Consider the following 48560-nt stretch of genomic DNA (forward strand, 5'->3'; position numbering starts at 1 on the left):
ATTATACAGCAATTGACGTTACGGGCAAAGGCGGGGCGAAGCCCCAAAAGGAATATAGCCCAGGGTAACACCCTGGGAGAAAGGTCGTTAGCTCATTGGCGCGCTGTAAGCGCAAAAGGAGCCAGTGAAGTATCCTTTCTCGCAACTTCCTTTTGCGCTTACAGCGCGCCAGTATGCTGGAATATCCATACCCAGGGTGTTACCCTGGACTATATTCCGATTGGGCTTTCAGCCCGTCTTTGCGGCTTGAAGACCCTTCATACTTAATTGTGAAGGCAGATTCTTCATCGTGATACCACCGCTCGACTCTTTAGAAATGATGTATCTTGTTGTTGATAACAACATAGATGATAGCAACAACGAAAGCTACAGAAAACACGAAAATGTGCGTGTGATAAAAAGAAGCCAAAGGGACGGAGGCGTTCTGATGAAAAAAGCGAAAGAAAATGAGTTGCAACCCCTCTCCTACCTTTCATCAAAAGTAAAAGAATGTAACGATGTTTTTCGTTGTTTTAGATAGAACGGTATGTTGCTATCTGGTAAAGACAAAAATGGTTTTTGTCCTGTTATTTTACCAAAAATCGGCCATCTAAAATCTTCAAAATAGAAAAAATCAATAGGCAAACGAGCTGCAAAAATGGGCTGATTTTAACAAAAAAGACGCTTTTTACAGCTGAAACAATGACTTTACGGTCTTGGAAACATACATTAGTGCTGTTATTCACATGCTTCAGCAGCCTTAAAGCATGCAAATTGGAGGGTTATCTCAATGCTTTCATCGAAAAGGAATGATAAAAATAGGCAGAAAAAGAGGCACCTAAGACTTAACATATTCAACAACAACGAGTTATAAAAGTCGCTCATTTCTCGCGTATTTGCGACCAACTTTGCTGTTGGTTGTTTTCACGCGAGTTTTGAGAGACACTTTGTAAAGAAAATTCAGCAATAATAAGCCTTCCGTGTAGCGTATCCCCAATTTTACAGTTGTTGCTTCGTTGGTATCGTTCATTGTAAAAATATGATTCTTCAATAAAAGCGCTGTGGGTACATTCACCAATCGCCAACATTCGTAAACGATAGGGAAATTCCTCAATGATGTAGGGAAAAGCCCTTTCGGCACTAAAAATGAATCATTATATTTGCAATGTGATGAAAGGAAAAAGGTTCTGTCAAACCAGCAGACTTCGTCACCAATGGTCGTTAAAGACAGCACAATGACATCACACCCATATTTACGAATCAACAAAACCCTATTATGATGAAAAAGCTTATATTTACCCTCGCAGCACTCTTCTTTATTTCCGTCTCGGCAAGTGCCATGAGTTACAGGCAAGCTCGTCAACAGGCACTCTTCCTAACGGACAAGATGGCTTATGAACTCAACCTTACCGATGACCAATATGAGGCGGCTTACGAGATAAACCTCGACTATCTGATGAGGATAGACGATTACGATGACCTGTTTGGCGTTTATTGGAACAGGCGCAACATGGACTTGAACTACATCCTCTTCGATTGGCAATATCGGTTGTACTGCGATGCGACATACTTCTATCGTCCCTTATATTGGAACGCAGGCTATTGGCATTTTTCCATTTATGCACGCTATCCACGGCGAGATTACTTCTACTTTGGAACGCCGCAATTTTACACCGTCTACTGTTGTGGGCATAGCTGGCACCGCAACGGCAACCGCTCATGGTACTATGGACGCAGCTACGGAAACGACTACCGTAACAATGGCATTGGCATGCGCGACAGATTCCACAGCGGATATTACAACAATGACAGTCGCTCCTTTGGCAATGGACCGCAAAGAAGAATCTCTACCTATGGAAGGGGTTGCGATAATGGCGATATGTACAATCGCTCGGGTAGCATTCGTGATTATCAAAACGTACCTGACCAAAATTCCAACACGGTGTTTGGAGGCAGACGCAGTAGTACACGTACCACTGTTACACAGCCTACACCCAACTACAACGGAAGCAGGAGTGGGAGTTTCGGTGGTAGCAGATCGTATCAAATTCCTGATAACAGACCCTCTGTACCAAATCGAACATTCACCCCGAACGAATCAACCCGTCCAAGTAGGCAATATGCTCCACAACGTTCCAATGTGATGCGCAACCCCTCAACGCCTCCATCACGCAACTTTGGTGCAGCATCAAGAGGTGGGCGGAGTTCGATAGGCACGTCAGTACCGAGAGGAAATGCCAACAATAACAATGGTTCTACGGTTCACTTTGGGGGAAGAAGGTAGATACTATCGGTAAGAAATAAAATAGGTGAAATCAAAAACGGTAGATTCTTTTATAGGCATTAAAGATGTTTCAGGAAACAGACAGTGGCAATGACTGACGCCAGTCATTAGCACACAACGCAAAACTTCAGAAGGTGCGAATGTTACAGTTGTAGCTTTCGCACCTCTGCATTGTTCATCCGTGCGATTTCAGACATGGGCAAACGATAAAACACACTCTGAATGGCTTTGTTAATGATGCCATGCCCCACCGCAAGAACAGTACCTGAAGGGCAACGCCGCCTCACTTCTTCGAGGAAAGCCGCTGCTCGTTGCTTGAGTGCTTCGATGCTTTCGACATTGTCAGGAAAAGGTTTGTCTTTCAAATCAGGAATATAACAACCTGTAAAATCGCCCCAATCGCGCTCTCGAAGGAGTGGCGTTTGGTGTACCACAGCCTGATGCGGAGCGGCAATACATGCACAAGTCTGCACAGCACGCTGCAAGTCACTGGAGAAAAACATATCGATTGCTTCAGAACGAAATTGCTCACAAAGACATGCTGCCTGTTGTTCTCCCAACTCACTGAGCGTTCCAGGCGTTTGTCCCTGCATCACTTTTTGCACATTCTCTACCGTTTCACCATGTCTCACCAAATATAAAGTTGTCATATCTTCATGATTTGGCGCAAAAATAATAAAAAAGAATTGGAATTATGAGAGATAGTTTGTACATTTGTCACGTATATAAAGATTTTTATGAAAACAGTACAAAACTCATTCATCCGCTCATTGTGTGCTATCATCATTGGTGTTCTCTTAATTCGATATCGTGAAGAAACCGTGACATGGCTAACCATTCTGATTGGTGTCTTATTCTTTCTATCAGGTTTGATTTCGTGTATCACCTATTTTATTGATAAGAAACATCAAGACGAAACCGTGGTACTCGATGCCAATGGGCGACAGATTTCGGGCTTCCGTCCCACGTTTCCTATCGTTGGGTTGGGTAGCATGGTGTTGGGAGCCATATTGGCACTGATGCCAACCGTGTTTATGACGGGCTTGGTATATATCCTTGCTGCTATCTTAATATTAGGAGCTATCAACCAATTCGTCATCTTGGCAACAATCAATCGTATTCTACGAGTAGGTGTTATCTTTTGGCTTCTGCCCTGTTTTGTATTAGCTATCGGAGTTATCGCTATCGTGGCACCAAGGTGGATTGCCTCTGCACCGCTCTTCGTGTTAGGTTGGACCCTCGTACTGTACGGTGTCATCGAGTGTATCGATGCCTTCAAAGTGATGTCGGTGAACAGAAAATACAAACAAAACCCTACCTTTGAAGAAACTGCTATTGAAACTACGGAGATAGAACCCTCGGTAACAGAACCTACAGAAGTGGTGGATATGACCAATGAAGAAACAAATTCCACACCTAAAGAATAAGCCCTAAACGTCAATTAAATGAACGGTAAGAGTTACAAAGACAACGTCTTATGTTCTTAGTATATATTGTAAACTTACCCGTTCATTGAATGTATAAACATCATCTGTAAAAGAACATATCAAAAATGAACCTAAATTCTACAACTTCTCCCCATAAGAAGCTGAATCCTATTGCGTGGGTGCCCACCTTATATTTTGCCATGGGGATGCCTTTTGTGGTGCTCAACATGGTGACTTCACTAATGTACAAGGGGTTAGGAATCTCTGATACGCAAATCACCTTTTGGACAGGACTGATTATGCTGCCTTGGACATTGAAGCCGATTTGGAGTCCTTTCCTTGAAATCTACAAGACCAAGAAGTTTTTTGTGGTGCTTACCCAGTTGCTTTGTGGCGTGATGTTTGCCTTATTGGCTTTCGCCTTGAACCTTTCTAACTTCTTTGCTATCACCATTAGCATTTTAGCAGTGATTGCCATCAGCGGTGCCACACACGACATTGCAGCCGACGGAACATATATGTCGGTACTATCAACCGAAGAACAAGCACGCTGGATAGGTTGGCAAGGTGCGTTTTACAACGTGGCGAAGATATTTGCAACAGGAGGATTAGTGTACTTGGCAGGAATTTTCATCAAGAGTTACGGTGTGACTAAGGCATGGATGTTCATCATGTTGATTACTGGTACAACCATGCTCGTTTTGGGATGCTATCACTTTTTCATGCTTCCAACAGACGAAAAATCTGATAAGCAAAGAAAGAGTGCTCGTGAGATATGGACAGAATTATGGATGGTGTTTGCAGAGTTCTTCAAAAAGAAACACATTACTTATTATATATGCTTCATCATTCTCTATCGGTTTGCCGAAGGATTTGTGATGAAGATAGTGCCACTCTTCCTTAAAGCACCTGTTGCGGAGCAAGGATTGGGCATGACAGAACAAGAAATTGGACTGTGCTATGGTACTGTTGGAGCTGCTGCCTTTGTCATTGGTTCTATCTTGGGTGGCTACTATATCGCACATCGTGGATTGAAAAAGACACTTTTCTCTTTGGCATTGGTGTTCAATGTGCCATTTGTGGCGTATAACCTATTGGCGATTTACCAACCACAAGACCTTGTCTTTATAGGCAGTGCCATTGGACTGGAGTACTTTGGTTATGGCTTTGGCTTCGTGGGACTAACGCTCTTCATGATGCAACAAATCGCGCCAGGCAAGCACAAGATGTCACACTATGCCTTTGCCAGTGGCATTATGAACCTTGGTGTGATGTTGCCGGGCATGCTTAGTGGTGCGGTGAGCGACGCATTGGGCTACCAACACTTCTTCGTGTTCGTGTTACTATGTACCATTCCCGCCTTACTCATCACTTGGTTTGTGCCGTTTGGAGCCTCCCCTAACCCCTCCCAAGGAGGGGAATAATTAGCTGAGAGCATTGAACGTTGAGGTTTGGACTTTTGGTTATCAATGCTATCAGCTGGTGAACTCGTCAACTTTGAACTCGTCAACTAAAAAACTAAAAACTCAAAAACTATCAACTCGTCAACTAATAACTTGTCAACTCGTCAACTAATAACTTGTCAACTCGTCAACTTAAACTATCAACTCGTCAACTTGTAAACTTGTCAACTCGTCAACTAAATATTTTTTCTATGTCCAAATTAATCATTCAAGGGCAGCCTTTGCCCAACATGCCGTGGGAAGACCGTGCGGCAGATTGTAAAGAAGTCATGTGGCGCTGTTCGGCGAATCCCATTATTCCAAGGAATTTGCTACCCACCTCCAACAGTATTTTCAATAGTGCCGTAGTACCTTTCAAAGACGGTTACGCTGGTGTGTTCCGCTGTGATGACACCAACCGTAGAATGGTATTACACGTCGGTTTCAGTGACGACGGTGTAAAATGGAACATCAACGAAGAACCACTCCGTTTTGAGTGTGACAATAAAGAGATTGGTGAATGGGTGTACGGTTACGACCCACGTGTGTGCTTTATCGATGACCGCTACTACGTCACATGGTGTAACGGCTATCATGGACCTACCATTGGCGTGGCATACACGTTTGATTTCAAGACTTTCCACCAGTTGGAAAATGCTTTCCTGCCCTACAACCGCAACGGTGTGATGTTCCCAAAGAAGATTAATGGCAACTTTGCCATGCTTAGTCGCCCAAGTGATACAGGACACACTCCCTTCGGAGACATCTTCTACAGCGAATCTCCCGACTTGGTGTACTGGGGCAAGCATCGCCATGTCATGTCACCTGCCGCCTTCGAAGTAAGTGCATGGCAGTGCATGAAGATAGGCGCTGGTCCTATTCCTATTGAGACATCCGAAGGTTGGCTGATGTTTTACCATGGTGTACTACGCTCGTGCAATGGCTACGTGTACAGCTTTGGCTCTGCCCTACTCGACTTGGAACAGCCATGGAAGCCTATCTATCGCTCAGGTCCTTATCTCATCTCGCCACAAACGCAGTATGAGCTGACTGGCGACGTGCCTAATGTTTGTTTCCCCTGTGCAGAGGTGCATGATCCCAATACAGGTCGCGTAGCCGTTTACTACGGTTGTGCCGACACCGTCACGGGTTTGGCTTTTGGTTATATACCCGAGATTATTGAATTTACGAAACGCACAAGTATCATTTAAGTTGTAGCGTTGACAACGTTAATGATGGACGGTTCTAAGAATTACCGCCGTGTATGTGTTACTTAGAACCCATAGACATGCCTTTTGTCGCCATAGGCTTCTTTTGGCATAAGAAGTTCAAAGTCTGGCAAAGCAATTTTTAGAACCGTCCTTACACATCTCTTATCATCAAGCAGTTAAAACAGACATTCCACATGAAACACATTCTTTGCCTGGTCATGGCATTCGTGACAGCCACCTTCTTTGAACAAAACATACAAGCACAGTCGATGAATGAATGGGACAATCCATCCATCACCCATCTGAAGCGTGAAGAAGCTGGCGCACTAACCATTCCACAAGAGAATTCTATACAAGACGATTGTGTTCCTATGGAACAATCTCCCTACTACCAAAGCCTGAATGGTACATGGAAGTTCATGTGGGTGCCAGATCCTTCAAAGCGACCTGCCCGTTTCTTCGTTGCTAACTATGACGATAGTGCGTGGGACGATATCAACGTTCCTTCAACATGGCAAGTCTACGGAGTGCGGAATGGAAAACAATGGGACAAGCCACTGTACACCAATTTCAACTATCCGTTTACTTATAATTGGAGGACATTCAGCGTAATGGCTGACCGTCCCTCTGGCTGGACGTATAACAACGACATGAAAAACCCAGTGGGAAGCTATCGACGTACGTTCTCCATTCCATCTACATGGAATGGGCGTGACGTGCATTTGCGACTCAACGGTGCAGGTCACGGCTATTATGTTTGGATCAATGGAAACTTTGCTGGCTATGCCGAAGACTCTTATTTGCCCTCTAACTTTAACATTACCTCACTGCTCAAAGCAGGCACGAATGAAATTGCCATTCAAGTGTACCGGTTTACAAGCGGATCTTTCCTCGAAGATCAAGACTATTGGCGCCTGACAGGTATTACACGTGACATCTTTTTGTGGTCAACACCAAAGACATGCGTCAAAGATTTCTTCTTTAAGACAACGAATTTGTCACCTAACGGAACTTCTGCTACGAGCGAGGTAAGCCTCTCCATTGCGGGGAAAACTACACAAAACACATCAGTAGAAGCGAAGTTATTGGACGGAAAGAAAGTCCTCGCAATAACCAACAAGCAGGTCACGACGGGCGAGACAACGCTGAACCTTCCTACAGTGAGCGGCATTGAAGCATGGAGTGCAGAGCGTCCAACATTATACAACCTTGTACTCACGTTGAAAGAGAATGGTAAAACCATAGATACCAGAGCTTGCAAAATTGGATTTAGAACCATAAGCATAGGTCAGGATGGCGCATTCTTGGTAAATGGAAAGTCAGTGATATTCCATGGTGTGAACCGTCACGAGTTCAGTGAAGAGAATGGAAGAACTGTATCCAAACAAGAGATGGAACAGGACGTCAAGCAAATGAAACAGCTCAACATCAATGCAGTACGAACCTCACACTATCCCAACAGTCCTTACTTCTACGAATTGTGCGACAAATACGGCCTTTATGTATTGGCAGAAGCCAACGTAGAGTGCCATGGCAACACCAGCCTGTCAAGCAACGAATTATTCAGAGCCGCCATGGTAGAGCGTAACACCCGCCATGTACTGTCGCTTCGAAATCACCCATCCATCGTCATTTGGTCGGGTGGCAACGAGAGTGGTGGAGGTGATAACTTCAGATCGGTCATGGAAGCCATTAAACAACTTGACGACACACGGCTCACCCACTATGAAGGCAACAGCAAATGGAGCGACATGACCAGCACGATGTATGCAAGCTACGACCGTATCAAGAACATTGGCCAGCAGCGATTGGCAGAATACAAAGCAGGATGGCACCCCAAACCCCACGTTCAATGCGAGAACACCCATGCCATGGGAAACTCCATGGGCAACCAACGAGAAATGTTCAACCTGTACGAACGCTATCCAGCCTTAATCGGTGAATTTATTTGGGACTGGAAAGATCAAGGCATTAAGATACCTGTTCCAGGCAAGCCTAATCAATATTACTGGGCATACGGTGGCGACTTTGGCGACATGCCTAACGACAACAACTTCTGCTGCAACGGCATTGTCTTGCCAGACAACACCCCAACGGCCAAGACCTTCAACGTCAAGAAGATCTACCAACCCATGGACTTCAGGATGAAAGACAGCCTGCAATATATATTTGTTGCCAAAAGCAAGCTCAATCAACGCCGACTGAACGATGTAGACCTCACCTACCAGTTACTGAAAGACGGCATTGCCATTGCACAAGGCACTGTCAACAACATCGACATCGCACCCAACGACAGCATGGAAATCAAGCTCAATGGACTTCCAACACTTGACGACAAGGCAGCAGAATACTTTATTCGCTTCACCGCCAAGCTGCGTCAAGCCACCCTGTGGGCGGATGCAGGATATGAAGTTGCGAGCGAACAATTCAGGATAAGAAATGCCATTCACAAGAAACCGCACGTCTCATCCAACAGCAACCCACTGCAACTCACCCAAAACGAAGGCACTGTGACCATCACAGGTTCCGACTTCTCGGCAGTTTTCACCAATGGCATCCTCTCTTCCTACTATCATCAAGGAAAGCAGCTCATCAGTAGCGACATCTTACTAAATGCTTTCAGACTGCCAACGGACAACGACAAGACACAGACAGGCAACTGGGACAACATGGGACTGCGTATGCTCAACTATTCGTTGGGCAACACAGATGCGACTCTTGACATTGACGGCAAGCGTGCCAGCATCAAAACAGAATGCACCTATACTGGCACTAATGGCACTGCCTTCAACGTAAACCAGCAATATACCATATTGAACGACGGCACCATTATTGTCAACAATATCATCGACCCTGCACAAAAAGGTGTTGTATTACCTAAGTTGGGCTTCCGCCTTGGCATGCCACAGAGCTTCAACAAGATGCAATGGTTTGGTCGTGGTCCTTGGGATAGCTATAAAGACCGCAGGGAATCGGCTTTCGAAGGAGTGTATGGCAGCACCGTTGAGCAACAATTTACCCCTTATGTGAAGCCTCAGGAATGTGGCAACAAGGAAAATGTTAGATGGTTGGCATTGACAGACAGCCAAGGAAGTGGACTCATGTTCGTGGCTCCTGCACAGATGGCAACCACGGTAGCCAACTGGAAAGCCGAGGACAACTATACCAACAGAAACAACCGATCGGCACATCCATACCAACTGGTGACAACGTCCGAGACCGTTGTATGCCTTGATGCGGCACAAAGAGGGTTAGGAAATGCCAGCTGCGGTACAGATGTCATGCCCAAATATGAGCTTACGGCTCACAAGACTTCCTTCGACTTCATCATCCTACCTTTGGCACATCCACATTCTGAGAAAGAATTAGCTCAATTGGCACAAATAGATAATCCCCTTTGTCAACCTGTACACATTGAACGGAACAAAAACGGATGGGTGTCTATCTCCTCACCACAACCCAATGTTGTAATTCGTTATAGTCTTGACGGCAAACCCGAACAAGTTTACTCAAAGCCATTCTACCTGAAGTCACGCGGTGTCATCAAGGCTTACGCATCGTCACCCGACCATGAAAATAGCATGGTAACAACCGTGGAGTTTGGCATCATGATAGACAAGAGTGCATGGAGAGTTGTCAGTTACGACAGTGAGCAAGGCGGTACAGAACAAGCTGCCTATGCCATTGACGATAACGAGAACACCATTTGGCACACCCAATATCAACCGTCAAAGCCCACATTCCCTCACGAAATCGTGGTAGACATGGGGAAAAGCTACCGTGTTTCCGCTTTCTACTATCAGGGAAGGAAAGACCTTGTCAATGGGAGGATTGGCGATTATGAAATATTCTTTAGCAACGACTTATACAAATGGGGAGCACCAGCAGCAGTGGGCAGGTGGGAAAACACCTCGGCAAAACAAACCGTACCTATTATTAGCAAGCCTATTGCCCGTTACATGAAACTGATAGCCTACAACGCTGTAGACAAAACCGACTTTGCCTCTGCCGCTGAAATAGGAATCAACGCAGACGAGGAGATTGGCGACGGACAAGTAACTGCCAAAGATGAGCTGGACGGCCGCACATTCTACCTCCGAGAAAAAGAGTCGGGACTATACTTGCATTACCAACAAGACCAAAGCAGTAGTTATCAAGGAGATTATTGTTTAGGACAGCTCGACACAAACGACGAAGCATACAAGTTCACCTTCTCAAGAAGTGAAGGCTTTACCAACATCTACTCGGTGCGCAATAGCAGTCTTTACATGGCAGGCGTAACAGGCAACTGGCAATGCGTTGCAATGCAATATCCGTTTTCTAACCAGCAACTCATTCAAGCCGAATGGGTAGGCGAAAACGAATATAAGCTGAGGGGAATGTGGCAAATACACCGCTACCTCAACTTTGACGAGAAAAGAATAAATGCGTACGTATATCCCGACAAGAACACAGGTGCTTCGTTTATCATGGTACTTCCATCAGGCATCGAGACCTTGTCACACAAGCAATCGCTGAATGTACACCCAACTCTATCAAAAGGTACTATTTACATCGAAGGACAAAACGCCACACGCGTGGAGGTGTACAACACCATGGGCAAGCAGATACAAAATGTCATCGGCAACAATACGTTCAGTCTAACCCTTCAAGCACCCAATGGACTTTACTTCGTGAAGTTGTATAATTTGGCAACGGGAGAGCAACGATGCGTCAAAATTATCTTGACACGCCACTAATGGCAGCCATCTTCTCAAAGTATCATGCATTTCCAACCAACCAAAGCTACCCACAATCGCCACCACTGTACATGGACGGTTTCGGGAAATATCTTCATGCCCCCTGATTTTCTATGAAAGAAAAATCTCTTTCAGTACAGAAACACAGCATTGTGACTATCATCAAGAGCAAGGACAGCATACCAAACAACTGGTGAACAAATAACAATGCAGCAGAATGAAGGGTTTAGATTTTGGAAATAGCCAAGTGGTTAGAGTTCACAAAGCGTCAAATACTATCTATCTGATTATTAAATAGAAGCAAAGACACCATTAGCAAACTTACGCAAAGGATTTATTCAATACGAGATAAATATACTTTTTCTGCTTGCCCTTCAAATGAAAACCTTGCTTCTTCAGATAAGAAAAGAAGTGTTGCAGACTTTGTGGTTGCTTTTCAATTCCTCTCGCATAACGATAAACAGCCTTGGCAAAAGCCTCTTCATCCACCTGACTATTTACTGCTAATTGATGCAACAGAACAGGCAAAAGGTCATAATACACCCATGCAGTGTTGGCTGTCTCATCGCTACCTTCTGCTCCAACGCTGATACTATGATTGGATTGTATGCTACGTTTTGCTTTCTTTATCAACGTCAGATTAATGGGACTATGTTCTATTGAATCTGTAAACATCTTCTCATGTGTGATATACTTACCAAAGAGATATTTGGCTAAATACTCTGTGGTTGATTCCGCAAAAAAGTTTGTTTCTTGAGCAGACAAGTTTTTTGGGCGTATTTGTTGTTTACCAATCACAAAATGTAGCATTTCATGCAATAATGTATGGTGATAATACATTTTTTGATCCATCAGCAACACGCTGTCCAAGGTCAAAGAAAAATGAGCAGAAAGGTTGTCCAAATTCTCTGCTTTCCCCATCTTCACTTCAAAGTTGAGACCTGTTTTCACAATTGCGATGTGCTGTCGAATATCATTAGAAAGATTTGCGAGACAATCAATTGCTTTCAATGCACGATATATGACGCTGTCATCAGGAACAGACTCTGTTGTGGACAAAGAGCCTTTGTCAAAGGATTTGTGAATAGTGTCAGGTGATAACTTATGATACAACTGTGTAGCCAGCTTTTCGTTTTCGGCAACCAATGTGATATCAAACCCCTTGTATTCAATGGTTTTATGTTCATATACGGGACGATAGAACAAGAACAATGAAGGGAACTTTTCGTGTGGTGGCACTGTAATGCTTTCGGTGGTATATAAATCTATCAATCCTTTATCTGTAAGTAGATAAAAGAGAGAAGGATTTACGTGTAAAATGTAAGTGGTGGTGTCCGCCCTTTGTGTGTTTGTAGGGAATAAAGTTCCCCATCCTTCATAGTGAATATATGAAAATGAGGGGATGCCATTGCTATTAAACAGATTGCCAGCTATAAACGAACAGTCGTTATATGATAATGAGAATCGCCCTCGCGCTGTTTTCATGTATTGAAGTTCCTGCTTCTCTATCTCAGGGGTGTTCCAGTTCGTTAGATTCAGATTGTTCCACCTCAATTTTCCGTATTGTAGCGTGACAGGAATAAATGGTCGTAAAACAGCACTGAAGTATGAACTGTTCTCAAATTGATATTGTTGCAGTGAAGATAGCGTTGTTTGTTGCGGAAACTCTACCTTTACTCCCAATTGAATATAAGGTGACAAAGACCAACCGCTGGGAAGAGAATCGGTCAATAATGCATAGTCTGAGTAAAAAGGAGAGATGACGACACGTTGTTGTCCCCATGCGGATAACGGTAGTAGAAATATACATATCTCTACGAATAGTATGTGCAAATAATTGATTGATTTCTTCATTGTTGAGCTTATTTTAACAATATATGTAGACTTATAAATAAAACTCAGATAACACTTTCTATCACTCACAACTCACATCAGGCAAAGCTGTGCGTAGCCATGCACAGCTTTATCCCATCAACACCAATCTCTCTACATATTTCGAGAGGATATCTATTCCTTTGATGTTGTCGCCTCCTTGCGGTATGATGACATCGGCAAAACGCTTGGTAGGCTCGATAAATTGCTCGTGCATAGGCTTCAGCACCTCTAAATAGCGGTTCACCACCATACTGACATCACGACCTCGCTCAACGATGTCTCGCTGAATGTTGCGAATCAGTCGTTCGTCAGAATCGCAATCCACAAACACTTTCAAGTCCATCATCTCACGCAACCGCTTATTGAGCAGCGTCATAATTCCTTCGATAATGATAACAGGCTTAGGGTCTACATGTATGGTCTCTGGCAATCGGTTACACTTGATATATGAATAGGTAGGCTGCTCTATCGATTCTCCACTACGTAAGAGATTGACCTGCTTGATGAGCAATTTCCAATCGAAAGCATCGGGGTGATCAAAGTTAATGGCATGCCGTTCTTCTTCGGTCATCTCAGAGGTGTCATTATAATAAGAATCGAGCGGAACCACAGCCACATACGCAGGAGGAAGTGCCTCCACTAACTTTCTCACCACGGTGGTCTTACCCGACCCCGTACCACCAGCAATACCAATAACAGTGATTTTATTGTTAAATTCTAAAGGAAACATGATAAAATTATTTATGCTAAAATATCTTGGAACATCACTTGATAATATTTCGCCTTCTCCTCTATCTTCATAGGATAAGCACGCGAGCTACTCGGCATGCGATACAAGCGCAAGAGTCTACCTTCAAATTGAAACGTATGGTATTGCCCCATTTGGGGTGCAGAAACACCATAATGCTGCGTAAAAACCTTAGTAGCCAACCTACCTGCCGTGAGTACTCCCCTACATTGGGGCAGATTTCGCAACAAGGCATCCAAGTTGACGGGTTCTACAATCTCCAAATCTTTGTCCGATGCCGTATTCTTGGTTCGTCGCACACGCAAGGCTGTGTCATACAGTGCCACCCCTTTCTCTTGTAAAAACGCTTTCAATTCGTCTAACTTAAAACATTTCTCTCCCTCATCGACAAAATGATTCTTATCATTAAAGAACAAATAACCAAAGATACGCCACATATCATTTTGGAAATTGGGATAAAAGAACGGCATACTCCAACGTTTAGGAGCTGGAGGAAACGTTCCCAACATCAGCAGCCTTGCATGCTTGGGCAAGAAAGGCTCGAAAGGATGCGTCTCTATGGTGGGCAAATCATTGTTCATATCTCGTTGTTTCTTCGTACGTTCACATGGTGGGTTAGACACTCTTCAACGCCAGACTGCAACCGCCCTCATTCCGTGCTCATTGTCTATGTGCCTGTTCAGCGTTTCGCTCCGATGCAATCATCCGCTTGTTTCAACATTACAAACTGGCAAAACAGATTGTTTTCGGAAGGAAAATAGACTGTTTTGGTGAGCAATACAGTCTATTTTGGTGAATTACTGTCCATGTGTAAGCGGCTTATCTACCGCTACGACTGTTTTTTCACTAAGTAGACAACCACAGGCAAGTGGTCGCTATACCCATTGAGCCACACGCCTCCCGCTGTGGTTCGCTTAGGTGCGCCCTTATATTTGCCGGTAGACTGGATGAGATAATCGTAACGTACAATCTGACATTTCCAATATTTCAACGACGAATAGTCGCGTTTTCCGTTTTGATTGAGCATGTTGGGCGAGAGTACTATTTGGTCAAAGAGATTCCATCCTCCTTGATACATTAATGTTCCTCTACCCTGTTTTGCCAAAATGTTATACCATGGATTGTACATATCGTCCTTTCCAACTTCATCCACCTCTGCTTTGGCAGACAACACCTTTGCCATACTGCGACTCGTAGGGTCGTCGTTCATGTCGCCCATCACCATCACTTTGATAGCAGGATGTTGACGTAAAAGCGAATCCTTTACCGCTTTCACCTGCGCAGCAGCCACCTCTCTATAATAAGACCCACTGTAACGGCTCGGCCAGTGACACACAATGACCGCTACATGTTCGCCCCCTAACGTTCCTGTCACGGTGAGGTAGCCACGGGTACGGAAAGCACTGTCTTTGGGAAGTTGCGGAACATACGGTACCAATTTCACCGTTTGAGGCGTGAAAAGCTGAGGATTGTACAACAATGCACAATCAATGCCACGCCTGTCTGGTCCTTCCACATGAATGTATCGATAACCTCGTGCAGCAAGAGGTGGCTGGGCAACCAACGCATCAAGAACGCGTGCATTCTCTACTTCGCTGAGTCCTATCATGGCACAACCCACCTTTGGCAACACATCTGTACCCATATCTGACAATGCACGTGCCATATTGTGCAACTTATTGGTATATTTGAGTTTGTCCCACTTATACGAACCCGTAGGTAGGAAGTCATAATCTTTCTTTCCTTCATCGTGACAGGTGTCAAAAAGATTCTCTTGATTGTAAAAACCTACGCCATAAACAGAATAATTTGTTTGTGCATTGAGCCTCAAAAGTCCTAAGACCAAGAGGAGTGAAAGCATGATTTGTTTTTTCATTATCGAGCTATTAATTTGGTAAAGAGGAGTCGTTCAATCATTCCTTTGATAGCGCACCAGTTCAATTGATATGAACCGACAGCTTCAACTCTCCTGCTATGTGATGCAAAGATAATTGTTTTCTGCTAATTAAATAACGTGGCAGGCAAAAAATACGTTTATTCTCTTCCAACATTGAAATTTATTTTGTTACTTTGCAATAAATATTATCATACTTACGAAAAATCTTCTATGATGCAACAAAAGCTCAAATTAGCACTTCTTGCCCTTTGTTATGCGTCGTTGACCTTTGCTCAAAACGACAAGACAAAGACCAACAAGAATCCTATGATGGATGAGTCGGCGTTTACTTTTACGGAAGCACAATTGGGCGAAGATGAGAACATGACCCAAAATGTCATTATCCTCAACTCAAGCACCAATGCTTATGCCTCGGGAGTAGGCTATCGATTCTCACCCGTACGTTTTCGCTATCGTGCCTTATCACAAGAGTATAACGACGTATATATCAACGGTGTACCGATGAACGACATGGAGAGTGGGCAGTTTAGATATTCCATGATAGGCGGACTGAACCAGCAAACCCGCAACGTTGACTTTGCACTGCCTTTTGAAAGCAACAGCTTTGCCATGAATGCATTGGCTGGCAGCAACAATTATGACTTCCGTGCAGGGAGCATGGCAGCAGGAAATAGACTATCGTTAGGAGCAGCCAACCGCAGTTACTCGGCACGTGGCATGTACACTTATGCCTCTGGATTCAATGCCAATGGTTGGGCAATAGCTGCCAACCTTACTTATCGTTGGGCGAACAAAGGATATGTAGAGGGAACTTTTTATAACTCGCTTTCCTATTTCTTAGCGATACAAAAACGGTGGACGAATGGACATTCGCTGTCGTTCTCTACATGGGGCAACCCTACCGAGCGTGCATCGCAGGGCGCATCCACAGACGAAGCATACTGGTTGGCTAACAATTACCTCTACAATCCCTATTGGGGCTACCAAAATGGAAAGATAAGAAACTCACGAGTAGTGAACGATTTTGCTCCGTCTGCCCTCCTCACGTGGGACTGGGATATTGCTAAAGACACGAAACTCACCACATCTCTCTTTGGTAAATATAGCAAATATAAGAGTACAAAACTGAACTATAACAACGCAGAGAACCCACAACCCGACTATTGGAAAAATCTTCCCAGTATGTATTACGATGTTTGGGGCGATGAAGCCAACAGCACTAATAGAAGTCATGCTGCTTTCTTAGAATGGAATGAGGCATACAACTACTGGACAGCCGCAAAAGAAAACCGTCAAGTGAAATGGGACCAACTGTACTGGGCGAACCAACAAGCAGCCAAGACAGGCAGCGATGCGCTATACTATGTGCAAGCCAAGCACAATGACAACTTTGTGATGAATTTAGCGTCAACGCTTACCACTAAATTAAGTAAGAACCAGACATGGAACATTGGGGCTGTATTAGGTCGAAACCAAGGTGGGCATTATCAGACAATGGAAGATTTGTTGGGTGCCAACAGTTTCCATAACATCAACACTTATGCCGTAGGCAATTATCCTAAAAGTAGCGATGCCGTGCAATACGACCTTAACACAATGGGAGCAGATAGAACAGGACGTTTGGTAGGCAAAGGCGACAAGTTTGGTTACGATTACGATATCCTGATTCACAAAGCACTTGTTTGGACCAATTACTTAGCCAACATGGGGCGCTTTCATCTCATGGTAGCAGGAAAAGTAGGCGGCACAGACATGCAACGCCAAGGCTATATGCGCAACGGAATGTTCCCAGAAAATTCGTATGGCAAGAGTGGACACGCCAAATTTTTAGATGGTGGTGGTAAAGCCAGTATCACATGGGATGCTGGACTGGGCAACATTGTATCTGTAGGAGCAGGATATGAGTGGCGCGCTCCAACGGCACGCACAGCCTTTGCATCGCCCGAAATGAACAACGACTTTGTGTTGAATCTAAAGAACCAACAAGTTTTCAGTAGTGAGTTGGGTTATCAATACCAAAATGCATGGGTACATGCCAACATCAACGCTTACTACAATAGAATGAATCATGTTACCGAATGGCAAAACTTCTATTTCGATAACCTCAATTCTTTCTCTTATGTTTCGATGACTGGCATTGAAAAAGAGGCGTACGGTGTAGAATTGGGGGCGCGCTTTAAGCTCGCATCCTATTTAGATCTTACCACACTCGGCACTTGGAGTGAAGCTAAAAACATCAACAATGCCAAGGTGCGCTACCTTAACTCAACCAAAGCACAATACGTGGACGAGACTGTGTACAACAAAGGTATGCGCGAAGGAGGAACGCCGCTTACCGCTGCAAGTCTTGGATTGAGTTTCCATCAAGGCGGATGGTTTGTAGATTTGAACGGAAACTATTACGATCGCATCTACTTATTCTATACTCCATGCTATCGGTATGAGAGTACGCTACATCTAAAGAATAGTAATGATAATGAAGAAAATAACATCATACCCGAACAAGCCAAAGGCAAAGGCGGTTTCATGTTGGACGGTAGTATTGGTAAGAGCATCCGATTGAAGAAAGGACAGCTGAACTTGAACCTCATGGTAACCAACCTTCTCAACAATCAACGTATCGTAACGGGAGGCTATGAACAAAGCCGAAGCGACTACATAGTGAAGGATGATGGGACGACAGATCCACGTACATACAAGTTTCCACGCAATCCGAAGAAATATTATGCTTACGGCATCAACGGAATGTTCCAAGTATCTTACAGATTCTAATAAATCTCAACGACATGAAGAAAATAAAATATATAGTCATTGCACTTGTTTGTGTATGCCTGAGTGGTTGCATGGCTGACGATTACGATGCACCGCAGTTGAACCAGTCGCCCTACGGCAACAATGAACTCACAGAAACGAAGGTGCTAAGCATTGCCCAATTGAAACAGCAATACCAAGGAGTAATTGCCGCAAGTGGCATAGAAGAAATTACAGAAGACATCCAAATCAAGGGTTGGATAACTGGAAATGATGTGGAAGGCAACATCTACAATCAGTTTGCAATGCAAGATGAAACGGGTGCTATACTGATCTCGGTAGCACAAGGTGGTCTCTACGGCTACCTTCCTGTTGGTCAAGAGGTTTTGATATCACTCAAAGGACTCATCATAGGAGGATATGGCAGTCAGGCACAAGTAGGAGGTTTATACATCAATAAGCGTGATGGTTCACCACAAGTGGGACGCATGAATAGGTTTGTGTGGATGAGGCATTTCAAATTGTTGGGCACACCTCAACCTGAAAAAGTGAAACCTACTGTCTTTGATCAAAGTAAAATAAGCAATCAGCAATATCTAACAAACAACAGTGGCATGCTGATGACGCTAAAGAATGTGCAGTTAGAAGGAGCCAACGGTAAAGCTGTATTTGCCCCGAAAGACGGAAGCATCGCCCTTACTGCCAATGCAGCCAACCGCACACTGAAGGGTATCAATAGCAAAACAATGGTAGTTCGTACCAGCACCTTTGCAGATTTTGCAAATCAACCCATGCCCACAGGAGCAGTAGACATTACTGGCGTCTTTACAAGATTCCGCAACACATGGCAAATCTTATTGCGCTCGGCTGACGACATCAAGCCCGCAAAATAGGACAATGCTACTACAAGATACGGAAACTCAATGACATTACTGACTGAATGTCTGGAACAAAAACTAAACAGAACAATTATCAATAAAAGAAATAATGATGAAAAAGCTATTTTATTCATTCCTATCGCTGGCTATCGCAGCACTGAGCCTTACCAGTTGTGAAGACGTTCCCGCACCCTACGAATACCCAGAGGACAATGGCGGTGGCGAGATTGTCGCCCCAACCGACCCCAAGGGAACAGGAACACAGGAAGACCCATACAATGTAGCCGGTGCTATCAAAATGATTAAAGGTTTGGAAACCGGCGCCAACTCGGCAGAGGTCTACGTCAAGGGAAAGATTGTCTCCATCAAAGAAATCAACACAACCAACTTTGGCAATGCCACCTATTATATATCTGACGATGGCACAAGCAAAGGACAGCTCTACATCTTCCGCAGCTTAGGACTGGAAAACAAGAAGTTCACCTCGGAGAATATCAAGGTGGGTGACGAAGTTGTAGTTTGCGGACAGTTCACCAACTACATGGGGAAAACGCCAGAAACCGTTACCAACAAGAGCTATCTCTACTCTGTCAATGGCAAGACGAGCGACAACTCGCAGCCACAGGAGCCTGGAACCAATGTGAATCCAACTGGTGAGGGCACAGAGGCGTCACCCTTCAACGTAGCAGCAGCCATGAAAAAGGACAAGGTTGCCAAGGTTTTTGTCAAGGGATACATCGTGGGATTCATTCCCGGAAAGGACAAAAACGAGGCCAAGTTCACTGCTGAGGGTTGCGAAACAGAGACCAACCTCCTTGTTGCCGATAAAGCTGACGAGACAAACATTGCCAACTGCATGCCCATACAACTACCCTTTGGCAACATTAGAGCTGGACTGAACCTGAAGAAAAACAAGGACGTATACAAGAAAGAGATAACGCTCTATGGAAACATAGAGAAGTACTTTGGTATCACGGGACTGAAAAACGTGTCGTATGCCTTGGTCGGCACAAAGAGTTTCGGGACAAAACCTGGTCAGCCAGTAACACCTTCAACCGACATCTTGAACGAAACGTTCGCCGAGAGCATAGGCTCCTTCACCATTGCCAACGAGAAAGACATGCCACAAGGTCTTAAATACGTATGGTTTGTGGACAAGAAACACCAACAGGTGAAAGCCAGCGCCTTTTTCCAAAACAAGAAATTCGAGACGGAAAGTTGGCTCATCTCACCTGCCCTCGACCTGAGCGGCAAGACAACCATCACGCTGTCTGTTGAGCAAACTGCAAACCGCTTCAACTCCCTGAAAGATGAGATCTTCATCAAGATATCTACGAACTACAAGAGCGGCAAGCCCTCGACAGCCACTTGGGAGGTTCTTACGCCCAGTAAATGGCCATCGAACAGTAACTGGATTTTCGTCAACTCCACTATTGACCTCAGCGCTTACGCAGGCAAGAAAGACGTAAGAATCGCCTTTCAGTACAAAAGCTCATCACAGTCGGCTGGCACATGGGAACTGAAGAACTTAGTCGTAAAATGACAAAAAAGCAATGATACGTTTGGCTGTTTGCAAAATTATTTGTACTTTTGCACCCCATACAGCAAAGAAAATAATTAACATTCAATAGATTATAAAAATGAAAAAAGGTATTCATCCAGAAAACTATCGCCCCGTCGTATTCAAAGATATGTCCAACGGCGATATGTTCCTTACAAAATCTACCTGCAAGAGTAATGAGACAGTAGAGTTTGAAGGCGAAACTTACCCAGTGGTAAAAGTAGAAATTTCAAGTAGCTCACATCCATTCTATACTGGTAAGAGCAAACTTGTTGACTCAGCAGGTCGCGTAGACCGCTTCATGAACCGTTACGGTAAGATTAAGAAATAACATACAACCCTATTTTTTCTTATAAAGAAAGTGCGTTCGGGCGTAGTTGCATATACGGTCGGTCGCACTTTTTTTATTGAAACTGATTACATGAAACAACTTCATTCACTCTTTTTCGTCGCATGCTGCTCCCTACTTGTCATTGGATGTAATTCTAATCACAATTCAACTGACAGAGAAACAGAATCGAATATTAACGCAAATCGGTTAGTAGGCGTATCTACCATTGGCAATCCTACCATGCCACCCGAGATTTGTCGCTTGGAATTTCCGAAGATTAAAGGCGGTACCAGCATGATTATTGTGCACAAAGCCGAGCTCAATGCACGAACCCATGAGTACGGAGTGAATTATTCGGTAGAATGGGACACGCAGAAAAAGTCTCAAAGATGGAGTTGTTATCAGATGTACAGAAGCATCGCCAAACCACATACCAAACGCTATCGTTCTAAAACAAACCAATATCCACAAGATTCAAAGCTGCCAGAAGCTTTTCAGTTTGCATCAGATCCATATTGGCGAACGGGCTATGACCACGGACATATCTGTCCTTCAGCCGATCGATTGGGTTCGGCAGACGCTAACTACCAAACGTTTTTCCTCACCAACATGCAACCTCAAGTAAACGGATTCAACGCTTACGTGTGGGCAAATATGGAAAAACAATTACGCATCTGGGATAGAGACGACTTCAGAGACACCTTATACGTTTGCAAAGGTGGCACCATAGACAAACAAAATCAAATACTCACAATAACATCCAAAGGCTTAATTGTACCGAAATACTTTTATATGGCGATTCTTTGTAAAAACAAATTAGGCTATAAGGCGCTTGGCTTTTGGATAGAACACGAAGCGAATGACGACAACGACTTAGGAAAATACGTCGTTTCCATACAAGAATTGGAACGAAAAACTGGTATCGATTTCTTCTGCAACTTGCCTGATAACATTGAAAGACGTGTGGAATCGTTACCTAAAGAAAAGATAAAATTAGCATGGGGACTACGATAAACGCACACCGTGCGTATATGCCGGACTTCTTAGAACACAAAAATGAACGCTGAATACGTTTCAACGTTCACTGAACATAAATACCTGCGAAGGTGCATTTTGTACTTTAATGATGAGATATCAAGCTATCGCAATCGGACAAGTCTTCTTTGTTTGGTTTGAGAAACTATCAGTCCATACTGAATGATACTTTCTTTGCATAGGTATAACGATTATAAGCAAACTCATCTGTTTCCCTATTTCCCCTTTGAACACCAGAGAAAGAGCGGTCGGTTAGATTTAAGTCATCGTAATCAATCACCATTTGGAAATTCTCTCCATTCTCACCATTGTATGTCATGATGATATCTCCAGTACTGCGATCGATACGCCACGAAAAGACTCTATCGTAAACCAGTTCACCTCTAAAATAGTCCAACTGTCGTCCACGACCTGAAAGACTGTTGGAATCATATTGGTCAAACTCAATATCTGTATCGTACACTTCTTCCAAAAGGTGCTGTTGTGCGTTGTAAAATCTTGCAGCTGTCTTTCCTGTCCAATGTCCTCGCAAGGTTTGTGCCATATGAGTTAAATCTACATACTCAGTATCATAGTCATCATCATAATAGTAATCGTCGTCGACAGTACATGATACAAACCCGAAGGAGAATAGAGCCATCAAGGCTATCGGTAATAGTTGCGTAATCTTTTTCATGTCTTTATATTTTTGTTATTCATTCTATGTAACACTGCAAATATACGCAGTCTCTGAAACTTGGTACGCATAATTTCACTATTCTTAGGTAGGGATTCTCCTACTGTTAAGGAGGAAAAACCTAAATTAATATTTATTGGCACGTACATATCTTATAAATTCAAATAAAATCCATATCTTTGTAATTAGTATAGGACGTATCAATCTGGCTCAACTATGATTCCTAAAATTAAAGGAAAATCAACTTGAGTGAGCCATACTGAAACGTTCATTTATAAATCACATTATATATCTTAAATAAAATGAAAACAGTTTACGATTTTACAGTCAAAGACAGAAAAGGTAATGACGTATGTTTAAAAGAATACGCTAACGAAGTACTCCTCATTGTAAATACAGCTACCAAATGCGGTTTTACGCCTCAGTACGAGGAACTGGAGAAAATATATAAAAAATATCACGCCAAAGGCTTCGAGATTCTTGATTTTCCTTGCAATCAGTTTGGTCAACAAGCACCTGGAACCGATGAGAGCATCCATGAATTTTGCAAACTGAACTATGGTACAGAATTCCCTCGCTTCAAGAAGATAAAAGTAAACGGTGAAGATGCTGAACCTCTTTACAAATATCTGAAAGAGCAAAAAGGGTTTGCTGGCTTTGACATGAGTCATCCTATTGCACCAGTCTTGGTTGACATATTATCAAAGGAAGACAAAAACTACGACAAGAATCCAGATATCAAATGGAACTTCACCAAATTCCTTATCAACAAACAGGGACAAGTTGTAGCACGCTTTGAGCCAACAGAAAATCTTGACAACGTAGCTAAAAAGATTGAAGAGCTATTATAAATTTATAGAATACTAACTCCATTGTAAAGTGTGATATGAATTGTAAATACCTGCCGTAAAAGCAAAGTAGAATAGAGAAGGTAACCGTTCACAGAACATCTGTAATACTTAGGGCTTTTCTTCACTTCTTTCACTTTGTTTGCGGACTGGTTTCACAATTCATATGACACTTTTTTTATTTTACATCTATTCAATATGGAATCAAAAGAATATACCCGTTGTCTTATTATAGGTAGCGGACCTGCTGGTTACACTGCGGCTATCTATGCTGCACGTGCCGACATGAATCCCATTTTGTACTGCGGTCTACAGACGGGTGGGCAGCTTACGCAAACGACTGAAGTTGAAAACTTCCCTGGCTACCCTACTGGTGTGGATGGCAATCAAATGATGGTTGACCTACGTGAGCAGGCAGAGCGTTATGGCACAGAGGTGAGAGACGGCGAGATTGTCAAAGCAAACCTTAGCAAAGCGCCCTATTTATTAACAACCGAAAAGGAACAGCAGATTGAGGCAGAAACCGTGATTATCGCAACTGGAGCCTCTGCCAAATATCTCGGACTCGATGATGAGGAGAAATATAAAGGCAAAGGTGTTAGTGCCTGTGCTACCTGCGACGGATTCTTCTACCGCAAAAAGGTTGTTGCAGTGGTTGGAGGTGGTGATACCGCCTGTGAAGAAGCCACTTACTTGGCAGGACTTTGCACTAAGGTGTACATGATTGTACGCAAAGATTACTTACGTGCCTCTGAGGTAATGAAGCAACGAGTAGAAGAAAACGAAAAGATTGAAATACTCTATGAGCACAACGCAGAGGGCTTGTATGGTAAAGACGGCGTTGAGGGAGTTCATTTGGTAAAACGCTTAGGACAGTCTGATGAACAACGATACGACCTCCCCATTGATGGCTTCTTCTTGGGAATTGGACACAAACCTAACTCTGATATATTCAAAGAGTTTTTAGAAACAGACAAAATAGGCTATATAAAGACAATTGCTGGTACTCCAAAGACAAATATTCCTGGTGTTTATGCGGCAGGAGACGTAGCCGATCCTGTGTACCGACAAGCAGTAGTCGCCGCTGGCTCTGGCTGCAAAGCCGCACTTGAAGCAGAGCGTTACCTTACTGAAATTAACAAATAAGCATCCAGACTTTGGCAAAATTAGACTGATGACTGTTGATGCTAAACGCCCTCAATACAACCATTTGTATTGAGGGCGTTTGATGAATGATGCCACTGCTTGAATGGACATCGTTTCCTTATGATTCAAAAAATTGATATAAGGGGAAATCAATCATTGAATCCAGCGGTTATCTCACATATTTTTACAATCACATCTACTGCCTTTTCCATGACTTGAATGGAGACAAATTCATAAGGTCCATGGAAGTTGACGCCTCCTGCGAAGATGTTTGGACAAGGAAGTCCTTTGAAACTCAGCTGTGCACCATCCGTTCCACCACGAATAGGCTCTACCTTTGGAGGCACACCCGTCTCTTGCATCGCCTGTAGAACAATATCTATCACGTGCATGTTTGGATCAATTTTCTCCTTCATATTGTAATATTGATCCTTAATGGTAATCTTCACCGTGTCCTCACCATATTTTTCGTTCATCTTTGCTGCACAAGCTTCCATAAAATCCTTGCGCTTTTCAAAGCTTTCACGGTCGTGATCACGAATCAGATAACTCATCTTTGCCTCTTCCGTGCGTGTCTCCATGGCCAAAAGATGATAAAATCCTTGATAGCCTTCTGTTGTTTCGGGCAGTTCTGTATCAGGAATCATGGCATTAAATTCACACGCCAATCTGTTTGCATTCAACATTTTTCCTTTTGCATAACCTGTATGTACACTCACACCCTTGATGTGAATTTTAGCACTTGCGGCGTTAAAATTTTCATATTCCAAGTCTCCTAAATCGCCTCCATCCATGGTATAAGCCCATTCACAACCGAATTTTTCGACATCAAAGTGATGAGCACCCATACCAATTTCCTCATCAGGATTGAATGCAATGCGAATATCGCCATGCTTAATCTCATCATGGTCGCGCAAATAGCACATGGCTTGAACTATTTCAGCAATACCAGCCTTGTCGTCTGCTCCCAAAAGAGTATGACCGTCTGTCACTATTAAATCCTCTCCAATGTGTGCCTTCATTTCAGGAAACTTAGACGGAGAAGAGACGATTCCTTCGGAAAGTACGATATCCTTACCATCATAATTCTTTACTATACGAGCCTTGATATTAGCTCCGCTTGCATCAGGACTGGTATCATAATGCGAAATGAAGCCAATGGTAGGAATCTCCTTCTTCACGTTAGCCTTGAGTGTGGCATAAATATAACCCTTCTCATCCATTTCAACGTCTTCAAGTCCCTCGTGTTCCAACTCTTCTTTCAGATATTTGGCAAATATCAATTGCTTTGAGGTACTCGGCACAGTTTGCGAATCTTCAGCCGACTGTGTATCAAATTTCGTGTAATTAATAAATCTTTCAACGATGTCCATATGCTTTTCTTTACAATTTTTAGTTATATGATTGATTGTCTCACTTTTGGAGAATTGTGTCACGTAATTCTAACGATGCCAACGCTGCTCCAACATACCATGACAAGCAAACACATTTTATCCTTCTTGCGCTTCTTTCATGATATATAAGCAAAGATAAAAATATTTTCTGAAAAACCAATGTTATAACTGATATTTCTTTGAAAAAGAAAGAGAAATTGAGATTGTTTGCGGGATTGTTGGGATATGGCTTTTCTTATCTATTACTTCTAAATCAATGATTAGGGTGTCGTAATATTCTTTTTTATTGTAAATTTGCAAGACTAACCAAATAAACAATTAAATGATATGAAGATGCTGAAAACCTGTCTATCTGTCTTAGCATTCACTTTGGCATGGAATGTTAGCGCAGCCGACAAATTAGAACCCGTTGACTATGTGAGCCCTTTGGTAGGAACATTGTCCAAACATGCCTTATCCACAGGAAATACTTATCCTGCTATTGCGCTTCCATGGGGAATGAATTTCTGGATGCCACAAACAGGAAAAATGGGAGATGGCTGGGCTTACGTCTATACTGAGGACAAATTGCGTGGCTTCAAGCAGACACATCAGCCCAGTCCTTGGATTAACGACTATGGACAGTTTGCCATTATGCCCATCACGGGGAAGCCTGTTTTTAACGAAGACGAGCGTGCCAGTTGGTTTTCTCATAAGGCAGAGGTGGCAAAACCTTATTACTATCGTGTCTACTTAGCCGATCATGACATCGTTACTGAGTTCACTCCTACCGAGCGAGCCGTGATGTTTAGGTTCACGTTTCCCGAAAACAGTCATTCGTATGTCGTGGTAGATGCGTTGGATAAAGGCTCGTCGATACAAATTATCCCTGCTGAAAACAAGATTATTGGCTACACTACGCGCAACAGCGGTGGCGTTCCTGACAACTTTAAGAATTACTTTGTTATCCAATTCGACAAGCCTTTTACGTATCGTGCAGCTGTGGCAGACGGCAAAATTGATGAAAGCAAGACCGCTGCAACGGTAAATCATGCAGGGGCTATCATTGGTTTTAAGACACAGCGTGGCGAGAAAGTGCATGCGCGAATTGCTTCCTCGTTTATCAGTCCGCAACAAGCCGAACTAAATTTGCAGGAGTTAGGCGCACGAAGTTTTGAGGAAATCAAGCAACAAGGTCGACAGATATGGAACAAAGTGTTGGGACGTATCGAAGTAGAAGATAACAACATTGACCATCTTCGCACGTTCTATTCCTGTTTGTATCGCTCGGTGTTGTTCCCACGAAGTTTCTTTGAGAAAGATGCTACGGGAAAAATTGTGCATTACAGTCCGTATAATGGGCAGGTGTTGCCAGGCTATATGTTCACCGACACAGGCTTTTGGGACACGTTCCGTTGCTTGTTCCCATTGCTCAACCTGATGTATCCTTCCATGAATGTAAAGATGCAGGAAGGTTTGGTGAACGCCTATCTCGAAAGTGGCTTCCTTCCCGAGTGGGCAAGTCCGGGACATCGAGATTGTATGGTGGGCAACAATTCTGCGTCTGTGGTAGCAGATGCATACCTCAAGGGCTTACGTGGCTATGATGCGGAAACGCTATGGAAGGCTGTAACGCATGGAGCGAATGCCGTTCACCCTACCGTTAGCTCTACTGGTCGTTTAGGTTTTGATGAATATAACAAAATGGGCTATGTGCCCTACGATGTGGATATCAACGAAAATGTGGCTCGCACGTTGGAGTATGCGTATGACGACTGGTGCATCTATCAGTTTGGTAAAGCCTTGGGCAAATCCAAAAAGGAGTTAGCTCCCTATCTCAAACATGCCATGAACTATAAGAATGTCTTTGATCGTGAAACCAATCTCATGCGTGGTCGCAACAAGGACGGCAAGTTCCAGTCGCCTTTCAGTCCGCTGAAGTGGGGTGATGCCTTTACCGAAGGTAACTCTTGGCATTACACTTGGTCGGTATTCCACGACCCACAAGGACTCATCAAGCTCATGGGAGGGAAACAAACTTTTAATCTCATGCTCGATTCTGTGTTCAATGTTCCACCGTTTTTCGATGATAGTTATTACGGAAGTGTTATCCACGAAATACGTGAAATGCAAATTATGAATATGGGCAACTACGCTCATGGCAACCAACCCATACAGCACATGATTTATCTGTACGGCTATTCAGGGCAACCTTGGAAAACACAATACTGGATTAGAGAGGTGATGGACAAGCTCTACAATGCCAATCCCGATGGCTATTGTGGTGATGAGGACAACGGACAGACCTCGGCATGGTATGTATTCTCCGCCATGGGCTTCTATCCTGTTTGCCCTGGTAGCAACCAATATGTGATGGGTACGCCCTACTTTCAAAAGATGACCTTGCACTTAGAGAACGGAAAGGCGTTGACGCTCCAAGCCAATAAGTGCAGCACTGCGAATAAATATATCCAGTCGTTGCGCATCAATGGCGTGCCTTCCACCCGAAACTACTTCACTCATCAGGAGCTGATGTTGGGTGGTACTGTTGTTTATGACATGGGCAACTTGCCTAACAAGCAGCGTGGCACTCAAGACGCCGATGCTCCCTACTCGTTCACCACAGAGAGAAGACGATAACAGGTGAGCGGCTATCAAACATGAAGTGGGAGGGAAACCAACAGTTCCCTCCCACTTTATTTTATGTCATGAGTAGTTGCATGGCTATTCTCGGCACGCATGTCGAGGGTTACCACACGCTTCCCCAGTTGTTTTTATAGTTGGCATCCTCTTCGTCCCACGAGTCCAAGTCGTCGCCCTGCCACTTCTTTCCATAGGCTTCATCAGTATTTTCATCTGTCCTTGGAATTCCTAAACTTTCCGCTAAGGGGTTAGTTGTTTCCATTTTGATGATTTCGGTACATGGCGACAGGTAGGTACGTCTGCTGCGAGCTGTGCTGTTTATATTTATATTATCTCTGTTCATCTTTATTTCGTCTTTAATGTTTTCTTACCCTTCATGATATATATGCCCGATGGCAGACTGTCGAAGTCGGTGCCTACATAGCGCCCGTCGATGGTGTATATGCGCTGTGCGCCTTGCTGTACATCGGTGTTTCCTGTCACATCGTTGATGCCATTTGTTTGATTGTCCTCCTCAGTGAGTAACACAAACTGCTTGGCGGCTGCAATAGACGACTTAGGCATAATGATTCCGCGGAAAGGTGGTATGAGTTTATCCGCACCCGTCTTACCTGGCATTCTTTTCCACAAATCTTTTCCAGTTACTTTATCACGACCCAGCACCCAAGGGTTGTTAATCGGCGAATTCTGTCCATCCCCACGTTGAAGCTTTTCGGTGCTTCCAGTGAACACGTAGCTTGGGTCATTTTTACCTTCAGTAAAGAACTTTGGCTTGAGTCTGTTAAATTTCTTATCCTTGTCATTGCCAGACGCAGCAATTACCACTGGATTGTCAATCACTTTGAACTCCTGAAAGGTGTGGCTCTGACCATCTGTGATGCGCAGCAAATAGGGTCTGTTCGCCTCAAGCTTGCTACCGTCGGGGATTGACTTGAACATATAAACTTCTTCAACTATATATTTACCGGTGTACTCGTTTATTTTATCCGTGGTTCTCTTTGTTTGTAAGTCCAAATTGTATGCGCGAATGCCATTTGGAAGTTTCACGGCGTATGGCAGGAAAATGGTGAAACAGTTCTTGCCAGAGGCAAAGGAGGAAATATCACGGTCGTAAACTACTTCACTTGCTTTGATCTCATGGGGGAACTCGTATTCCACACCATCCTCTAAGAGCAACTTGGTACATGTGCCGTCAAACTTGACAAAGTTCACATCCTGATCATCCGCAAAGCTAATGTTTGGTACATCGGGCAGGTAAACGATGACGTTCACTGGCAAGCCTGCTACTAATGTCTTCGCTGAACCTGTGCCAGAATTAGCTTCACGCGACAAATTCATCAGATGGCTCTTGACATACGTACTATTCACGTTCTTCAGGTCAAGGTATTCTAAGGGGCAACCTTCGAGAATGCCCGCACCAACCGTGCAGTTAGCACTGCCTATCAATGTAAAACCTGTCAAATTGGTATTTCCCTTAAACGCACCTTCGCCAATTTCCTCGACATTATCACGAATAACAAAGTCACCAAACAAAGCTCCATTCTCAAAAGCCTTTGCACCTATTTTCGTTACTTTAGACAATTCGCTAAAACTTTTGATACCAGCATTTGCGAAAGCTCTTTCTTCTATGGTAGTCACCGAAAGAGGAATATCAAATTTATCTAATTCCTTAAAAGCATTCTCAAACATACCCGTTGGAATCGTTGTTATGCCTTCTTTCAAAGTTACAACACCCTTCTTACATTGAGCGAAGGCTTCTGCTCCCGACTCCTTGTCCACACCTGGCAGGTCGGCATACATCGCTGTAATTTCAGGGTCTGTAGGTTGTTCCCCAAGCTTTGCCGATGCAGGAACTTCCATCGAAAATCCAGAGCCTTTGAAAGCCTGATAACCCAAATACCTGATGTTTGGACATGACAAAGTTGCACCTTCTCTAGAACATTCCTCAAAGGCTTGGGGACCTATGGCTGTTTGACCGGAAATACTAATTTTTCCGGCAGATTTTTTGCTAACACCTCTTCTAAATTTAGGGGTTCTATAAGTATAATAATAACCCATAATGCTCCTATAAAAAGCTTGCCTTCCGATGGTTTTCAGTCCCTCAGGGAAGTTGATAGTACATGCGTAGGCTTGATAAAAGGCAGCCTCCTCAATGTGTTCAATGGTTGAAGGAAGTTCAAAATCTAATCGAATTAGTTTCTTTTTATTCTTAACGTTATCATCAACATAAAACCCTCTTTCATTGATAAATGCGCAAGTACCGATGGCTACCACCGTCCAGTTCGTGCCATCGGCATCTTCGACTGTCTCAGGAATGGTTATTGTACCATTCAGTGTTCCGCTATAGCCTTTGTAAGTATTATCAGCACCTTCGTCACCACCCTTAGTACCATTATTAAAATTATCTTTTTCAAATTCCAGCTGCCTTGCTTCTGGCTTTGCCGCATTTGTGTTCTCGTATGTCACTTTTACGGTATGCTTCGTGGCATCCACTACCTCATACCAAAGTATTCCGCCTTTGCCTTGGAACCTTTTGGCTGCATTCTGTGCAGTGATAGGCAGCGCCGTTATCATCAGCAGCACAAGCGCAAACCATGCGCTGCGGTGCTTCGCTTTGTTGTTGTAATTTTCTTTCATCATTCTAAAAAATATTTAATTGTTGTTTTATGTCGTTGGATGAATACTCGTGTAGGATAGTTGAATAGTAATTATCTTCATGAAATTCCACAATTCGGTGCAAAGGTACACAAAAGCATCGGTTGTAACAAATCCAACGAATGTTTTTTACACACATTTAATAAAATTGTTATAGCGGCAACGGACATCAGACTAATGATAATAGCAACGGAATGGCACGGAGTAACACGGACAACGTCCGTGAATATCCGTGATACTCCGATGCAAAAAACAGCAAACAAAATATGATAGCAACGGAATGGTACGGAATAACACGGACAACGTCCGTGAATATCCGTGAAACTCCGATGCAAAAAAACAGCAAACAAATGATAATAGCAACGGAAGGACACGGAATAACACGGACAACGTCCGTGAACATCCGTAAAGCTCCGATGCAAAAAAACAGCAAATAAATATTGTCATGGCTATGAAATAGTACAGATGCTCGAGGTGTGCCATTGGCACATCATAGAAGAACGATTTTCTACGGTTTTGTCAAAATAAATTGCCGAAAATTAACACTTCAGAAGTGGGTGAAATAGCTCGTGAACATGGGTGAATTTGCGTGTTAGAAAGTCACAAATTGGTTGTTCCATGTCTTTAAGGCGACTATCTCAATGACTTTGCACGACTAAAGCATGCTTTCAAGCCCCTTGATCACATGGAGTAAGGGCGTTATTTTGCGCTTATAAGAGTGGGTTACGAGGCGATTTTCACTGTTACGAAATTTTATTTTTGGCAAAACATTGGCTTTCAGCGAGTTGCAAACTTGCTCAAAACTCGCATATTTTCAACCGATGCTCGCCTTGCTCGCAAATATTCAAATTTTGAAAGTGCTGTTGTCCTATTTTTTCAAAACGTAATTAACATTTTTAACAATCAGTTATCAGTAAAAACCAAAGCGCGAGGGAGAGGTACGGAGAGGCACGGATATCTGTGCAAGGCGAGGGGGAAATATCCTCATAATATAGGATTTTACATGTAATGACATTATTGTAAATTTGCAACCAAACATTATACAAACGATTACGGTGAGTACGCCTGTCCGTTGCTGTTGGGAACCCCCCTGTTGCCATGAACGAGACAACGTGTTGGACACAACGCCCTTACGCTTCCGAGCATTGTCGTGGAGCATGAGGAGAGCAGCACTCACACCGCAAAGAAAACAAGAGAATTAAAAAGATGTATCAGCGATTGCTCGATAAATATAACGTCCCGGTGCCTCGGTACACCAGTTATCCCCCCGCCAACTATTTTCACGAACTGACCACAGACCAGTATCTCTCTGCCATAGAAGCCTCCAACCACCATGCGCACCAGCCGTTGGTGTCCTTTTATCTGCATATACCGTTTTGTAGACATTTATGCCATTACTGCGGTTGTAACTCCTACCCCATGGTGAACCAAGACATGAGGAGAAGATATGTTGATGCCTTGCACCAAGAAATAGACCTCATTGCCAGTCATTTAGACACCCAAAACCGCCAAATTTCGCAGATACACTATGGCGGAGGAAGTCCTACGGCATTGCCCATTGCAGACTTAAAGTCGCTCAACGAACACTTGCGCTCGTTGATGCCCACCATTGCACATCCAGAAATCGCCATAGAGTGTCATCCCGGTTACTTGGCAGAAGGAGATTGGGAGGCATTGGCACAATGTGGTTTTAATAGATATAGCTTGGGTATTCAGGATTTTGACGAGCATGTGTTGAAGGCAGTCAACCGCCGTCCGTCACTCCTTCCTGTGGAAGAGATTATGCACCTCCTGCGCGAGCAGGGTGCAACGGTGAACATGGATTTGCTGTTTGGCTTGCCCTATCAAACACCCAACTCGTTTGCTCGAGCCGCTGAACAGGCAGCGAATCTACATCCTGACAGGATTGTGACCTTCAGTTATGGCCACGTGCCATGGGTGCACAAACGCCAGCTGATACTCGAGAAATTGGGATTGCCACAAGACGATGACAAACAAGAGATGTATCGACGGGCAGCAGAAGTGTTACATACGGCAGGTTATCGCAGCATTGGCATGGACCACTTTGTGTTACCTACCGACGAACTGAGTGTGGCATTGGAAACAAAACAGCTGCATCGTAATTTTCAAGGCTATTGTACACGCCGCACCACAGGGCAGGTGTATGCGTTTGGCGTGACAGCTATCAGTCAGCTACAAACGGCATACGCACAAAATGGGCGTGACATTCAGGAATATATCCGCTGCATAGAAGCAGGAAAACCTTACACCTATCGTGGCTACGAGCTTACAACGCAAGAGCAGATGGTGCGTGAGGTGATAGAGCAGATGATGTGTAACTACCATTTCTCTTGGTCGGAAATTGCGGCGCGCCTTGGGTGTACACCTGCCGAGGTGAAGGCAGCCACGAACTATGATGAGCAGAAATTGAAAGAGATGGAGGCAGACGGCTTGATACAGCTCAGCGAGGACAGCATCAGTATGACTCAGACAGGGTCGCCCTTTGTACGCAATGTGGTCGCCACCCTCGACCCACTCATGGCGCACACCGATAAAAAGTTTTCCAAACCTATATAAAGATGAATTGGTGAGCGGTGGTGAGATTTGAATTTTACTATCGTTGACCCACAAGAAAAGTAACTTAAGATGAGCGCAGCAGCGCAATTTAGGGCGGTTCTATAAATTAGCTTTGTCAGATTGCGAGGCTGTTTTTGTGGTCAATTTGTTTGTAAGTGAAGGAGTATAGCGGGCTATACGACTGAACGAGCAAGCAAATTGAACCAAAAAGAGACCGCAAGATGACAAAAACGTAAACTGACTGATATACTAAAACTTTACGGCGGTAATTTATAGAACCGCCCTATAATGATAAAAAGAATGGCAGAAAATAAAGACAACGTCTCCATAGAGAGCAAACCTACTCATGAGCATCAGCCTGCCCAAGAAGCCTCACGACACGTCGATGTGTGTGTGATAGGTGCAGGCTTAACAGGACTCACCACCGCCTTCCTGTTGAAGCGGAAAGGCAAAGAAGTGGTAGTGATAGAGAAACAACCCCGAATTGGCGGACAGATACACACTCAACAGGTGGGCGACTATATCATGGAGAGCGGTCCTAACACGGGCTCGGTATCTTTTCCAGAGGTGGCAGAGCTGTTTGAGGCACTCAACCAAGAGTGTAGCATGGAGACCGCATGCGAATCGTCGAAAAGGCGTTGGATATGGAAAGGAGGGCGTTTTCACGACTTACCAGCAGGACCGATAGGAGGGTTGCGCACGCCATTGTTTACGTGGTACGACAAATTCCGCATCTTGGGAGAGCCTTTTCGTGCCAAAGGCACCAATCCTGACGAGACCGTTGGCGCATTGGCAGCGCGCAGATTGGGGAAATCGTATCTCGATTATGCGGTAGACCCCTTTGTATCGGGCGTGTATGCTGGTAATCCGATGACCTTGGTGACCCGATTTGCATTACCAAAATTATACCTATTAGAACAAGAACACGGTAGTTTTATTCGTGGAGCCATTGCCAAAGCCAAAGCGCCGAAAACAGAAAGAGACCGACGGGCAACAAAGAAAGTGTTTTCTGCACGTGGCGGTTTGAGTCATTTGGTCAACGCCTTGGGCGATGCTATTGGTGCAGCGCATCTCATTACTGGTGCTGACGGGGTGGAAATCAATCCTACGGACGGTGGATATGTGGTGAAGTACACCACTGGTTTAGGACAAGGGCAAACTGTGTACTGTCATGAAGTGGTTACTACTTGTGGGGCTTATGCGCTGCCCGCTCTGCTGCCTTTCATTCAACAATCGTTGATGTCCAAGATATCGAATTTGTTTTATGCGCCCATCGTACAAGTGGGGGTAGGCATCAAAGACACGCAAGGGGTATCGCTTAACGCCTTTGGTGGGTTGGTACCGTCGTGCGAGAAGCAACAAGTGTTGGGCATACTGTTCCCCTCCAGTTGCTTCGAAAATCGTGCTCCGCTCGGCGGTGCTACTCTCTCGTTCTTCTTGGGAGGGGTGCGACATCCAGATTTCTTATCGAAGACAGATGAAGAACTGACAGCCATAGTAGAAGATGCCTTACACCGTATGTTGAAGTTGCCTGCTTCTGTGCAGCCAGATGCCATTCGCATCTTCAGGCACGAGCGTGCCATTCCGCAGTACGTGGCATCGAGTGGCGAACGCTACGCTGCCATTGAACAAATACAGCAGCAATATCCGGGCTTGATTTTGGCTGGAAACATCAGAGACGGCATCGGCATGGCGCACCGAATACGTCAGGCTTTTGAGGTGGCAAAGCAGTAATCCACTCCTATTGTGTTATTGCAACGGACAGCAAATAAAAATATGATAGCAACGGAAGGGCACGAACAATATCCGTGAAGCTCCAGTGCAACGGACAGCAAATAAAATTATGATAGCAACGGAAGGACACGGAGTAACACGGACAACGTCCGTGAATATCCGTGAAACTCCGATGCAACGGACAGCAAATAAATTGTTATAGCAACGGAAGAACACGGAATGGCACGGTTCTTTCGATGAAAGGAAATATGGTTAACAACGAATTTAACAAATGAAACGAATCAACTCTGCAAGACAATGAACGCCAGCGTTCAGCGAATGAATAACAAATTTAGCAAGACAATTATTTTTAATAACGAATAAAGCTTTTGCGAGATTTCACGACACGTCCGCGTCCTTCCGTGTCCTTCCGTTGCTACAATAAGAAATATTACGTTTCGCTACCTCTTTTTGCTTGAAATTCTGTTGTTTTACCTTGAACAAAATGGTTTGCACACAGCAAAGACGGGCTGAAAGCCCAAAAGGAAATTAGCCCAGGGACATCGTACAACAGTTGATGTTCCGAGCAAAGACGGGCTGAAAGCCCAATAAGAATACAGCCCAGGGCAACGCCCTGGGGTACATTGAAGCAAGTTATTTGCGCTCTGAAAGAGCAAAAGGTGGAACGCACGAACCTTTCTCTGGCTCCTGTTGCGCTTACAGCGCGCAATTAGTTAGCTACTGACCACCCAGGGTGTTACCCTGGGCTGTATTCCTTTTGGGGCTTCGCCCCGCCATTGCTTGTAACTGCAATCGTCAATAATAGTGATTTTTATTTCGGGTATTGGGTGTGAGGTTGCAACAAGGATTTTTTTAACAACGAACAGAATTTGTATTGAACAGGACAATTATTTTAACAACGAAGCGAATTAACGCAACAAGACAATGAACGCCAGCGTTCTACGAATGAATCTCACGACAGCAAACAGAATTATTAAAGCAACGGATTAACACGGAAGAACACGGAAAACGTCCGTGAATATCCGTGAAACTCCGATGCAAAAAACAACAAACAACCTGTTAGCCTTTGTTTTAACTGCATTACTCTGCGGATAAAAAGAACGGTGGACAGAAGAGGAGTTAATGAGACCGTTTGTTGGTGAGTTTCGTTGAATTTTGTTATCTTTGCAAAATAGAACAATCTAATAGCTGCGAGATATTATACAAAATGGAAAAGGTTTCGTTGAAGGCATATTTGAGACAGTATTTCGATATGTCGGAGAATCGTGAGAAGGAAGAGGATGTTGTTAAAGATATAACATCAGGAGTAACCTTTAAGGGAGCCAACCTCTGGATTCTAATATGTGCCGTGTTTATTGCTTCTTTAGGACTCAATATCAATTCTACGGCGGTTATTATCGGAGCAATGCTCATTTCACCACTCATGGGACCCATCTTGGGTATGGGATTAGCGGTGGGCATTGATGACTTACCGCTGTTGAGACGAGCCGTAAAAAACTATATGGTGGCGACCATTATTGGTATTATCACCGCAACCATTTACTTTTTCTTATCACCTTACCAAGGTGTACAATCAGAGTTGTTGGCGCGTACGGAGCCTACCATATACGATGTTCTCATCGCCTTCTTTGGTGGTGCTGCAGGTATTGTGGCTGCCTCTGTCAAAGACAAGGGCAATGTGATTCCCGGTGTGGCGATTGCCACTGCATTGATGCCACCGCTATGTACGGCAGGATATGGTATTGCTTCGGGGAACTTAGCCTTTTTTGCGGGTGCTTCTTTATTGTACTTCATCAATACCGTCTTCATTGCTGTGGCAACCACCTTTGGTGTCTTCTTGTTGCGTTTCAGACGCAAACACTTTGTGGACCCTCAACGGTGTAAATTTGTACATCGAATGATTATCGCCATTGCCGTGTTAACTATGATTCCGGCAGCTTATATGACTGTTCGAATGATGCGATCGAGCTTGTTTGATAGACAGTTGAATATCTTTGTTCGAAACAGCTTAAACTGGAAGGGAACGCAAGTGGTCTCACAACATCTCTATGGCGACAGCGTATTACAAATAGTGGCATTAGGGAAGGAGATTACGCCTGAGCAAAAGAAGAAAGCACAAAAGGAGCTGAACGAACATTCGCGACTAAAACATCTCAAGCTTGCCGTTATACAAGGAACAGAATCCTCCGAATTTTCTCCAGAAGAAGGTTCTCTTCTAACAATTTCGAAGAGTCAGGAACAAAGCATCAAGGTACTGCAACAGCAAGCAGCTGAAATCACAGACTTACAGCAAAGGTTGGAGAAAGTGAACTCTTATTCAAAGTTGAGCACAGAGATGTTTAACGAGATGTTGGTGTTATATCCCGGAGTGCAGTCTTTTGTATTGACGCCAGTTGTTGAAGCTAATTTGGATTCGACAGCAAACAAACCTTACATTTTAGCCATTGCTGAATTCAAATTGAAGAAACCACTGACAAATGAGCAAAATAATCAAATGCGTGAATGGATTCAGAAACGCACAAATGAAGAGAGCGTAAAGTTGGTGACCACCTATACCAAGTGAGAAGGCAGCCTGCGCATTAAGGTTTCGAGGCAATGAGATAGGCGGTTAAGTCGTCAAAGGAATGAAACTTCGTGGGAATCTTATCCACTTTCAAGCCTATTAGCTTTGCTTGCGCTGCAGTATAAGGACCCATGCAGGCAACATCAATCAACTCGAGAACACTATCGGCATCGGTGCCATACACTTCTTCGAGACCTTCTTTGAATGCCACCACCTCACTACCACTGGTAAATACTACCGTAGAAATTTGTTGGTCGATGATTAAATCATACGCTTTTTTACGCTCGGAAAGTTCGGAAGCCATATTGACGTACGCATCGATGCGCTGCACATCTATGTTCAACTCCTTGAGTCGTTTGATGAAGACAGGAACCGTTTGAGGTTCTTCCAAATCCACGAAGGCAGGCGAGAGAGCAACAATGCGGCATCCCTTAGTGAAGCCACGAGCCTCTAACGCTTGGGCTATGCCGAGCGGACTGGACTCCTCGGCAATGAAAGGAGGAGTGACTCCTAATTTATCTTGAAGATAATCATTGTCTTTTCCAATAGCCAAGAATTGAGTTTGGGTGAGGTCACAGTGATTGTGTCCATAATAATGCATGGCATCAATGGCTTTTCGACTCAAGCAAACCACAAAATCATACTCATGAAGATGGGTGCACAAGTCCTGCATCTGCTTGTTGTTCGTAGCAATAGTAGATTGAACCATCGGGATATGGACGACGCTCACTTGGTCTTGATACCGCTTGAACGAAGCCTCTAAGCGAGAAGAATAATGTTGAGGGGCAGTGATGAGAATGGTTGGTTTCATAGCGTATCTTCATTTTTGAGAGGAAGTGAACTCCTTTTTGAACGTTTGAACAAAACAATCACATAGAGCAGAGACACGGCAGCAATGACCGCTTCTATACAGAATAGTCCATGATATCCCAAGCGGTCGGCAATATTGCCACTGATAAGCGCCATTAACAAGCCACTGATATGAGTAATAACGATTTGGATGGTGAAATCGGTTCCTTCACGACCTTGGCGAACAATAAACATGGAAGAAGTGTACACCACTACCGTTCCCATGCCATAGCACATCCAAAGGAACATGATGCCTCCAATGAGCCATGGCTTCGTGGGCGAAGAAAATGAAATCATCGTGAAGTAGACCGTAGCAATGAGGATGAATACCGCAAAGAGAATCTTCACTCGCTCAATGCCGAAACGCCGGATGAGCATACTGGCAGGATAAGATACCACCATGGCTGCCGAGATGCCGACAATGCCATTGAGGACACCAATCTCTTTCATGTTGTAACCAAGATCTACCATATACGGACGGACCACAGAAAGCAGTCCCATGATGCTGGCATAATAAAGGAGTAAAAAGATAATCTGTGGATAAACTTCACGTTGGTTGAAAAACCAAATAAAATCATTCCATTTCGCTCTCTGGCTTTTCTCTTTTGGACGAATCAATGCAATCTTTTTATTCAAGATTAAAGGAAAGATTGCCAAAAGCACAAAGACACTGAGACATTGAGTGACTAAGTTCCAGCCGTAATGATGCAAAACGATTAACAACACCCCACTGCCCAACAAACTACCGCCAAAGCTTCCCATGGATTGCATGCCGTTCACAAAGCTCTTTTGTTCCTTGTGCGTACACAATATGGCCAGTGCATCGGTCGCAATGTCTTGTGTGGCAGAGGCAATGAGTGAAAGGAATACCAAGACGATAATCAGTTGGATGTTGGTTTCTAAGTTTAACAATCCTGCACCAAGTATCAGGACAGCGTAAACAACTTCGGAGGAAATAATCCACCGCTTGTAGTCTTTTACGCTCATACACTGTCTATCTACCAAAGGCGACCAAAGGAATTTGAGAATCCATGGCACCTTAATCAGCTGCAGCAAACTGATGGTTGTCAATGAAAATGCCTGCTCGCGCATCAACACCTGCAATGCCGTTGAGAAAAAACTCATGGGAACGGCTTGCGCAATGTATAAACTAAAAAATGTTCCTAATAGATGTGACTTGTTCTGAGTTGACATAAATGTGATGCAGGATGTAAAGTGTCAGACAAGGTGACACATAGAATTGTTCGTTTCTAAATTGATTTCAACACCTTTTCTTGCATTTATTTGAGTGTGTACACCAATGAAGTACCGATACAGAAAGGCTTTCCGGGTTGTCCCATCTTTTGGGAAGACACGAAATAGTATGCCATGTATTTGGTGGCAGTCGTGTTTTTTGTCCACAACTCCCATGTAAAATGTCCTTTGGTGGCGGCTACCTTCAAATTAAGGAGGGCGTAGAAGGGTTGATATTTCTCGTTGTTTTCATGCCAATAGATTTTTCCCATGCCTGTGAGATTAGCGTTGAACATCAATCTGTCTAACATGCCAAGCTGGTATAAGGAGTAATTGGCATTGAGCGAAACGGTGTGTCGAGGCACCATAGGCAGGATGTTCCCCGTGTAATCTCGCTTCTTTCCTGTATTGGCAGCAAGAAATCGAACATAAGTATATCCATAATTGGCATAAAGAAGGAGATTTTTTAAGGGTTGACCTGACAGGGAAACTTCAAATCCTTTGCTGTCCGAGTGTCCTATGTTGCGTATCACAGCCCCTACCATAGGGACAATGACAGAGAGCTGTTGGTCTTTCCAGTCTACGTAAAACGCACTTGCTTCTAAGGAAAGGCGGTTTTCTAAGAAATTGAGTTTCGTGCCAATTTCATAGTTCCAAGTGTATTCAGGCGCATACGAGCGATCGGCTTCACTCTCTTTCGCCGCATTAAATCCTCCCGGTTTGTATCCTCGGGCAACCGTGAGATAAACCATTTTATTGGGTGTAAATTGTTGTTTAAGCGTAAATCGTGGGGTAATTTGATTGGAATACATCTTTTCATTGTACTGAACCAATAACTTTGATTTGCCTGAAGGATTATTTTCTGGCGTCCAATAGGTATGATTATCAACCTTAGAAGTTTCATAATCATAGCGAATGCCTAAGGATGCGGACAGACCTTTGTATAAATCAAAGCTCGATACATGATAGGCAGCCAGTCCACTAACGGGGATTTCGTTCTCATTATCTTTCGTTCCTTTGGCACGGAGAGCGTGTTTAGGCGTAAAATAGTTGATGGCTGTCGCAAAGTTTTTCGTCTGCGTAAAGGCAAAAACGCCCGTCATCCAATGGTACCAATGGTCGTTCTTTGAGCGAAATGTAAACTCCTGACTGAACATGTTTTGATGTTGCGGCATGCTCACAAAGAGGATATGGTTCTTGGTAAAGTCTTGATCCATCGACACTTTGTCTTTGCTATATTGAAAGGAAGACTGACTGTTGAAACTAAATTTATCTCCTTCGTATCTCCAATTCATGCCTGTAGACAGCACAAATCGATGATAACCAGATGCCTCGTCATAACTAATCTCGTTGAGTGCATCTTTTTTGGCATCATAGATTGCATAAGGGAAGCCGCCTTGGTCGATAACATCTAAGTTGAGAGAATATCGCATTAACCAACGCTGCGCTGGTTTCCAAGCCAATCCTATTCTTATCGTCCCATTGTCCATAGGGTCCGCTTTCTTATTTAAATAGGTGTTCATAAAGTAACCGTCATTATGATGATAATTACCTGCCACTGAAAAACCGAAAGAATTGGAGAGCTTCTGATACGTAGACGCCATGGCTTGAATGTCGTTATAAGAGCCATAACTTATTTTCGCCATTGTGTTTTGATAGTCCAAAGGCGAATGGGTATAAATGTTGATGAGACCCGCAGTAGAGTTTCTACCAAAGAGTGTACCTTGAGGTCCACGCAAAATCTCCACTTTGCTAATTCCAAATAAGTCCATATCTAACACAGACCGGTCAAAGTATGGCATTCCGTCGACGTACACACCCACCGAAGGCGTGCTGGTTTTAGAGCCAATACCGCGAATGTAAATGGGAGAATATTGGCGTGAACCATAGTCGGGCATGTAAAAGTTTGCCATTCGTCCACTCAATTCACGCAGTCCATCCAATTGATTGTTTTGGATGTAGAGATTGCCCACAGAAGATTGTGACACAGGCGACAGAGCCGCTCTCTCTTGTTTGAACCCAATAACAGACACCTCTCCTAAGTCGTCTCCAACTTTAATGGTATCTTTCTCTTCTGCCATCACTGGCATTGCTGTTAAAACAGCAAATAACATACTTGTAATATTTGTGTAAAATCTCATATTTCAATGATTTAATATTACTTTTTAAGACGTTGCAAAATTATCTTAATTTTTGCATTTGTTCAATCCTTATTTATATGGATTCTGTCCAATTGCACGTTTTCCCCTTCCTTGATACTGCTAATTAAAAACGAAATATGGCCCCACTAACTGTCGTTTCATCACAGCACAGAACCAATCAATGATTGTTAAAAAAAGACAAAATAGTAATATTTGTTGCGCTTGTATAACTGTCTTCCAAGATTTATTCGTACATTTGCACTCGCTTAAAGAAAATAAGCTATATGGTTAGACTCGCTAGCTCAGTTGGTAGAGCACAACACTTTTAATGTTGGGGTCATGGGTTCGAGCCCCATGCGAGTCACAAAATGGTAAAAAGGGGATTCTTTCGGGAGTCCCTTTTTTAGATTCAGACACACGCACTTGTGTTCCAATGCGGGGTCAGTCGTATTCAGGAATAAGCACGACCGAGGTGAATGCAGAGTGTGTCCAAGGCTCAGACTGCTCCGCAAGCGGGAAATGCCTGAGTGGTGCTGGAGTCTGTGTGGTCGCTGTAGAGTATCGTGACTGCGATCCGTACAAGTAATCTAATCTTAGCATGGGTGCAACCGCACTTCATGCTACGTAATTGTAAGAAGTATCCTATGAGAACCTGTAAGAATCTCGGAGTGTCTCTCCTGCTGGGCCTGTTCTTCCTGACTGCATCTGGTCAGAGTCAACCGCATACTGCACAAGATTTGGAGGTAATCCGTGCCGCACTGCCTAAGGACCAGCCGTACATGCTATTCAGCAAGGAGATCTATGAGACGGGGGAAGATATGTGGTTCAAAGCCTGGCTGTTCGACCGCTCCTTATTGACACTGTCAGACAGAAGCCAGACTCTCTTTCTGAGGATCTATGACCCCGCCGACAGCCTTGTGTGGAATGATAAATATCCGATTTCCGGTGGGCGGGCGGAAGGACACGTCTTCATCGGGGAACATTGGAAAAACGGGGAGTACAAGGTGGAAGGATATACTCAGTCTTCGTTCTATGCAGACAGTACGGAAGCCGTGTTCCCTCAAAAGATATGGGTCGTTGACCGAATCAACACACCGAATCCGAAAGATATAAGGCCTGCACAATGCAAGGACAGCATCAGCCTTGGACTATATCCGGAAGGAGGTTATCTGGTTTTGGGTATGGAGAATCATGTCGCATTCAGGTCAACAGACGGCCGTGGTATGCCTGTCTTCATGAGGGGATGGCTGTGCGAAGACGGGGTGAAGGTGTCGGATATAGAAAGTGTGCATGACGGCATGGGGCAGTTTTCGCTCGTCCCTCACGAGGGGGTCCAATACACGGTACGACTGACCAGCGGAAATGAATTCCCCCTTCCCGCATCTCTCCATTCGGGCATGGTAATGCATTTGGAACACACAGACAGTAAAAATGCCGTTTTCTCGGTGAGACAGCCCCGTGGAAGCAAGCCTCGTCGCATAACTCTGTTTGTGCAGATGCGTGGTGTTCCCTGCTGTCAGGCCAGCGGCATACTTCGTGACAGCCTCATCATCACTTTGCCTACGACCGAGTTCCCCGGACAGGGAATTGCAGAGGCAACCCTTTACGATGAACAGCAACGCCCAGTAGCAGAAAGATTGTTCTTTGTTTGGCCAGATAAACAGCTCACTATAACGGCCCATCCGTCGAAAGAAGCCTATACACGCCGCAACAGGGGAGAGGTAAGGATACATGTGACCGATTCCGAGGGAAAACCGGTACAGGCAGAAATATGCATGAGCATCTTTGACAAAGCTTACATGAACCAAGCCTATCGGGAAACGATGCTATCCTATAATTTCCTCTCAACCCAGATACGTGGTAATATTCATCACCCCGCCTACTACTTCGATCACAAGAATCTGGACAGGCTGCACGCTTTGGACCTATTGCTTCTTACGCAAGGGTGGCGGCGGTATACCTGGCAGGCAAGCCTGAAGGACTATCGTGGGAAACCATTTCTATGTGACAGCATCATCGGAAAGGAAACCGTGGGAAACCGTAAGATGAAAAGAAATACCACCAACGTAGGCGAGCAGGTGATTCAGGTGTTCGGACCTTCTGGGGACAGCCAGTTCCTATGGACAGATTCCGTGGGCAACTTCTCTGTTCCCGTGTCTGTCATGAATATGCTTCGGGGTGGATATATCTATATCAAGCCACTTTTGGGAAAAGAATTCAAGCCACATCTGACGCTCTCGGATGGTACGGTACTGATAGACTCCATAAGGAAGTCGAAAAAAACATACCTATCCTATTTGAACAATGCTGAGAAAGAAAAGGAAGACGTGGAGCCCATCATGACTTCGGCAGGGACAGTGCTGTTGAACGAAGTGCTGGTCACCAGGAAGCGAAGGATGCCCTTTAGAGATAAATTTATGGGGAGATTGGACAGTATGGCCCAATTAAGTTTAAATACAGCCTGGGTTTGTCCCGATGGTTCGCAGGAACCTGGAACAGTGGGACATCTCAATGATTATTGGGAAGGATATACCCATCATCCGGCAGGGTCGCCGGGTGCTAATTACAGTGGAAAGAGATTAAAGCCGGAGATTGGAAAGCGATATGAACTGATTAAGTATCTACCAGGAGAAGACGGAGAATGGTATATTGCAGATATAACATCAATTTTATATCAGGGGCAGTTGTACACCGACGAGGAATTGCTCCGTATGAATAACATAACGCGTGTCAAGGGTTACTATGGCCAACGCGAGTTCTATATGCCCGATCCTGTGGAGATGCTGTCCCCGCTACCCGATGCGCGGAATACACTGCTATGGAGTCCCTCTGTACAGACTGACAAGAACGGAGATGCCACCGTGCCATTTTGGACTTCCGACATCAACACGCAGTTTATAGGGGTCGTGGAGGGTACCGATGGCCTGGGACTGTTAGGCAGTGGCACCTTTGAGTTTCATGTATCAAAAACAGTGAAAGAATGAAGACGAGAATAGCTGAAAGCTGGACAGTGGGGCTGATATTCATGATGCTGCTGTACATAGTCTGTACGGGGTATGCCTCTGCGCAGACACGCAATGATACCATCAGACAGATGAGCGACTCGACCGTACATCTTAAGGAGGTGCAGGTAAGTGCCTCGCGCCCGTTGATAAAGGCAGAACTCGACAAGATAACCTATCATGTAGCCGATGATCCCGACAGCAGGAGCATGACGCTGCTGGAAATGTTGCGGAAGGTGCCTATGGTTACAGTAGAGGGGAATGATGTCGTGAAGGTCAAGGGCAGTACTGATTTTAAGGTATATGTGAACGGCAAGCTAAACACCATGATGAGCAACAAGGTAACGGAGATGATGAGGACAATCCTTGCTTCGACCGTCAGGAAGATAGAAGTCATTACAAATCCCGGCGCCAAATATGATGCGGAAGGCATAGCCGGGATACTCAACATCATTACGGTAGGCAGCTCGAAGCTGGAAGGCTACAATGTCAGTCTGGGTGTGGGAGTAATGAATATAGCACAAAGCGCAAACGTGTCAGGATTGGCTAAGGTGGGGAAATTAACCCTGTCAGTCACAGATGGGGTAAGTTATTCCAGACCACCCAAGGGATGGCAGGAGACGGAACGCACAGGTAAAACGCTGTCGGCAGCAGGACAGATGCGCTCCTACTCAAATTATCAGGTCAAAGCACCCGCCCATTTTATGGAGTTGAGCGGCAGCTATGAGTTTGACAGCCGCCATTTGATCAGTATGACGGCAGGAGTAGAGAACTATACCAGAAAAAGCTGGACGGATATGCGCACAGATATGTACGACGGCAACGGTAGGCACAGATACAGTTTCGACAATGAGCAGGTGTCACGCAATCGAATAAACAGCCTGTACGCAGGAATAGATTACCAACATATGCTTGGCAGACATGGCGGTGTCATAACGTTGTCGTATCGTTTTTCGGCGGTTCCCTCCACCGTTACGTCCTCCAGCCTTTATCACTGGCAAAAAGACCAGGCACCAGGTTTAAGTCTCAAGGACATGTGTACCACGTCCGACCTGCGTACGGACGAGCATACCGGTCAGATAGACTATACCGTAACCATAGGTGGAAAGCATACATTGAGTGTGGGGGCAAAATACATCCGCCGCAGCCATAAGAGTGACAATGGCGAAGCTACAAGAACGGCTGGTACGGAAAATCCTTTTGCTGAAGATCTGGGTCAGTCACTTTCTTATAGGCAGAAGACCGACATTTCATCCGCATACGCAGAATATGCCATACAGCACAAGCTAATATCCGGAAAGATAGGAATGCGTTATGAGCATTCTTCGCAGAAAGTAAGCTATCCTGAGAATAACCTCCTGACGCGCCATGAAAATTTCGGTGCACAATTCGATAACGTGGTCCCTTCCTTGTCAATCGGCTACCGTATAGGGGAGACACGAATGCTCACGTTCTCTTATGCCATGCGCATATCACGCCCCAACATCTGGAATCTGAATCCCTATGTAGACCGGACGAATCCTACAGTCATCAAGACAGGAAACCCTGACCTGACCACATCATCCTCGCATAACCTGAGCCTCTCGTTCAACTCGTTTGCCCGGCGCTTTGGAATAAACATGACGGCAGGACTCGACTTACAGGATCGTGGCATCATCGGCTACTCCTATTGGGGTAATCCTGTCTCCCTGACCGACAATATAGTAACAGGGGAAAATGCCACCCTTATCTCCACGTATGGCAATCTGCTCAAGAGAAGTAATGCTTATCTGAACCTTTACATCCAGTGGGCCCTCTCCGGGAGTGCCACCTTGAATGTCACTGCAAACGGGGCATATACCAATCTTAAAAGTTCACTGCTGAGACAGCATAATAATGGATATTCAAGCAGTCTTTCGGTTAATTTTCAGAAAACCCTGCCGTGGAGGTTGAGAATGGTAGCCGGTTGTTCGCTGAACAGCCGAAGCTTAGATTTGCAAGGGTATACCGAAGGCTCCATGATGTACCGTCTTATGCTGATTCGTTCTTTCTTGAAAGACGACAGGCTGACGGTAGCCATTTATGGAAATAATCTGTTCCAAAATGATTTGCGTATAGAGCAGTTTACTGAAACTGCCGACTTTACAAATCGCTTTACGAATGTGAAGCGTGACTATCGCAGTTTCGGCATAAACGTCAACCTGCGTATAGGAAAGTTGCATGATAGGGTGAAACGCACATCGAAGAGCATATCAAATGATGACGTCATCACAGATGGAAATCCAAGAAACCAGAAATAGTAAATAACAAATGAAGAGAAAGTTAGTTTTCCTGATTTTTACATACTTGGTTTTAGCATCATGTACTAATGGCCAAGTAAATAATAGGGAGTGTTAAATCTTCTTCCCGAAATATGAGAAATTCGTATGTTTAGGTAAATAAACTCCTAGTACTAATCAAAAAAAACATCCATGAAAATTGTAATGTATGCAGATTCTACAGGATGTACAGGGTGTAAATTGAAACTGGATATGTGGAAATTCTATATAGATGACATCCGAAAAGTTAGCAATGGAAGGGTTTCATTTCTTTCTATTTTCAACCACGTAGCATCAAGGAACTTAAATATTTACTGGAGTCAGAAGAATTCGATTATCCAGTATGTATTGATATCAATGGGAGGTTTGCGAAATTGAATAATTTAAATGCTGTATGTGCAAACCTAAAATCTTATTCAAAGGGATTATTGTTTGTATGAGGAGTGTCATTTACAGCATTCACTTCACCCATATTATATTCGGTAAACATTATCTTTCGCAAACATAATTTTGATTAGAATTAAAATTATTGGTGATTTTGTGTGTTGATAGTTATTAAAATATTATCTTTGTAAAACATAATCTTTAGCAAAGATAATTATTTATAATATGAGACCTCTGCAAAACTTTCTCTTCCTCTCATAAATTCACTTATAACCACATTA

The 48560-nt window shown here is 44.1% G+C and carries 30 protein-coding genes and 1 tRNA gene; 19 read left to right on the plus strand and 12 right to left on the minus strand.

Translation table 11 applies throughout. The features are described 5' to 3' along the window. Positions 1–1255 precede the first annotated feature (1255 nt). Complete coding sequence (locus tag HMPREF9304_RS12975) at positions 1256–2263, plus strand: hypothetical protein (RefSeq protein WP_156104830.1); 1008 nt, start codon at positions 1256–1258, stop codon at positions 2261–2263. A 143-nt stretch (positions 2264–2406) separates the two neighbouring features. Here HMPREF9304_RS12975 and HMPREF9304_RS12980 read toward each other — a convergent pair whose 3' ends face one another. After that, entirely contained in the window at positions 2407–2913 is a 507-nt protein-coding gene (locus HMPREF9304_RS12980; RefSeq protein ID WP_036929908.1) for a histidine phosphatase family protein, read from the minus strand. 87 nt (positions 2914–3000) lie between these two features. On the opposite strand from HMPREF9304_RS12980, the gene HMPREF9304_RS12985 reads away from it, so the two are divergent. The 4 genes from HMPREF9304_RS12985 to HMPREF9304_RS13000 all read left to right on the plus strand — a co-directional run bounded on the left by HMPREF9304_RS12985 (position 3001) and on the right by HMPREF9304_RS13000 (position 11082). Further along, positions 3001–3690 carry an HdeD family acid-resistance protein gene (locus HMPREF9304_RS12985; RefSeq protein WP_036929909.1) on the plus strand — a complete coding sequence of 230 codons (690 nt, stop codon included), beginning with the start codon at positions 3001–3003 and terminating at the stop codon, positions 3688–3690. Between the two features lie 125 nt (positions 3691–3815). Beyond that, positions 3816–5114 (plus strand): MFS transporter, encoded by a 1299-nt coding sequence (locus HMPREF9304_RS12990; protein WP_036929911.1) that lies wholly within the window; start codon positions 3816–3818, stop codon positions 5112–5114. A gap of 230 nt (positions 5115–5344) precedes the next feature. Next, the gene (locus HMPREF9304_RS12995) at positions 5345–6343 is read left to right on the plus strand and encodes a glycoside hydrolase family 130 protein (protein ID WP_008122173.1); all 999 of its coding nucleotides are present in this window, start codon (positions 5345–5347) and stop codon (positions 6341–6343) included. 194 nt (positions 6344–6537) lie between these two features. Then, the gene (locus HMPREF9304_RS13000; protein ID WP_156104831.1) at positions 6538–11082 is read left to right on the plus strand and encodes a glycoside hydrolase family 2 TIM barrel-domain containing protein; all 4545 of its coding nucleotides are present in this window, start codon (positions 6538–6540) and stop codon (positions 11080–11082) included. A 321-nt stretch (positions 11083–11403) separates the two neighbouring features. Here the strand turns inward: HMPREF9304_RS13000 and HMPREF9304_RS13005 are convergent, their stop codons facing one another. From HMPREF9304_RS13005 to HMPREF9304_RS13020, 4 genes are all read right to left on the minus strand, one after another. After that, positions 11404–12936, minus strand: a complete 1533-nt coding sequence (locus HMPREF9304_RS13005) for a hypothetical protein (protein ID WP_036929913.1) — start codon at positions 12934–12936, stop codon at positions 11404–11406. A gap of 109 nt (positions 12937–13045) precedes the next feature. Beyond that, a complete protein-coding gene (gene udk / locus HMPREF9304_RS13010; protein WP_036929915.1) occupies positions 13046–13687 on the minus strand; it encodes a uridine kinase in 642 nt (213 codons plus the stop codon). A gap of 11 nt (positions 13688–13698) precedes the next feature. Next, entirely contained in the window at positions 13699–14286 is a 588-nt protein-coding gene (locus HMPREF9304_RS13015; protein WP_036929948.1) for a uracil-DNA glycosylase family protein, read from the minus strand. A 248-nt stretch (positions 14287–14534) separates the two neighbouring features. Then, positions 14535–15581, minus strand: a complete 1047-nt coding sequence (locus HMPREF9304_RS13020; RefSeq protein WP_036929916.1) for an endonuclease/exonuclease/phosphatase family protein — start codon at positions 15579–15581, stop codon at positions 14535–14537. A 234-nt stretch (positions 15582–15815) separates the two neighbouring features. On the opposite strand from HMPREF9304_RS13020, the gene HMPREF9304_RS13025 reads away from it, so the two are divergent. The 5 genes from HMPREF9304_RS13025 to HMPREF9304_RS13045 all read left to right on the plus strand — a co-directional run bounded on the left by HMPREF9304_RS13025 (position 15816) and on the right by HMPREF9304_RS13045 (position 22137). Continuing rightward, on the plus strand, positions 15816–18374 hold the full coding sequence (locus tag HMPREF9304_RS13025) for a TonB-dependent receptor (RefSeq protein WP_036929950.1): 2559 nt from the start codon (positions 15816–15818) through the stop codon (positions 18372–18374). A 14-nt stretch (positions 18375–18388) separates the two neighbouring features. Further along, positions 18389–19246, plus strand: coding sequence for a DUF5689 domain-containing protein (locus tag HMPREF9304_RS13030; RefSeq protein WP_036929918.1), 858 nt, complete (start codon positions 18389–18391; stop codon positions 19244–19246). A 94-nt stretch (positions 19247–19340) separates the two neighbouring features. Next, complete coding sequence (locus HMPREF9304_RS13035) at positions 19341–20774, plus strand: DUF6359 domain-containing protein (protein ID WP_036929920.1); 1434 nt, start codon at positions 19341–19343, stop codon at positions 20772–20774. A 97-nt stretch (positions 20775–20871) separates the two neighbouring features. Further along, positions 20872–21123: a type B 50S ribosomal protein L31 gene (locus tag HMPREF9304_RS13040; RefSeq protein WP_008122187.1), complete on the plus strand. Its 252-nt coding sequence runs from the start codon at positions 20872–20874 to the stop codon at positions 21121–21123. A 90-nt stretch (positions 21124–21213) separates the two neighbouring features. Further along, positions 21214–22137, plus strand: a complete 924-nt coding sequence (locus HMPREF9304_RS13045) for a DNA/RNA non-specific endonuclease (RefSeq protein ID WP_036929922.1) — start codon at positions 21214–21216, stop codon at positions 22135–22137. Positions 22138–22306: 169 nt separating this feature from the next. Here HMPREF9304_RS13045 and HMPREF9304_RS13050 read toward each other — a convergent pair whose 3' ends face one another. Continuing rightward, the gene (locus tag HMPREF9304_RS13050; RefSeq protein ID WP_036929924.1) at positions 22307–22834 is read right to left on the minus strand and encodes a hypothetical protein; all 528 of its coding nucleotides are present in this window, start codon (positions 22832–22834) and stop codon (positions 22307–22309) included. A 302-nt stretch (positions 22835–23136) separates the two neighbouring features. Here HMPREF9304_RS13050 and HMPREF9304_RS13055 point away from each other — a divergent pair, with 302 nt between their 5' ends. Together HMPREF9304_RS13055 and trxB are read left to right on the plus strand one after the other, a co-directional pair. Further along, complete coding sequence (locus HMPREF9304_RS13055) at positions 23137–23685, plus strand: glutathione peroxidase (protein ID WP_036929925.1); 549 nt, start codon at positions 23137–23139, stop codon at positions 23683–23685. Positions 23686–23880: 195 nt separating this feature from the next. Beyond that, positions 23881–24828, plus strand: coding sequence for a thioredoxin-disulfide reductase (gene trxB / locus HMPREF9304_RS13060; RefSeq protein WP_036929926.1), 948 nt, complete (start codon positions 23881–23883; stop codon positions 24826–24828). Positions 24829–24977: 149 nt separating this feature from the next. Here the strand turns inward: trxB and pepT are convergent, their stop codons facing one another. Further along, a complete protein-coding gene (pepT, locus tag HMPREF9304_RS13065) occupies positions 24978–26201 on the minus strand; it encodes a peptidase T (RefSeq protein WP_036929927.1) in 1224 nt (407 codons plus the stop codon). Between the two features lie 348 nt (positions 26202–26549). Here pepT and HMPREF9304_RS13070 point away from each other — a divergent pair, with 348 nt between their 5' ends. Continuing rightward, positions 26550–28841 (plus strand): GH92 family glycosyl hydrolase, encoded by a 2292-nt coding sequence (locus HMPREF9304_RS13070; protein WP_036929929.1) that lies wholly within the window; start codon positions 26550–26552, stop codon positions 28839–28841. Between the two features lie 109 nt (positions 28842–28950). Here HMPREF9304_RS13070 and HMPREF9304_RS13075 read toward each other — a convergent pair whose 3' ends face one another. Continuing rightward, positions 28951–29187, minus strand: coding sequence for a hypothetical protein (locus tag HMPREF9304_RS13075; protein ID WP_036929931.1), 237 nt, complete (start codon positions 29185–29187; stop codon positions 28951–28953). A gap of 2 nt (positions 29188–29189) precedes the next feature. Then, complete coding sequence (locus HMPREF9304_RS13865) at positions 29190–31484, minus strand: leucine-rich repeat domain-containing protein (RefSeq protein WP_052046169.1); 2295 nt, start codon at positions 31482–31484, stop codon at positions 29190–29192. 1221 nt (positions 31485–32705) lie between these two features. Between HMPREF9304_RS13865 and hemN the strand changes: the two genes are divergently transcribed. The 3 genes from hemN to HMPREF9304_RS13100 all read left to right on the plus strand — a co-directional run bounded on the left by hemN (position 32706) and on the right by HMPREF9304_RS13100 (position 38373). Further along, the gene (gene hemN, locus HMPREF9304_RS13090; protein WP_036929934.1) at positions 32706–34076 is read left to right on the plus strand and encodes an oxygen-independent coproporphyrinogen III oxidase; all 1371 of its coding nucleotides are present in this window, start codon (positions 32706–32708) and stop codon (positions 34074–34076) included. Positions 34077–34376: 300 nt separating this feature from the next. Then, positions 34377–35810, plus strand: coding sequence for a protoporphyrinogen oxidase (gene hemG, locus HMPREF9304_RS13095; RefSeq protein ID WP_231564546.1), 1434 nt, complete (start codon positions 34377–34379; stop codon positions 35808–35810). Positions 35811–37017: 1207 nt separating this feature from the next. Then, positions 37018–38373 carry a DUF389 domain-containing protein gene (locus HMPREF9304_RS13100; RefSeq protein WP_036929936.1) on the plus strand — a complete coding sequence of 452 codons (1356 nt, stop codon included), beginning with the start codon at positions 37018–37020 and terminating at the stop codon, positions 38371–38373. A 16-nt stretch (positions 38374–38389) separates the two neighbouring features. Here HMPREF9304_RS13100 and HMPREF9304_RS13105 read toward each other — a convergent pair whose 3' ends face one another. From HMPREF9304_RS13105 to HMPREF9304_RS13115, 3 genes are all read right to left on the minus strand, one after another. Beyond that, positions 38390–39184: a uroporphyrinogen-III synthase gene (locus HMPREF9304_RS13105; protein ID WP_036929938.1), complete on the minus strand. Its 795-nt coding sequence runs from the start codon at positions 39182–39184 to the stop codon at positions 38390–38392. After that, positions 39181–40416 (minus strand): MFS transporter, encoded by a 1236-nt coding sequence (locus HMPREF9304_RS13110; protein WP_036929939.1) that lies wholly within the window; start codon positions 40414–40416, stop codon positions 39181–39183. The genes HMPREF9304_RS13105 and HMPREF9304_RS13110 overlap by 4 nt, the downstream gene beginning before the upstream one ends. 86 nt (positions 40417–40502) lie before the next feature. Next, positions 40503–42596 (minus strand): TonB-dependent receptor, encoded by a 2094-nt coding sequence (locus HMPREF9304_RS13115; protein WP_036929940.1) that lies wholly within the window; start codon positions 42594–42596, stop codon positions 40503–40505. Between the two features lie 291 nt (positions 42597–42887). Between HMPREF9304_RS13115 and HMPREF9304_RS13120 the strand changes: the two genes are divergently transcribed. The 3 genes from HMPREF9304_RS13120 to HMPREF9304_RS13130 all read left to right on the plus strand — a co-directional run bounded on the left by HMPREF9304_RS13120 (position 42888) and on the right by HMPREF9304_RS13130 (position 47877). Then, positions 42888–42960 (plus strand) — tRNA-Lys (locus HMPREF9304_RS13120). Positions 42961–43240: 280 nt separating this feature from the next. Beyond that, on the plus strand, positions 43241–45580 hold the full coding sequence (locus HMPREF9304_RS13125; protein ID WP_036929942.1) for a hypothetical protein: 2340 nt from the start codon (positions 43241–43243) through the stop codon (positions 45578–45580). Continuing rightward, complete coding sequence (locus tag HMPREF9304_RS13130) at positions 45577–47877, plus strand: outer membrane beta-barrel family protein (protein WP_036929943.1); 2301 nt, start codon at positions 45577–45579, stop codon at positions 47875–47877. Before HMPREF9304_RS13125 ends, HMPREF9304_RS13130 begins: the two co-directional genes overlap by 4 nt. The last annotated feature ends 683 nt before the right edge of the window (positions 47878–48560 follow it).

The sequence above is a fragment of the Hoylesella timonensis S9-PR14 genome, assembly GCF_000762405.1.
Classification (GTDB): Bacteria; Bacteroidota; Bacteroidia; order Bacteroidales; family Bacteroidaceae; genus Prevotella; species Prevotella timonensis_A.

Excerpts from the sequence above, each read along its gene's own strand:
- HMPREF9304_RS12975 (WP_156104830.1), top strand. The coding sequence starts at position 1,256 with ATGATGAAAAAGCTTATATTTACCCTCGCAGCACTCTTCTTTATTTCC.
- HMPREF9304_RS12980 (WP_036929908.1), bottom strand. The coding sequence starts at position 2,913 with ATGACAACTTTATATTTGGTGAGACATGGTGAAACGGTAGAGAATGTG.
- HMPREF9304_RS12985 (WP_036929909.1), top strand. The coding sequence starts at position 3,001 with ATGAAAACAGTACAAAACTCATTCATCCGCTCATTGTGTGCTATCATC.
- HMPREF9304_RS12990 (WP_036929911.1), top strand. The coding sequence starts at position 3,816 with ATGAACCTAAATTCTACAACTTCTCCCCATAAGAAGCTGAATCCTATT.
- HMPREF9304_RS12995 (WP_008122173.1), top strand. The coding sequence starts at position 5,345 with ATGTCCAAATTAATCATTCAAGGGCAGCCTTTGCCCAACATGCCGTGG.
- HMPREF9304_RS13000 (WP_156104831.1), top strand. The coding sequence starts at position 6,538 with ATGAAACACATTCTTTGCCTGGTCATGGCATTCGTGACAGCCACCTTC.
- HMPREF9304_RS13005 (WP_036929913.1), bottom strand. The coding sequence starts at position 12,936 with ATGAAGAAATCAATCAATTATTTGCACATACTATTCGTAGAGATATGT.
- udk (WP_036929915.1), bottom strand. The coding sequence starts at position 13,687 with ATGTTTCCTTTAGAATTTAACAATAAAATCACTGTTATTGGTATTGCT.
- HMPREF9304_RS13015 (WP_036929948.1), bottom strand. The coding sequence starts at position 14,286 with ATGAACAATGATTTGCCCACCATAGAGACGCATCCTTTCGAGCCTTTC.
- HMPREF9304_RS13020 (WP_036929916.1), bottom strand. The coding sequence starts at position 15,581 with ATGAAAAAACAAATCATGCTTTCACTCCTCTTGGTCTTAGGACTTTTG.
- HMPREF9304_RS13025 (WP_036929950.1), top strand. The coding sequence starts at position 15,816 with ATGCAACAAAAGCTCAAATTAGCACTTCTTGCCCTTTGTTATGCGTCG.
- HMPREF9304_RS13030 (WP_036929918.1), top strand. The coding sequence starts at position 18,389 with ATGAAGAAAATAAAATATATAGTCATTGCACTTGTTTGTGTATGCCTG.
- HMPREF9304_RS13035 (WP_036929920.1), top strand. The coding sequence starts at position 19,341 with ATGATGAAAAAGCTATTTTATTCATTCCTATCGCTGGCTATCGCAGCA.
- HMPREF9304_RS13040 (WP_008122187.1), top strand. The coding sequence starts at position 20,872 with ATGAAAAAAGGTATTCATCCAGAAAACTATCGCCCCGTCGTATTCAAA.
- HMPREF9304_RS13045 (WP_036929922.1), top strand. The coding sequence starts at position 21,214 with ATGAAACAACTTCATTCACTCTTTTTCGTCGCATGCTGCTCCCTACTT.
- HMPREF9304_RS13050 (WP_036929924.1), bottom strand. The coding sequence starts at position 22,834 with ATGAAAAAGATTACGCAACTATTACCGATAGCCTTGATGGCTCTATTC.
- HMPREF9304_RS13055 (WP_036929925.1), top strand. The coding sequence starts at position 23,137 with ATGAAAACAGTTTACGATTTTACAGTCAAAGACAGAAAAGGTAATGAC.
- trxB (WP_036929926.1), top strand. The coding sequence starts at position 23,881 with ATGGAATCAAAAGAATATACCCGTTGTCTTATTATAGGTAGCGGACCT.
- pepT (WP_036929927.1), bottom strand. The coding sequence starts at position 26,201 with ATGGACATCGTTGAAAGATTTATTAATTACACGAAATTTGATACACAG.
- HMPREF9304_RS13070 (WP_036929929.1), top strand. The coding sequence starts at position 26,550 with ATGAAGATGCTGAAAACCTGTCTATCTGTCTTAGCATTCACTTTGGCA.
- HMPREF9304_RS13075 (WP_036929931.1), bottom strand. The coding sequence starts at position 29,187 with ATGAACAGAGATAATATAAATATAAACAGCACAGCTCGCAGCAGACGT.
- HMPREF9304_RS13865 (WP_052046169.1), bottom strand. The coding sequence starts at position 31,484 with ATGATGAAAGAAAATTACAACAACAAAGCGAAGCACCGCAGCGCATGG.
- hemN (WP_036929934.1), top strand. The coding sequence starts at position 32,706 with ATGTATCAGCGATTGCTCGATAAATATAACGTCCCGGTGCCTCGGTAC.
- hemG (WP_231564546.1), top strand. The coding sequence starts at position 34,377 with ATGGCAGAAAATAAAGACAACGTCTCCATAGAGAGCAAACCTACTCAT.
- HMPREF9304_RS13100 (WP_036929936.1), top strand. The coding sequence starts at position 37,018 with ATGGAAAAGGTTTCGTTGAAGGCATATTTGAGACAGTATTTCGATATG.
- HMPREF9304_RS13105 (WP_036929938.1), bottom strand. The coding sequence starts at position 39,184 with ATGAAACCAACCATTCTCATCACTGCCCCTCAACATTATTCTTCTCGC.
- HMPREF9304_RS13110 (WP_036929939.1), bottom strand. The coding sequence starts at position 40,416 with ATGTCAACTCAGAACAAGTCACATCTATTAGGAACATTTTTTAGTTTA.
- HMPREF9304_RS13115 (WP_036929940.1), bottom strand. The coding sequence starts at position 42,596 with ATGAGATTTTACACAAATATTACAAGTATGTTATTTGCTGTTTTAACA.
- HMPREF9304_RS13125 (WP_036929942.1), top strand. The coding sequence starts at position 43,241 with ATGAGAACCTGTAAGAATCTCGGAGTGTCTCTCCTGCTGGGCCTGTTC.
- HMPREF9304_RS13130 (WP_036929943.1), top strand. The coding sequence starts at position 45,577 with ATGAAGACGAGAATAGCTGAAAGCTGGACAGTGGGGCTGATATTCATG.